The 57,097-nt window shown below is 35.8% G+C and carries 66 protein-coding genes, 1 other RNA gene and 1 other annotated feature (2 of these 68 cut by a window edge); of the genes, 5 read left to right on the top strand and 62 right to left on the bottom strand.

The window, feature by feature from the left end; all coding sequences use genetic code 11:
* The 8 genes from mutL to AAA926_RS07725 all read right to left on the bottom strand — a co-directional run.
* Positions 1 to 228, bottom strand: partial view of a DNA mismatch repair endonuclease MutL gene (gene mutL / locus AAA926_RS07760; protein WP_338212255.1) — the 5' end (the start) only. The gene continues 1,653 nt to the left of window position 1, outside the view; the window shows 228 of its 1,881 coding nt (coding positions 1-228); its start codon is at positions 226 to 228; the stop codon falls past the left edge of the window.
* A gap of 2 nt (positions 229 to 230) precedes the next feature.
* Complete coding sequence (gene mutS / locus AAA926_RS07755) at positions 231 to 2,810, bottom strand: DNA mismatch repair protein MutS (RefSeq protein ID WP_198181075.1); 2,580 nt, start codon at positions 2,808 to 2,810, stop codon at positions 231 to 233.
* A 160-nt stretch (positions 2,811 to 2,970) separates the two neighbouring features.
* The gene (pcp, locus tag AAA926_RS07750) at positions 2,971 to 3,618 is read right to left on the bottom strand and encodes a pyroglutamyl-peptidase I (RefSeq protein WP_198180982.1); all 648 of its coding nucleotides are present in this window, start codon (positions 3,616 to 3,618) and stop codon (positions 2,971 to 2,973) included.
* A gap of 20 nt (positions 3,619 to 3,638) precedes the next feature.
* Positions 3,639 to 4,562: a DUF979 domain-containing protein gene (locus AAA926_RS07745; protein ID WP_198180983.1), complete on the bottom strand. Its 924-nt coding sequence runs from the start codon at positions 4,560 to 4,562 to the stop codon at positions 3,639 to 3,641.
* Between the two features lie 8 nt (positions 4,563 to 4,570).
* Positions 4,571 to 5,239: a 5-oxoproline transporter, DUF969 family subunit gene (locus tag AAA926_RS07740; RefSeq protein WP_198180984.1), complete on the bottom strand. Its 669-nt coding sequence runs from the start codon at positions 5,237 to 5,239 to the stop codon at positions 4,571 to 4,573.
* 127 nt (positions 5,240 to 5,366) lie between these two features.
* Complete coding sequence (groL, locus tag AAA926_RS07735; protein WP_198180985.1) at positions 5,367 to 6,998, bottom strand: chaperonin GroEL; 1,632 nt, start codon at positions 6,996 to 6,998, stop codon at positions 5,367 to 5,369.
* Between the two features lie 19 nt (positions 6,999 to 7,017).
* Positions 7,018 to 7,302 carry a co-chaperone GroES gene (gene groES, locus AAA926_RS07730; RefSeq protein ID WP_034980276.1) on the bottom strand — a complete coding sequence of 95 codons (285 nt, stop codon included), beginning with the start codon at positions 7,300 to 7,302 and terminating at the stop codon, positions 7,018 to 7,020.
* A gap of 161 nt (positions 7,303 to 7,463) precedes the next feature.
* Entirely contained in the window at positions 7,464 to 8,099 is a 636-nt protein-coding gene (locus AAA926_RS07725) for a redox-sensing transcriptional repressor Rex (protein ID WP_046332386.1), read from the bottom strand.
* Positions 8,100 to 8,378: 279 nt separating this feature from the next.
* Here AAA926_RS07725 and AAA926_RS07720 point away from each other — a divergent pair, with 279 nt between their 5' ends.
* Together AAA926_RS07720 and AAA926_RS07715 are read left to right on the top strand one after the other, a co-directional pair.
* The gene (locus AAA926_RS07720) at positions 8,379 to 10,301 is read left to right on the top strand and encodes an ABC-F family ATP-binding cassette domain-containing protein (RefSeq protein ID WP_198180986.1); all 1,923 of its coding nucleotides are present in this window, start codon (positions 8,379 to 8,381) and stop codon (positions 10,299 to 10,301) included.
* 300 nt (positions 10,302 to 10,601) lie between these two features.
* Complete coding sequence (locus AAA926_RS07715) at positions 10,602 to 11,006, top strand: GNAT family N-acetyltransferase (RefSeq protein WP_198180987.1); 405 nt, start codon at positions 10,602 to 10,604, stop codon at positions 11,004 to 11,006.
* Positions 11,007 to 11,411: 405 nt separating this feature from the next.
* On the opposite strand, the gene AAA926_RS07710 is transcribed toward AAA926_RS07715, so the two are convergent.
* The 28 genes from AAA926_RS07710 to AAA926_RS07575 all read right to left on the bottom strand — a co-directional run bounded on the left by AAA926_RS07710 (position 11,412) and on the right by AAA926_RS07575 (position 33,845).
* Complete coding sequence (locus AAA926_RS07710) at positions 11,412 to 12,581, bottom strand: hypothetical protein (protein WP_198180988.1); 1,170 nt, start codon at positions 12,579 to 12,581, stop codon at positions 11,412 to 11,414.
* Positions 12,581 to 13,750: a hypothetical protein gene (locus AAA926_RS07705; protein WP_198180989.1), complete on the bottom strand. Its 1,170-nt coding sequence runs from the start codon at positions 13,748 to 13,750 to the stop codon at positions 12,581 to 12,583. The genes AAA926_RS07710 and AAA926_RS07705 overlap by 1 nt, the downstream gene beginning before the upstream one ends.
* Entirely contained in the window at positions 13,750 to 14,367 is a 618-nt protein-coding gene (locus tag AAA926_RS07700; protein ID WP_198180990.1) for an ABC transporter ATP-binding protein, read from the bottom strand. Before AAA926_RS07700 ends, AAA926_RS07705 begins: the two co-directional genes overlap by 1 nt.
* A 625-nt stretch (positions 14,368 to 14,992) precedes the next feature.
* Positions 14,993 to 16,042: a tRNA (adenosine(37)-N6)-threonylcarbamoyltransferase complex transferase subunit TsaD gene (gene tsaD, locus AAA926_RS07695; protein WP_305067092.1), complete on the bottom strand. Its 1,050-nt coding sequence runs from the start codon at positions 16,040 to 16,042 to the stop codon at positions 14,993 to 14,995.
* 16 nt (positions 16,043 to 16,058) lie between these two features.
* On the bottom strand, positions 16,059 to 16,610 hold the full coding sequence (rimI, locus tag AAA926_RS07690) for a ribosomal protein S18-alanine N-acetyltransferase (protein WP_198180992.1): 552 nt from the start codon (positions 16,608 to 16,610) through the stop codon (positions 16,059 to 16,061).
* Positions 16,594 to 17,340, bottom strand: a complete 747-nt coding sequence (gene tsaB / locus AAA926_RS07685) for a tRNA (adenosine(37)-N6)-threonylcarbamoyltransferase complex dimerization subunit type 1 TsaB (protein ID WP_198180993.1) — start codon at positions 17,338 to 17,340, stop codon at positions 16,594 to 16,596. The genes rimI and tsaB overlap by 17 nt, the downstream gene beginning before the upstream one ends.
* 27 nt (positions 17,341 to 17,367) lie before the next feature.
* Positions 17,368 to 17,886 carry a folate family ECF transporter S component gene (locus AAA926_RS07680; protein ID WP_034980295.1) on the bottom strand — a complete coding sequence of 173 codons (519 nt, stop codon included), beginning with the start codon at positions 17,884 to 17,886 and terminating at the stop codon, positions 17,368 to 17,370.
* Positions 17,887 to 17,941: 55 nt separating this feature from the next.
* Positions 17,942 to 18,679 carry an acyl-[acyl-carrier-protein] thioesterase gene (locus tag AAA926_RS07675; RefSeq protein ID WP_198180994.1) on the bottom strand — a complete coding sequence of 246 codons (738 nt, stop codon included), beginning with the start codon at positions 18,677 to 18,679 and terminating at the stop codon, positions 17,942 to 17,944.
* A gap of 8 nt (positions 18,680 to 18,687) precedes the next feature.
* Positions 18,688 to 19,542, bottom strand: coding sequence for a 16S rRNA (cytidine(1402)-2'-O)-methyltransferase (gene rsmI, locus AAA926_RS07670; protein ID WP_198180995.1), 855 nt, complete (start codon positions 19,540 to 19,542; stop codon positions 18,688 to 18,690).
* A gap of 12 nt (positions 19,543 to 19,554) precedes the next feature.
* Complete coding sequence (gene yabA, locus AAA926_RS07665) at positions 19,555 to 19,890, bottom strand: DNA replication initiation control protein YabA (protein WP_034980509.1); 336 nt, start codon at positions 19,888 to 19,890, stop codon at positions 19,555 to 19,557.
* Between the two features lie 9 nt (positions 19,891 to 19,899).
* On the bottom strand, positions 19,900 to 20,760 hold the full coding sequence (locus AAA926_RS07660) for a DNA polymerase III subunit (protein ID WP_198180996.1): 861 nt from the start codon (positions 20,758 to 20,760) through the stop codon (positions 19,900 to 19,902).
* Positions 20,760 to 21,083 (bottom strand): cyclic di-AMP receptor DarA, encoded by a 324-nt coding sequence (gene darA, locus AAA926_RS07655; protein WP_198180997.1) that lies wholly within the window; start codon positions 21,081 to 21,083, stop codon positions 20,760 to 20,762. The genes AAA926_RS07660 and darA overlap by 1 nt, the downstream gene beginning before the upstream one ends.
* A gap of 5 nt (positions 21,084 to 21,088) precedes the next feature.
* Entirely contained in the window at positions 21,089 to 21,736 is a 648-nt protein-coding gene (gene tmk / locus AAA926_RS07650) for a dTMP kinase (RefSeq protein WP_198180998.1), read from the bottom strand.
* 102 nt (positions 21,737 to 21,838) lie between these two features.
* Complete coding sequence (locus AAA926_RS07645; RefSeq protein ID WP_034980307.1) at positions 21,839 to 22,069, bottom strand: YaaL family protein; 231 nt, start codon at positions 22,067 to 22,069, stop codon at positions 21,839 to 21,841.
* Positions 22,069 to 22,668: a recombination mediator RecR gene (gene recR, locus AAA926_RS07640; protein ID WP_198180999.1), complete on the bottom strand. Its 600-nt coding sequence runs from the start codon at positions 22,666 to 22,668 to the stop codon at positions 22,069 to 22,071. The genes AAA926_RS07645 and recR overlap by 1 nt, the downstream gene beginning before the upstream one ends.
* Positions 22,669 to 22,998 (bottom strand): YbaB/EbfC family nucleoid-associated protein, encoded by a 330-nt coding sequence (locus AAA926_RS07635; protein WP_198181000.1) that lies wholly within the window; start codon positions 22,996 to 22,998, stop codon positions 22,669 to 22,671.
* A 20-nt stretch (positions 22,999 to 23,018) separates the two neighbouring features.
* On the bottom strand, positions 23,019 to 24,824 hold the full coding sequence (gene dnaX, locus AAA926_RS07630) for a DNA polymerase III subunit gamma/tau (RefSeq protein WP_198181001.1): 1,806 nt from the start codon (positions 24,822 to 24,824) through the stop codon (positions 23,019 to 23,021).
* A 57-nt stretch (positions 24,825 to 24,881) separates the two neighbouring features.
* Positions 24,882 to 24,975: signal recognition particle sRNA small type (gene ffs / locus AAA926_RS07625), an RNA gene on the bottom strand.
* A 28-nt stretch (positions 24,976 to 25,003) separates the two neighbouring features.
* The gene (tadA, locus tag AAA926_RS07620; RefSeq protein WP_232347684.1) at positions 25,004 to 25,513 is read right to left on the bottom strand and encodes a tRNA adenosine(34) deaminase TadA; all 510 of its coding nucleotides are present in this window, start codon (positions 25,511 to 25,513) and stop codon (positions 25,004 to 25,006) included.
* Positions 25,513 to 26,133 carry a class I SAM-dependent methyltransferase gene (locus tag AAA926_RS07615; protein WP_198181002.1) on the bottom strand — a complete coding sequence of 207 codons (621 nt, stop codon included), beginning with the start codon at positions 26,131 to 26,133 and terminating at the stop codon, positions 25,513 to 25,515. Before AAA926_RS07615 ends, tadA begins: the two co-directional genes overlap by 1 nt.
* 120 nt (positions 26,134 to 26,253) lie before the next feature.
* Complete coding sequence (locus AAA926_RS07610) at positions 26,254 to 27,024, bottom strand: hypothetical protein (protein ID WP_198181003.1); 771 nt, start codon at positions 27,022 to 27,024, stop codon at positions 26,254 to 26,256.
* Positions 27,025 to 27,026: 2 nt separating this feature from the next.
* Positions 27,027 to 27,665 carry a hypothetical protein gene (locus AAA926_RS07605; RefSeq protein WP_198181004.1) on the bottom strand — a complete coding sequence of 213 codons (639 nt, stop codon included), beginning with the start codon at positions 27,663 to 27,665 and terminating at the stop codon, positions 27,027 to 27,029.
* A gap of 30 nt (positions 27,666 to 27,695) precedes the next feature.
* Positions 27,696 to 28,655: an SLAP domain-containing protein gene (locus tag AAA926_RS07600; RefSeq protein ID WP_198181005.1), complete on the bottom strand. Its 960-nt coding sequence runs from the start codon at positions 28,653 to 28,655 to the stop codon at positions 27,696 to 27,698.
* Between the two features lie 282 nt (positions 28,656 to 28,937).
* Positions 28,938 to 30,035 (bottom strand): C40 family peptidase, encoded by a 1,098-nt coding sequence (locus AAA926_RS07595; protein WP_338212254.1) that lies wholly within the window; start codon positions 30,033 to 30,035, stop codon positions 28,938 to 28,940.
* A 75-nt stretch (positions 30,036 to 30,110) separates the two neighbouring features.
* Positions 30,111 to 31,130 carry a C39 family peptidase gene (locus tag AAA926_RS07590; RefSeq protein WP_198181007.1) on the bottom strand — a complete coding sequence of 340 codons (1,020 nt, stop codon included), beginning with the start codon at positions 31,128 to 31,130 and terminating at the stop codon, positions 30,111 to 30,113.
* 132 nt (positions 31,131 to 31,262) lie between these two features.
* A complete protein-coding gene (locus AAA926_RS07585) occupies positions 31,263 to 32,210 on the bottom strand; it encodes an SLAP domain-containing protein (RefSeq protein ID WP_198181008.1) in 948 nt (315 codons plus the stop codon).
* An 11-nt stretch (positions 32,211 to 32,221) separates the two neighbouring features.
* Entirely contained in the window at positions 32,222 to 32,791 is a 570-nt protein-coding gene (locus AAA926_RS07580; RefSeq protein WP_198181009.1) for a L,D-transpeptidase family protein, read from the bottom strand.
* Positions 32,792 to 32,822: 31 nt separating this feature from the next.
* Entirely contained in the window at positions 32,823 to 33,845 is a 1,023-nt protein-coding gene (locus AAA926_RS07575; RefSeq protein ID WP_198181010.1) for a serine hydrolase, read from the bottom strand.
* Between the two features lie 127 nt (positions 33,846 to 33,972).
* Here AAA926_RS07575 and AAA926_RS07570 point away from each other — a divergent pair, with 127 nt between their 5' ends.
* Complete coding sequence (locus AAA926_RS07570) at positions 33,973 to 35,112, top strand: C40 family peptidase (protein WP_198181011.1); 1,140 nt, start codon at positions 33,973 to 33,975, stop codon at positions 35,110 to 35,112.
* A 117-nt stretch (positions 35,113 to 35,229) separates the two neighbouring features.
* On the opposite strand, the gene rplL is transcribed toward AAA926_RS07570, so the two are convergent.
* The 21 genes from rplL to AAA926_RS07465 all read right to left on the bottom strand — a co-directional run bounded on the left by rplL (position 35,230) and on the right by AAA926_RS07465 (position 51,331).
* Positions 35,230 to 35,595 carry a 50S ribosomal protein L7/L12 gene (rplL, locus tag AAA926_RS07565; protein WP_045928398.1) on the bottom strand — a complete coding sequence of 122 codons (366 nt, stop codon included), beginning with the start codon at positions 35,593 to 35,595 and terminating at the stop codon, positions 35,230 to 35,232.
* Between the two features lie 42 nt (positions 35,596 to 35,637).
* Entirely contained in the window at positions 35,638 to 36,147 is a 510-nt protein-coding gene (rplJ, locus tag AAA926_RS07560) for a 50S ribosomal protein L10 (RefSeq protein ID WP_198181012.1), read from the bottom strand.
* Between the two features lie 37 nt (positions 36,148 to 36,184).
* Positions 36,185 to 36,309, bottom strand: a sequence feature (ribosomal protein L10 leader region).
* 33 nt (positions 36,310 to 36,342) lie between these two features.
* A complete protein-coding gene (gene phoU, locus AAA926_RS07555; protein WP_198181013.1) occupies positions 36,343 to 37,011 on the bottom strand; it encodes a phosphate signaling complex protein PhoU in 669 nt (222 codons plus the stop codon).
* Between the two features lie 14 nt (positions 37,012 to 37,025).
* On the bottom strand, positions 37,026 to 37,781 hold the full coding sequence (pstB, locus tag AAA926_RS07550) for a phosphate ABC transporter ATP-binding protein PstB (protein WP_198181014.1): 756 nt from the start codon (positions 37,779 to 37,781) through the stop codon (positions 37,026 to 37,028).
* 15 nt (positions 37,782 to 37,796) lie between these two features.
* Complete coding sequence (gene pstB, locus AAA926_RS07545; RefSeq protein ID WP_198181015.1) at positions 37,797 to 38,597, bottom strand: phosphate ABC transporter ATP-binding protein PstB; 801 nt, start codon at positions 38,595 to 38,597, stop codon at positions 37,797 to 37,799.
* Between the two features lie 11 nt (positions 38,598 to 38,608).
* The gene (gene pstA / locus AAA926_RS07540) at positions 38,609 to 39,502 is read right to left on the bottom strand and encodes a phosphate ABC transporter permease PstA (RefSeq protein WP_265893280.1); all 894 of its coding nucleotides are present in this window, start codon (positions 39,500 to 39,502) and stop codon (positions 38,609 to 38,611) included.
* Positions 39,503 to 39,509: 7 nt separating this feature from the next.
* Positions 39,510 to 40,502: a phosphate ABC transporter permease subunit PstC gene (pstC, locus tag AAA926_RS07535; RefSeq protein WP_198181017.1), complete on the bottom strand. Its 993-nt coding sequence runs from the start codon at positions 40,500 to 40,502 to the stop codon at positions 39,510 to 39,512.
* Position 40,503: 1 nt separating this feature from the next.
* Positions 40,504 to 41,370 (bottom strand): phosphate ABC transporter substrate-binding protein, encoded by an 867-nt coding sequence (locus AAA926_RS07530; protein WP_084605748.1) that lies wholly within the window; start codon positions 41,368 to 41,370, stop codon positions 40,504 to 40,506.
* Between the two features lie 139 nt (positions 41,371 to 41,509).
* The gene (gene rplA / locus AAA926_RS07525; RefSeq protein WP_045928405.1) at positions 41,510 to 42,202 is read right to left on the bottom strand and encodes a 50S ribosomal protein L1; all 693 of its coding nucleotides are present in this window, start codon (positions 42,200 to 42,202) and stop codon (positions 41,510 to 41,512) included.
* A gap of 70 nt (positions 42,203 to 42,272) precedes the next feature.
* Positions 42,273 to 42,698: a 50S ribosomal protein L11 gene (rplK, locus tag AAA926_RS07520; RefSeq protein WP_034980336.1), complete on the bottom strand. Its 426-nt coding sequence runs from the start codon at positions 42,696 to 42,698 to the stop codon at positions 42,273 to 42,275.
* A gap of 126 nt (positions 42,699 to 42,824) precedes the next feature.
* Positions 42,825 to 43,373: a transcription termination/antitermination protein NusG gene (nusG, locus tag AAA926_RS07515; RefSeq protein WP_109586561.1), complete on the bottom strand. Its 549-nt coding sequence runs from the start codon at positions 43,371 to 43,373 to the stop codon at positions 42,825 to 42,827.
* A gap of 102 nt (positions 43,374 to 43,475) precedes the next feature.
* Positions 43,476 to 43,646, bottom strand: a complete 171-nt coding sequence (gene secE, locus AAA926_RS07510; RefSeq protein ID WP_198181020.1) for a preprotein translocase subunit SecE — start codon at positions 43,644 to 43,646, stop codon at positions 43,476 to 43,478.
* Between the two features lie 3 nt (positions 43,647 to 43,649).
* Positions 43,650 to 43,799 carry a 50S ribosomal protein L33 gene (gene rpmG, locus AAA926_RS07505; protein WP_081945356.1) on the bottom strand — a complete coding sequence of 50 codons (150 nt, stop codon included), beginning with the start codon at positions 43,797 to 43,799 and terminating at the stop codon, positions 43,650 to 43,652.
* 178 nt (positions 43,800 to 43,977) lie between these two features.
* Positions 43,978 to 44,196: a P8 family protein gene (locus tag AAA926_RS07500; protein ID WP_045928407.1), complete on the bottom strand. Its 219-nt coding sequence runs from the start codon at positions 44,194 to 44,196 to the stop codon at positions 43,978 to 43,980.
* Between the two features lie 71 nt (positions 44,197 to 44,267).
* Positions 44,268 to 44,843, bottom strand: coding sequence for a sigma-70 RNA polymerase sigma factor region 4 domain-containing protein (locus AAA926_RS07495; protein ID WP_198181021.1), 576 nt, complete (start codon positions 44,841 to 44,843; stop codon positions 44,268 to 44,270).
* Positions 44,844 to 45,052: 209 nt separating this feature from the next.
* The gene (rlmB, locus tag AAA926_RS07490) at positions 45,053 to 45,808 is read right to left on the bottom strand and encodes a 23S rRNA (guanosine(2251)-2'-O)-methyltransferase RlmB (RefSeq protein WP_338212253.1); all 756 of its coding nucleotides are present in this window, start codon (positions 45,806 to 45,808) and stop codon (positions 45,053 to 45,055) included.
* Entirely contained in the window at positions 45,795 to 46,220 is a 426-nt protein-coding gene (locus AAA926_RS07485) for a Mini-ribonuclease 3 (protein WP_370466821.1), read from the bottom strand. The genes rlmB and AAA926_RS07485 overlap by 14 nt, the downstream gene beginning before the upstream one ends.
* A gap of 10 nt (positions 46,221 to 46,230) precedes the next feature.
* Positions 46,231 to 47,655, bottom strand: a complete 1,425-nt coding sequence (cysS, locus tag AAA926_RS07480) for a cysteine--tRNA ligase (protein ID WP_338212251.1) — start codon at positions 47,653 to 47,655, stop codon at positions 46,231 to 46,233.
* A 174-nt stretch (positions 47,656 to 47,829) separates the two neighbouring features.
* Positions 47,830 to 49,329: a glutamate--tRNA ligase gene (gene gltX, locus AAA926_RS07475; protein WP_338212250.1), complete on the bottom strand. Its 1,500-nt coding sequence runs from the start codon at positions 49,327 to 49,329 to the stop codon at positions 47,830 to 47,832.
* A 73-nt stretch (positions 49,330 to 49,402) separates the two neighbouring features.
* Positions 49,403 to 50,779, bottom strand: coding sequence for a DNA repair protein RadA (radA, locus tag AAA926_RS07470; RefSeq protein WP_338212249.1), 1,377 nt, complete (start codon positions 50,777 to 50,779; stop codon positions 49,403 to 49,405).
* Positions 50,780 to 51,331 carry a dCTP deaminase/dUTPase family protein gene (locus AAA926_RS07465; RefSeq protein WP_338212248.1) on the bottom strand — a complete coding sequence of 184 codons (552 nt, stop codon included), beginning with the start codon at positions 51,329 to 51,331 and terminating at the stop codon, positions 50,780 to 50,782.
* 108 nt (positions 51,332 to 51,439) lie between these two features.
* On the opposite strand from AAA926_RS07465, the gene AAA926_RS07460 reads away from it, so the two are divergent.
* Both AAA926_RS07460 and pepC read left to right on the top strand, forming a co-directional pair.
* On the top strand, positions 51,440 to 51,754 hold the full coding sequence (locus tag AAA926_RS07460) for a hypothetical protein (protein ID WP_338206994.1): 315 nt from the start codon (positions 51,440 to 51,442) through the stop codon (positions 51,752 to 51,754).
* A 128-nt stretch (positions 51,755 to 51,882) separates the two neighbouring features.
* Complete coding sequence (pepC, locus tag AAA926_RS07455) at positions 51,883 to 53,229, top strand: aminopeptidase C (RefSeq protein WP_338212247.1); 1,347 nt, start codon at positions 51,883 to 51,885, stop codon at positions 53,227 to 53,229.
* A 98-nt stretch (positions 53,230 to 53,327) separates the two neighbouring features.
* Here the strand turns inward: pepC and AAA926_RS07450 are convergent, their stop codons facing one another.
* The 5 genes from AAA926_RS07450 to AAA926_RS07430 form a co-directional block, all read right to left on the bottom strand.
* Positions 53,328 to 53,927, bottom strand: a complete 600-nt coding sequence (locus AAA926_RS07450; RefSeq protein ID WP_338212246.1) for an ATP-binding cassette domain-containing protein — start codon at positions 53,925 to 53,927, stop codon at positions 53,328 to 53,330.
* A 9-nt stretch (positions 53,928 to 53,936) separates the two neighbouring features.
* Complete coding sequence (locus tag AAA926_RS07445) at positions 53,937 to 54,521, bottom strand: hypothetical protein (RefSeq protein ID WP_338212245.1); 585 nt, start codon at positions 54,519 to 54,521, stop codon at positions 53,937 to 53,939.
* A 2-nt stretch (positions 54,522 to 54,523) separates the two neighbouring features.
* A complete protein-coding gene (locus AAA926_RS07440; protein ID WP_338212244.1) occupies positions 54,524 to 55,351 on the bottom strand; it encodes a hypothetical protein in 828 nt (275 codons plus the stop codon).
* A gap of 167 nt (positions 55,352 to 55,518) precedes the next feature.
* A complete protein-coding gene (gene galT, locus AAA926_RS07435) occupies positions 55,519 to 56,997 on the bottom strand; it encodes a UDP-glucose--hexose-1-phosphate uridylyltransferase (RefSeq protein WP_338212242.1) in 1,479 nt (492 codons plus the stop codon).
* Between the two features lie 15 nt (positions 56,998 to 57,012).
* Positions 57,013 to 57,097 carry the end of a galactokinase gene (locus tag AAA926_RS07430; protein WP_338212241.1) on the bottom strand. 1,079 nt of this gene lie beyond the right edge of the window, so the window shows 85 of its 1,164 coding nt (coding positions 1,080-1,164); its start codon lies beyond the right edge, outside the window; its stop codon occupies positions 57,013 to 57,015.

Below are 57,097 nucleotides of genomic sequence, written 5' to 3'. Positions count from 1 at the left end.
GTACCTGGTAAAAGCAAGATCAATCTGATCACTATCAATTCCGGAGCCGTTATCCTGAACTACAATTTGCTTTAAACCGGCATCAGTGAATTCAATTCTAATTCTGCTACTACCTGCGTCAATTGCATTTTCCACCAGCTCCTTTACCACACTGGCAGGTCTTTCAATTACTTCTCCAGCTGCTATCTGATTAGAGAGATTGACCGAAAGCTCATGTATTTTTGCCATGACTAGTTCTCATCCTTTAAATCTTCCTGCCAGTTTTCGACTAGCTGCATTACTTGCAAAGGCGTCTGATCAGCCAAATAAAGATTAGAAATTTCATCTAAGATATCTTTTTCTTTATCAGTTAATTCATCCTTAGAATCTGATGGTGTTTCAATAGGTACTGCTTCTGTTTCACTAACTGAACTAAACAAATCCAGCTGCGTGGAAGCTGGGCCCAAATTACTTCCTTGAGCTTCAAGCCTATTAAGCAACTTGGTAGCTTTTCGTAAAACTTTTCTCGGTAACCCGGCAAGTTGAGCAACGTGAATGCCATAACTTTGATCAGCAGGTCCAGGTAAAATTTTATGAAGAAAGATCAATTTACCGTTTTCTTCAGTTGCCCCCACATGAATATTCTTTAAATGAGGCAGTGTCTGTTCCATCGCCGTTAGCTCATGGAAGTGAGTCGCAAATAACACTTTAGCACCAACCTCATCATGTAGATACTGAACAATAGCACCAGCGAGTGCCATACCATCATAGGTTGCTGTTCCACGACCAATTTCATCAAATAACACCAGACTCCTCTTAGTCGCATGCTGTAATGCATCGTTAGCTTCGGTCATTTCGACCATAAAGGTACTTTGTCCGGAAATTAAATCGTCTGCCGCACCAATACGAGTAAAAATTTGATCAAAAATAGGCAAATCTGCACTATCTGCTGGCACAAACGAACCAATTTGAGCCATCACGGCAATAAGTGCCATCTGCCTCATATAAGTGCTTTTTCCGGACATATTAGGACCAGTTATCAGAAAAATGTCTGTATTTTCTGTTAATTTTACATCGTTAGGAATAAAAGAGCCTGCCTTCATCACCTGTTCAACTACAGGGTGACGTCCCATGATAACTTTAACATCCTGATTATCAGTATGAAATTGTGGTCTGCAGTAATTATTATCTTCAGCTACTTGAGCAAAAGAACAGAAAACATCAAGCTCTGCCACTTGTCCAGCCAACTTTTGCAATGCTGGAATGTATTTCTTAACTTCTTCTCTTAATTTCACAAACAAATCATATTCTAAATCCGTCGATTTGGTCTGTGCTTCTAAAATCAGATTTTCATGTTCTTTAAGTTCTGGAGTAATATAGCGCTCAGCATTAGTCAGAGTTTGTTTACGGGTATACCGATCAAGAGGTACCTTGCCCTTATTAGAATTTGTAACTTGAATATAATAACCAAAAACCTTGTTGTAACCAACTTTTAAATTCTCAATACCAGTTTTGGTCCGTTCATCCTGCTCCATTTCAGTCAGCCATTTTTTACCATTATTCATGGCATCCCGGTAGCGATCAAGTTGACTATCAACACCATCTTTGATTAATCCACCTTCAGTGGTCAGAACTGGAGGCTGATCAACAATGGTATCTGTAATTAATTTAGCAATGCCTTTTAACGGATCAATTTGTCTTGCAAAATTTTGCAAATTTTTATTATCCGACTTTTGCATTGCTGTCAAAATTGTCGGCACGGCATTGAGAGAGTGAGCCAACTGTAATAACTCGCGGGCATTGACATTGCCAAAAGCAATGCGCCCAGTTAAACGTTCCAGGTCATAAACCCCTTTAAGAGCATCGTTAATATTTTCTCGCGTAAAATATTCATCAATTAAGGCCTGCACCATTTCTTGCCTTTTATTTAGCTGCTCAACTGACAAAAGTGGCCGAGCCAGCCATTGTTTTAACAGTCGTCCACCCATTGCAGTGTGAGTTTTATCCAGAACCCAAAAAAGGGAACCCATTTTTTTGCCGGTTTTCGCAGATGCCGTTAACTCTAAATTATCCCGTACGGTATGAGACATTTGTAAAAATTGATTGACTTCATAACTTTTTGCTACCTGTAAATGGGCTAAACTGCGACGCTGAGTCTGCAATAAATAACCTACAAGTTGTTTTACAGCAGCTTTTTCGGCAGAATTAGTCAAATCCTGTTCAGCAAAAGAAATCTCTGCATGCTTGCCAGTTAATTCTACGGGCTCTGACACTGTAATATTGGCTTTATGAAGAAAATCACTATCCTTATCACTTAGGTGACCATTAAAAACGACTTCGCGTGTACGCAGCGAAAGTAATTCATTTGAAACAGCAGCAAAGCTCTTTAAATGGGTAGCGTAAATTTCACCGGTAGATAAGTCACTGTATGCTAGTCCAAAGCAGCTTTTGGTAGTTACAACAGATGTAAGATAATTCGATTCTTTAGCTTCACTGGGCTTGTCATTCATTAAAGTTCCCGGAGTCACAAGTTGAATTATGCCCCGTTTAACCATTCCTTTAGCTTTTTTAGGATCTTCGAGTTGTTCACACAAGGCTACTTTGTAGCCTTTTTCAACTAAAGTATCTACATAAGATTGAACAGCTACATGCGGGACTCCCGCCATGGGAACAGGATTTTCAGTTTTATTTGACCTGTGAGTCAGCGTTAATTCCAAAATTTGCGCACCTTTGACTGCATCATCTTCAAATAATTCGTAAAAATCGCCCACCCGATAAAAAAGGAAAGCATCGGGATATTGCTTTTTAATTTCGTGATATTGCTCCATCATCGGAGTCAGGTTTGTTTGCGCCATTATTCCCCTTCTTTTCTGCATTACTGTTTATTATTATACGCTAAACTTCTTATTAAAAGAAAAAAGACCGCAAGTAAAACGATCTCTTTTCACAATATGCTTTTTAGTTGCAATAATTGCTTTCTGTTTAAAAAATTTAAGCAATATGCCCTTCAATACTCTGCAAATCTTTTTTGCCATCCATTTTCACAATAGCGGTAATTGCTGCGGTAATGCCTTTGACATCATCTGCTAGGCTAAGACATGGAGTTTCAGGTTTAGCAACAACTTGCTCAGGTAAATATGGAATATGCATAAAGCCAGCTTTTAAATCATGAAATTCCTTGTCAATCATATACTGCACTTGATACATTATATGATTGCAAACAAAAGTCCCTGCCGTTGTTGAAACAGAACTTGGCAGTCCAGCTTCCCGAATTGCACGTGCCATCGCCTTAACAGGAAGCTGCGTGAAATATGCGTTTTGACCATCTTCATGAATAGGACTGGCAATAGGTTGATAGCCTTTATTATCAGCAATACGGCCATCATCAAAATTGATAGCTACACGCTCTGGAGTCAGTGCAAACCGGCCACCAGCTTGTCCGATATTTAATACATAATCTGGTTTTTCCTTAAGAATAGCTTCATGAACTACATCCGCACAGTCACCAAAAACTGTTGGTATTTCAAGTTTAACTATTTTTGCACCTGCAATTTCATTGTCCAGTCTTTTAACTGCTTCAATTGCAGGATTAATTTTGTCATCACCAAAAGGATCAAAACCTGTTACAAGAATTTTCATTATCTTTTCTCCTTATTATCTTAAAATGCTAAAAAGTACATTAGAACTATTTGAATGAGCAACATGCTAATTGCAATCGGAAATTGTTGTTTGATCACACCTAATTGATCTTTCATTTCCATTAATGCAACTGGCAAAGTATTGAAATTGGCTGCCATTGGAGTAAGCAATGTGCCACAATACCCAGATGTCATTCCCAGTGCTGCAACTACAATCGGTGAGCCACCTTGGGCCACAACGAAGGGTATACCAATCCCTGCTGTAATAACCGCAAAAGCCGCAAATGCATTACCCATAATGGCAGTAAACAATGCCATGGCAATGCAATAAAGCGCAACTCCTAATAAGTGGTTTCCAATAGGAAAAAGACCAGAAATAGCCTTGGCAGTCACTTGTCCCACACCTGAAGCTGTAAATACCACACCCAAAGTAGCGAGTAATTGTGGCAAAATACCGGCAGAGCCGACAGAACGCACCATTCTTTGTGTATCTTCGTAAACTACTTTGGCATTTGATTTAGTCAAAATTTGGGCAACAACAAGTGAAACAATAGCTGCTACACCGATACCTACTTGACCACCTAAATTAGTAAATTGGGCTATGACCAAAGCTAAAACTGCTAGCAAAATACTGGGTAAGAAAATCCAGTTGCCAATGCGGTTAACCGTTTTTTGAGCTAATTTTTCATCCAATTCCTTAATATGGCCGACACGAACTTGCTTAAATAATGATAGCAAGGCAATAATGACGATAAGGCAACCGTTAATTGCATTTGGCAGCCACTGTCCAGCACAGAAAAGCACTGCAAACAAAAGCCAAAATAATCCAGTACCCCAACGAGCTGAATTAGACTGGTCGCGCCAAGATTCAATAGCAGCAGCCAAGAAAAATAGGCCAATTAAAATATAGAATGCAAGTAAAATATTATTAATTAAAGTATCCATTATTTCTCCTATTTTTCCTTATTTTTCATTAACTTTTGGTCAAACGCGTGATTGTAGAACAAGCATAAAATATAGCTGATAATAGCTACAGGAAAAGTGTATAAAACAATACCGGCAGGATCTACAGGATGGCCCAGCGATTTCATCGTACTTGCAATAAGTAAAACACTTGAGGAAGCCACAAACAGGTTTTGCGCAAAGAAATTACCAAAATTTTCTGTTGCAGCAGCTCTACCTTTAATTTGGTCTACTTCAAGAGGTGTCAATTCGCTATTAACTCTACCTGCTGCTTGTGCCATGGGATTAATTAATGGCGCAATAAACTGGACGTGACCCTGCAGCGAAATGCCAAAAGCACCAGCAATTTCACGAACGGCCTGGTAAATATCGAATATACGACCAGGTGTCAGTTTCTTCATTTTTTTAATCAAATTAACAGCGGCTTGTTTTAAACCATGTCTTTCTAAAATTCCAATAGTTGGTAAAGTGAGAAAGAAAAGAGAAACCATTCTGTTATCCATAAATCCTTTACCCAGAATTGTCAAAAATGAGGTAAAATCTATTCCTGAAACTAATGCTGTAACCATAGCAGCAATTACAACTACTGCTATCGTGTCAAGCCCTAAAGCGAATCCGACTACAATAACAACAATACCTAATAAACTTAAATATTCCACTAATGTTCCTTTCCAGTGAACGATCAAAACTGATATAATCTTAAAACTGCATTATAACAAAAAATCCTACCAGCAAGCCCCCACAGGGTTGCTAGTAGGATTTATTAAATAACTAATAAAAACTAGATTACATTACACCTGGATTGCCAGCACCTGCGCCTGCATTAGGGTCAGCAGCAGGTTTATCTTCTGGTATTTCGGCAACAACAGCTTCAGTAGTTAGAAGCAAAGCGGCAATAGAAGCAGCATTTTGTAAAGCAGTACGGGTTACTTTAGTTGGGTCAATAATTCCGGCTTCAACCATATTTTCCCATTTGCCGTTAGCTGCATTATAGCCAACTTCATTTTCTTGACCTTCGAGTTTGTTCAAAATAACTGAACCGTCTTCACCAGCATTGTCAGCGATTTGACGAACTGGAGCAGTTAAAGCTTCTAAAACAATGTTAATTCCAGTTTGTTCATCAGCATTGTCACCTTTAAGGTCTTTAACAGCATCCTTAACATCTACTAAAGCAGTACCACCACCAGCAACGTAGCCTTCATCAACGGCAGCACGAGTGGAGTTCAATGCATCCTCAATGCGGTATCTGCGTTCTTTCAATTCAGTTTCGGTAGCAGCACCGACATGAATAACGGCAACACCACCAGTTAATTTAGCTAAGCGCTCTTGTAATTTCTTCTTATCAAAGTCAGAAGTAGTTTCTGCAATTTGCTTTCTAATTGAATCTTCACGGTCTTTGATTGCTTCGTCTGAACCAGAACCATCAACAATAGTAGTTGAATCTTTAGTTACAGTTATGCGACGAGCTTGACCTAATTGATCAATCTTAGTGTCCTTTAACTCAAGGCCTAAGTCCTCAGTAATAACTGTACCACCAGTTAAAGCAGCAATATCTTGCAATTGTTCTTTACGACGGTCGCCAAAGCCAGGAGCCTTAACAGCAACAACATTAAAGGTACCACGAATCTTGTTCAAAACTAAAGTTGGCAATGCTTCACCAGAAACATCATCAGCAATAATCAGCAATGATTTACCTTGTTGCACAATTTCTTGTAGCAATGGCAAAATGTCTTGGATATTGGAGATCTTCTTATCAGTAATTAAAATGTATGGATTGTCAAGATCAGCTTCCATCTTGTCGTTGTCGGTTACCATGTATTGTGAAAGGTAACCACGGTCAAATTGCATACCTTCGACTACTGATAATTCGGTTTCAATACCACGTGAATCTTCAATAGTAATAACACCATCATTACCAACTTTTTCCATTGCGTCAGCGATCAGGTCACCAACTTCTTTTGAAGCTGAAGATACTGAAGCTACTTGAGCAATTTGGTCTTTTGAAGAAACAGTATGACTAATTTTATGTAATTCGTTAACTACAGCCTTAGTAGCTTTTTCAATACCACGACGAACGCCTACAGGGTTAGCACCAGCAGTAACATTCTTCATACCTTCACGAATGATTGCTTGAGTTAAAACAACGGCAGTGGTAGTACCGTCACCGGCAATATCATTAGTTTTTTGTGCTGCTTCGGCAACTAACTTAGCACCCATATTCTCATAATGATCTTTTAATTCGATAGCTTTGGCAATGGTCACACCATCGTTAGTAATGTCTGGATTGCCGTATGATTGCTCTAAAACAACATTTCTACCCTTAGGACCGATTGTAGCCTTAACAGTATCAGCTAATTTGTCAACGCCCTTTAATAGAGAACGTCTTGCTTTTTCTGAAAATTTAATTTCCTTTGCCATATTTTTCTGCGCTCCTTAATTACTTAACAATTGCTAAAATATCTTTTTCGTGAAGGACTAAGTACTTTTCGTCATCGTATTTGACGTCTGTGCCTGAATACTTGTCATATAAAACAACGTCACCCTTTTTGACAGTCATAGGAATTTTACTGCCATTTTCAGCATAACTACCTTCACCAACAGCAACAACTTCACCTTCTGTTGGCTTTTGTTTAGCATTAGAAGCCAGGACGATTCCGCCTACAGTTTTCTCTTCTTCTTCTTTAACTTTAACGATCACGCGATCACCAATTGGTTGTAACACGTTTGTCCCTCCTAAAATTAAATTATTAATCTATTTTACGTGTCATTAGCACTCCTATTAGTTAAGTGCTAACTTACATTTATGATAATAACCCCTTTTATAAAAAAATGCAAGAAAAAATTAGCACTTTGAGTAAAAAAGTGCTAATTTTATTTTTATACCTACTTTTTCTTGTCTGAGTCCAGAAAGTAAATTAGAGTTTGTAATTCCGTTGCCAAATCAACGTTCTGGATTCTAATACCACTTGGAGCAGACAAACGAATTGGCGTGAAATTCATGATTCCTTTAATGCCAGCTTCAACCATATCATCAGCGGTTTTTTGAGCTGTCGTAGAAGGAACAGTCAAAATGGCAATAGAAATCTGCTGATCACTGAGCTGTTTTTTTAGTTCACTCATATCATAAACAGGAACACCACTAAGAATCTTGCCCGTAATTTTATCATCAATATCAAAAGCACATGAAATACGGATATTGTTTGTACGCTTGAAATTATAGTTTAATAAAGCATGGCCTAAATTACCAACGCCAACCAGGGCAACATTTGTTAAAGTATCTTGATTTAAGATCTTTTTAAAAAAGGAAAGCAAGCTTTTTACATCATAGCCATAGCCCCGTTTTCCCAATGCACCAAAGTATGAAAAATCACGTCTGATTGAAGCACTATCTACTTGAACAGCCTCAGATAATTCAGTTGAGGATACCTTTTCTTTACCAGCCTCATTTAAAATTATCAGGTAGCGGTAATATAGCGGCAATCTTTTGGCCGTAGCCGTGGGTATTTTGATTTTTTCCATTTAAAAAGCCTCCAACTTGATTAAGTATATATTTTGTTTTGTGAATTTTTCAGCAATTACTACTATTTTATCTATAAATTTGCGCTATTTGCAAACATTTTTTTCACAATCTATCAAATTTTAGCATAATAGTAACAGGTTGATAATAGAAATTTGTATTTTTACTCTTTTAAATGTAAAAATGCTTCTTTTTTACATTTATTTCTTTTTACTTTAACAATCAAACTCTCCCACAAGAATTTTGTTACGTATGCTAAAATGGTTTCTAGGTGAAAAATTATGATAATTGCTCAAGGACACGATTTAGAAAAACAATTCGGTGCCAACACATTATTTAAAAACGTCAATTTTTCAATTGACTCAAATGCAAGAATAGGTCTCATTGGACCCAACGGTGTCGGTAAAACGACCTTGCTTAAGATTATGACCGGCGAAGAAGAAGCCACACATGGTGACTTCACCATCAATAAAAATATTGATGTCGGCTATATTGCTCAAGAAAATGATTTAAATGAAAATAAAACTATTTGGGATGAAATGCTGTCTGTTTTTACTCCCCTAATTAATATGGGTAAAAAGATAAGGGATTTACAAGAAGAAATGTCTGCAAATCCACAAAAAAAGGACCTGCTAAAACAATATGACCAGTTGCAATACAGCTTCGAACAACAAGGTGGATACACCTACCAGGCCGATATCAAAAGTATTTTGAACGGATTTAATTTTCCTGAAGCAACTTGGACTAAAAATGTTGGCAGCCTTTCTGGGGGAGAAAAAACGCGGCTTTCTTTTGTTAAGTTGTTATTGCGCAAACCCCCATTATTACTGCTTGATGAACCTACCAACTATCTGGATTTAGACACACTAGACTGGCTTGAAAATTACCTTAAAAACTATTCTGGTGCTATTTTGGTAATTTCCCATGATCAATATTTTTTGGATAATTTAGCAACACAGATTTTTGAATTACAATTTGGCAAATTAACTGTATTTAAAGGAAATTATTCTGCCTATGTCGCTGAACGTCAATTACGTGACCTTCAACAAGAAGAAGCATACGAAAAGCAACAAGAAAAAATCAAAAAAGACGAAGAATTTATTCAAAAAAATATTGTAAGAGCTAAAACTACTAAGAGAGCACAAAGTCGGCGCAAGCAACTGGAAAAAATGGAACGAATTAGTCCGCCCAAGCACAAAAACAAAGTCAGAATTAATTTTCAAAGCGAGCGACCATCTGGTAAAGAAGTGCTAATTTTACGTGATTTAACTATTGGCTATCCCACAAAAACAATGGTTCACGGTATTTCTCTGCAAATTAATAAAGGTGACCGTGTAGCCGTTATTGGTCAAAATGGTATTGGTAAATCAACTTTACTAAAAACCGTTATGAAGGAGTTAAAACCGAAAAAAGGCTCAATCAAATATGGAGCTTCGTTAGACATCGGCTACTATGATCAAGAACTGCAAGGGCTTGATCCAGGTAAAACTGTAATCGATACAGTTTGGGACCGTCATAAAACAATGCCTGAAAAAGATGTGAGGTCAATTTTAGCCAGTTTCTTATTCACAGCAAAAGATATTGATAAAACTGTAGGTCAGCTTTCCGGTGGTCAAAAAGCGAGATTAACTCTAACAGTTTTGTCGCTTGAGCATAATAATTTTTTATTGATGGATGAACCCACAAACCACTTGGATCTCGAAGCCAAGGAGGTTTTAGAACAGGCACTACAGAACTATGATGGTACTTTACTTTTCGTTTCTCACGACCGCTATTTCATCAATCAGTTAGCAAATAAGATTGTAGAAATTAAAAACGGTGTTGCTCAAGTATATGAAGGTGATTATAGTTATTATCTAGATGAAAAGAATAAGCAAGACCCAGCCTCCGAAAATGAATCATCTGAGAATAGTGAAATAGTAGAGCCTGAACAAAATAAAAATAGATTGTCCTATCAGGAGCAAAAGTTGCGCGATTCACAAAAGCGTAAATTGCAAAGAGAAGTTGAAAATACCGAAAATAAAATTGAAAAGTTAGAAAAAGAGCAAAAAGATATTCAATCTCAAATGGCTGATCCAGCAATTGCTACTAATTTTGACAAATTAGGTCCCTTGCAAGAACAGCTTAGCGCTGTACAAAAACAACTGGACGATGCAAATGATGCTTGGGAAAATGCATTGAATAAACTGGATAGCTTTGACTAAAATAATATATATTAAGTTAACACAACTCCAAAATAAGATTAACTAGCCTTTTATCTACCGTTTCTATTCTTAGCTAGTGCTAGATTTTTTTATTAACTATTAATAAAATTTTCTTTTTATTTATAAATACGTAATAATTATCAGACGCAAAAAAGATCTTTATACTATTGCTTTTAAAATTGTAGTTGTTTAAACTTAAAGATAATAATTTTACTGGCTCTATCAAAAATAAATTGGGAGGTGCACATGGGAAAATTACGTATTGCTCTTTAATTTTCAATTAGTTAAGGAGGAATAAAAATGAAATATATAGCTGACAAAAATATCGCTATGGAACAACTTATAAATTTATACACAAGCGTAGGTTGGAGTTCTTATACGCAAAACCCCCGGCAACTGCAAAAGGCAGTTGTAAATTCGCTTTTTGCTATTGGCGCTTATGATCAAAACCAGTTAGTAGGATTAATCAGAGTAGTTGGTGATGGTCTGACCATCATTTATATCCAAGATTTACTTGTTAATCCTGCTTATCAAAGACGAGGAATTGGTACGAAATTAATAAATAGCGTGCTAAAGAAATATAATTCTGTAAGACAGAAAGTTTTGTTGACAGAAAATACCGTTAAAACGCGCAGGTTTTATGAGAGTTGTAATTTTCATCCGTGTGACAAATACAACTTGATTGCTTTCTACAAAGATTTTTAAGAGATAATAAGGAGTCCGGGAAAAAACTATCTTTTCCCAGACTCCTTTGCTCAATATTTTATCTTTTAGTGCTAAGAAGAGCTCACACCAATCTAGTTGACTTTATCATGGTAGGTACCTTATAACCTAGTTAGAATAGATAATACTGTAGCACTAAAATTTACACAGCAAGTCAAGATATTATTGAATATTAAATCTGTATATATTTATTTAATCAAAATGGGAAACTCTGTTGAAATGAGTTTCCCACTTTGTAATAACGAGTATGTTATTACATGTTATATATTTTTACACTTAATTTTAAAAGACTTTTGAGTAAGCATAATTTAAATAAACAAATGAACGTTTAAAGTTATGATAACACTAGGTTAGAAGTAAAAATATTGATTTAAAAAATATAAAATTTTATTCTTTGTATTTTATATGACTGGACAGTAAAATCAAAATAGCAATTATTAAAATTGAACAGCACAGTGTTAAAAGCCCTGTCGTATAGTTCAACTGCATATTTTGATAATTCATTCCTAAATTGCCAGATACTATGTCAACTGCGTTCAGGTAAGTCATTGGCAACCAGGCGCAAATCTTACGCAACGGCTCAACGATCATAGTTGCAATGTTAAGCCCTGGGACAAATAAAATAGCGATAAGTAATGCTGGTAATTTATCACGAAAAATTCGGGCAAGGAACTGAACTAAGACAACCTCGAAGATCAAGGTAAGTGCCTGCAATACAATTACTTTAATAATAAAGCTGCCAGTAGTTACACATTTAATAAGGGGACCACTAACTGTATATTGAACTATGATATAAGGGAAGGATAAACTACCAGTACCAGAAATAAGGAAAGATGCAATAAATAATACTAAGTTAATCCCTAAAAAACTACCAAGAGTCAGGACTATTCCTGCTATGGTATTCGAAATCATTAAATTATTTTTTTCAAGCGGTAATAATTGCGCCGTATCTAACTTTTGATGGTAAGAATCAGTTAAAAGCAAAGTTAATAAAAACAGAGCAACAAGAGTAAATACGTAAGGCAAATATTGCTGATTTAGTTGCAGTAAGAACTGCCAGCCTGTTACTGGCATATCCTGACTTTCATAAGGCAAAGGCTCATGGCGTAAATAGTTAAAGAATTGCAGTTTTTTCTCTACATTTATTCTTGAATTTAGGCCTGCTAAATCTTGACCATTTGATGAAATAGTTTGTTCTTGCTTTTTTTGTTGCCACATAATCGTGTAGGCTTTGCGCCAGTTACCTTTATTTGCCGCATTTAGGACTTGTTTATCTTGCTTAACTACTTCTTGGTTTTGCTTAATAGCGGCTTTAGTATCATGGTAAACTTCAGTTTTTGATTTTTGTTTATCCTGTTTAAGTAATCTTTGCTGCCGGTTAATTTCTTTTTGGCGGTAAGCAATCTCTGATTTAGCCCCCGCCTGCAAGGAAAATTGGGGATTAGTACGAATATTCATGAATAAGACAGTACCCATTAATAAGAGTAAAATTGCTAAGCAAACTGGGGTTAGCTTATTCTTAAATACTTTTTTAAGCTGAAAAGCCAAATAGGACATTATGCCAGTCTCCCATTTCTATGTGCAATAGTTGTAATGCGATCAATTAAAAGTACCAACAAGAATAATAATATAGAACTTAGTATTAAGGTAAACACACCATTTGAAAAGTTAATCGCGGAATTATTCATTGTATAGGCTGTTTTGTTTGATACAATATTTAAAACTCCTAAATAAGTACCCGGAAGCCACTGCGCAATCTTCTCCAACGGAATAATAAAAATTGTAATAAAATGACCGCCTAATAAAAGCAACAGCGAAACTAACAGTGTCGGTAACTGGTTATGAAAGATTTTAGCAACCAGCTGCACAAACAAAACCAAAAATATGAAATTTAATAGCTGCAGTATAACTGCTTGGGGCAACAATTTGGCAGTCGGAACAATCCCTGGCATCAAGTGGTCGTTAACCAGATGGTGAATGATGTAAGGATAGTCACTGCGACCAGTACCAAAAATGCTCGCTGCTCCACCGAAAACTAATAAGTTTAGTAATAGAAAAATAAAGCTGACAACTAATAGCCCAACAATATTATTAGTCAGAGTACTTTGCAAGCGATTAATTGGCAAGACAGTCGAAATGTTAAGACCATTTTTATAAGAACCAGTAAATAAATAAGTCAAAACAAAAATCATTACTAAACTAAATAAGACGGGCAAATAGTTTTCATTCAAATCTAACAAAAACTGTATCCCGGTGACTGCGCTGTCGCTTTCATAAGGCATAGGGTGAGCTATGAGATATTTTAAGCGCAGTATTACACTTTTATGTCCATCTTTTTCATCCGAACTTAGATCAGTCAATTTGCCATTTTGTTCCCTTTTTAATTTGGTCTCATAAACTTGCTTCCAGTGATCGTGATTAATATTATCAACAAAGGCTTGATCTTTTTTTAATTCCTTTTCAGTTTGTTTGATATCTTTTTCAGTGGCCTTATATGATTTTCCTTGCGGTGAATATCGTTTGAGTGCTTGACGATCCGCTTGTAAGGCTTCCTTTTTCATGGCAATCTGTCCTTGAGCATCTCCTTTTAAAGAACCAGTACCACTGAGCTGAGTAGACTTCATGTATAGCAAGCCAAAAGAAATTAATAATAAAATAACCACTGAAATAATTGTTAGATTGTGTTTAGTAACTTTTTTTAGTTGCAATGAAAAATATGAGCTCATTAGTCTACCTCGTGCATCATTTGTTTTTGTAAAACGAGGCGGTGTAAGTTATTCACTTTAATCTCGCTGCTATAGTGAGAGGTTAGAATAATACATTTATTACGCTGAGTCACCTCATCATTTAGTCTTTCATAAAGAACTGTGCGACTTTCTTCATCAAGACCATTAGTGATCTCGTCCATCAAGTAATATTCAGCGTCACTAAATAAGTACATGGCCACAATCAATTTTTGTTTCATTCCGAGCGAATACTTTTTAATTGGGACTTTGACATACTCACGTACACCCAAGAAATCAAGTTCTTGATCAAGGTCGACATTAGAATGCCATTGTCTTTTCACGAATTTTAAGTAATCAAGGCTAGTTAAATTGACGTTGAACCATTCATTACTTTCAAAGAAAAAAAGCTTACGCTTATTTTTGGCATACGGTTTTCCATCTAGTAAGACTTTACCAGAAGAAGCTGGAATTAGATCCGTAACAGCACGCAAGAAACTTGTTTTACCAGAACCGTTTTCTGCAGCAATTTGATAAAATTGACCGGGTGCAAAATGATAGGAAAAATCGTGCAGGATTGGCTGCCTGGTTTTGAGCGATAGGTTTTGGACTGTTAACATCATTGTCTCCTTTTTGAATGGTGAATTAAGTTAAAAATGATAGAATACTATATCAGGATATCATTGAATTACATCAATTTCATTGATTTTTTGACTAGGAATTTAAACATTTCCTCTATTTATTTGTAAGAACTTGGTTATATTTGAGTTTTATTAATAGTTCATCTTTATAAAATTCATAATCAAAATGATTATCACATTTTTTATTTCTTGAACTTACTTTCTGATTTCCTACTCTACCTTTTTGACTTTATTATATTCAGGTAGGAAAACTAAATTAAAAAATGTCATATATGATTTTTTAAAAGCATATTTGACATTTTTCAATACAAAATACTAGCATATTGATGATTGTACTTGGTACTAACTTTTGAGTGTTAGTATCGTGATACCTAAGAATTGCTTTATTAATTTTTTAGAAATGACTAGATTATTGTCCAAACTATAAAAATTCATAAAGTTAATGTTTAAAATCTTTGACCTTAAAATGTACAATGATAAAAAAGGGTCTAGGAAAATGCTAGCCCCCTTAACTTAATAAAACTAAAGCCGGCAAACCACTTTTTTTAGTGGTTTGCCGGCTCTTTTAGTAAGATCACTGACCTTCTTTTTCCCCCAAACTCTTTTATTGCAACATTTCTGATGCGTAAGGTAATTCTAAAGATGGATCAGCATCCAAAGTAAGATCAGCGAATTTTCCTTCTTGGTACAAGTTATAGGCGGCAGCACCAATCATTGCAGCATTATCTCCGCACAACTTTAACTCTGGCAAAATTACTTTGGGTTGTAAATTCCGAGGCAGGTTTGCTATGTCATGGTTCATTCTTTCACGTAAACCATGGTTAGCGGCAACCCCTCCACCCATAATAAAAGTTTTTGGAGCATACTGTTTAATTGCCCTAATTGTTTTAGTTGCTAAAACATCAATTACTGCAGCTTGAAAACTGGCAGCCAAATCATATTTATTCAGGTCTTGATGAATTTGTTCAGCGTGATGATAGGTATTAATAAAAGCACTCTTTAAACCAGAAAAAGAAAAATCATAATCATCTTCTTTAATCATTGCTCGCGGAAAATCAAAGGTATCCTTTCCCTTCTGAGCCCATTCATCAATAGTTTTACCAGCTGGATAATTGACCCCCAAAACTCGGCCAATTTTATCATAAGCTTCTCCAGCCGCGTCATCCCTAGTATCGCCAACTATTTCAAAATGGGTTGAATCTTTTAACAATACAATTTCTGTATGACCGCCAGAAACTTGCAGAGCAAGAGCCGGATAAGAGATTTCTTCCTTTAACTGAGCTGCCATAATGTGACCCATGATGTGATCAACGCCAATTAAAGGAATACCTGTAGCCATTGAAGCAGCTTTTGCCGCGCTAACACCAATTAAAAGGGCACCTACCAAACCGGGTCCATAGGTTACCGCAATTGCATCAATATCTTTCCAAGCTGCGTGTGCTTCTTTCAGTGCTTCATTAGTAATTTGAGTAATAACTTCAATATGATGACGACTAGCAACCTCAGGAACAACACCCCCAAAACGTTGATGGCTTTTAATTTGAGTAGCTACTATCAAACTTTCCACTTCTCTGCCATTTTTGACAACAGATGTCGAAGTCTCATCACACGAACTTTCAAAAGCCAAAATACGGATGTCTTTTTTATTTACCAACTTAATTTCCTTTCTTTTAGTCACTTGCCAATTTAAGCACCATGTTAAAAGCATCTTGATGCGACCTCTGGTAATAATTAGGCCACACAAAACTCACTGTAAAACCTAACTTATAATATAAATTTTGAGCATTTAAATTATTATCTTTTACTTCCAAGCTAAGTTCTTTACAGTTTTTATTTTTAGCAATTTCAATCACTTTTTTGATTAAATAAGTACCTATACCCTTTTTTTGCCAGACTGAATCAACCATCAGATTAGTAATATGTGCATTACTACCGTCAAAGCGCACACCAATTAAGCCAATGACACACTGAGTTTGCAATACCACTAAGTAAAGTGAATCATTTCTACTTATTTCAGTATGAAAAGCCTTTGAATTCCATGGTTGTTTCCCCCGATAAAGACTTTGTTCCAACAACAATATTGCAGAAATGTCTTTAACTTGGGCTTGCCTGATACTCAGACTAGATTGATTCACAGTGATTTCTTCTGGGACAAACTTAATAAACTTTTCTTCTTTTGCTAAAAGCCAAAAAGACCGAAAATGTTTAAACTTCTTCCACATAATTGCTATCTGGTTTATAGGCTTCCCCTGTCTTATTATGCCAGTCAATTTCAGCTTGCGTGCGCCGCAAATAATTCGGCAATAATTGATCAGGGTCATCAGGTTGAGCATTCAAAGCCAGCTTACCTATTAAACCGGCATGAACAACATTCTGTTTTTCCGTGCCCAAACTGAAAGAAATATTTGTCTTTTTTATAGCTTCTTCCTGCTTTTCAAAGCCAGTCCCAACATAAGTCACTCTTTCCAAATTGTTAGCTGTACAATATTCGGATATTGCACTTAAAAGAGTATCAATGTGATAGTGACCATCGGGAATCACGCAGACAGGTACATTACCATTTTCCTTATTTATATAAGCACCGGCAAAATAATTATTATTGCGAGCATCTATACCTGCTACTATTAACGTTGCTTGTTCATTGCAACTAGAAGCTAAAGCCTGTAAAGTAGACACACCAATTACATCCTTATGTAATATGCTGGCAAACATCTTAGCAGTAGTTACACCTATTCGCAAACCTGTATATGAACCTGGTCCTATCGCAACGGCAAAGCGATCAATTTCAGCTAATTTCAGATTATGTTCTTTTAAAATTTGATCAATTAAGGGATCCAAATGAGCACTATGATTGCGGGCATCATACTCATTTTTTTCCGCAATAGTCTCACCATTATTATTTAAAGCTACGCTTAAATTATTTGTCGCAGTCGACATACTCAAAATTTTCATTCTAAAATTTTTATACTCTTTTCAAAATTACCTTTTGATTCTCACGCGTGAAATGGCGTTTAATACAAAGTAACTAATAATCATCTCTAACCACGGAGTAATCGCTTCTTTAGGTATTCGTTGAATAAGGACAACGCGAAAGTCCATCCCGTAAAGAAGGTGAACCCAAAGCGTATTTAAACCTATATTAACAACAACAGTTACTAACAATGTTGCTAAAATTATTCGCCATATTTTAACTGGCTTTTGATAAAAAACCAAGCCATAAATAAAGGGACCTATCATTGCACTCAATGTAAAGCCAAGGAAAAACCCTCCTTGATTGCCAAATAGAGCTGATGAAACCAAATCACTAATTCCACCACCAATGCTGCCCCATACTGGTCCAAACAAATATCCTAGCATTACACTGCCTATAAATCCGAGGCTAACATGCACAATAGTTGTTCCAACTGTAAAACGACTAAGAATAATTTTCATTGCCACGATAATTCCTAAAAGGACAAGATCACGCAATTCGACCTTAAGCATCTCTTTAATAGTCATTTTCAGCACTTTCTTTCTTTAATTAATTTGTGTAAGAACACAAAAAATAATTATATTATAATTTGCGCCAAGTTAGTTCACAAACAGCTTTATCATTTTTGTCATCATCCGCAATTGTATGATATGATTTAACACCGTTTTCATCTTTAATTATGCTTACACGTGAATATGGGGTTTCTCCATAGCGCACTTCAAGGTTAAATTTAATATCAATAGTCTTGACAACATGATTTTCCAAAAAATTACGGTCCAAAGTATCAATAAACCAGTTAAAATAGTGGCCATTGGTCATGTGATGGTTTGTATCTAAATCATCATAACGGACCCGATATTGTCTCTCATGTTGATATTCATCCTGAACTCGCAGCCTAGGGAAACGAGGTAATTTTTTTAGAAGTGGAACGCCAATTTCAGCCATCATTTCTTTATCTGTAGAAACGAGTTTACGAGTCTGTAAATCAAATAAAACCCATTCGCTCTTAACAGTTATCAGCTCGTTGCCATTTTGATCTGTAAAAACGTAACTTCTATATTCTAAAAAACGGTTATAGCCAAATGGTTCGGTTGTGAGCGTAATTTCTTCATTTGGTCTGGGCAGACGTGCCACTTCAATATGATATTGTGTTACAACCCAGCCTAATCCTCTTTTAGTTAACGCACTTGTACTGCCATTGCCTGAGTCCAATTGATGCTCTGAAACGCTCATCATTAAATCAATCATTGCAGGTAATTTCAAACTTTTATTTTCATCACACTCATAATAATTTACTATATGTTTTTCACTATACTTCATACTTTCACCTACTTTTGATGATAACGTTCATATAGCTCATTTTTTGAGACATTATTTTCTTGAGCTACTGTCTTAATCGCCGATTTTTTACTTTCTCCTTTGTCAACCAATCGGTTTACCGATTTAATCAATTCTGACCAAGACAATTGTTTTTCTTCAATAGTATTAGGAGAAACTAAAACAACGAATTCACCTCTAGGAGCATTTTGCTCAAAATAATCTGTAACCTCACTGATTGTACCACGAATAAATTCTTCATGAATTTTAGTAAGCTCCCTTGCAACAACAATTTTTCGTTCAGAATCCAGTACTTCGGACATATTATTGAGAGTCTTTATCAATCTGTGTGGTGCTTCATAAAAAATAGAGGTAGCTCGTGCTTTTTTCATTTGTACAAAAAAAAGCTGTTGTTCACTTTTTTTTCGGGGTAAAAAGCCATAGTATGTAAAAGGTTGGGCATCAAAGCCAGAGGCAATTAGGGCAGTAGTAAATGCGGAAGCACCGGGCAGAGGCACTACCGGAATATTATTTTTAATACATTCTTGCACTAAAATGTATCCCGGATCTGAAATGACAGGCATCCCAGCGTCACTAATTTCAGCAATAACCGCACCATCCTTCATTAACTTAATTAATTCCGGTGCCCTTTCTTTTGAATTATATTTGTGAAAGGAAAGCATATGATTATGAACCCCAATTTTTTCAAGCAGAATTCCACTTGTTCTAGTATCTTCAGCAGCAATATAATCAGCTTCCTGTAAAATTCTTTTTGCTCTAAGAGTAATGTCTTCAAGGTTACCAATAGGAGTTGGCACTAAAAAAAGTTTGCCTCTGTCTTGGTCATAACTACTTTGCCTTTGCATTTAATCAATCCTTTAATGTTTTTTCTTTTTCTCTCCAAAATTATCAAGAATATCCAAACAAAACATGCAGTCAGTATTAGGATCACGGTGAGAGCCATAGTACATATTGCAGATATGATAGCCTGAGCTGTATATTTGCCGCAAAGATTCAAGGCCACTCTGAGTTTTAACGGTGCTATTGTGGGCATTATTCATTTTGTCCATTTTTTCACGCAGCAACTGATTCTCTACTTTTAATTCCGTATTTTCTTTTAATGTTTCCAAAATACTATTTTCTAAACTCTCGATTGTTTTGGTCATGCTAACCATTGAATCATGAAGTTGCTCTAACTTTGAATAAGAATCCACCTTAAACACCTACCTTTTCCATTGTAAAGCAAGAAAATCCAGTAAATTGCGAAAACTGACATTGCTGTATTGCATTTTGTCAATTTCAAGCAAATACTTTAACATCCTTGCCCCGATTTCTTGATTATTGCCTTTTAATTCTGTTTGAGCCCATTTCTTTAGTAAAAAGAGAACGTAATTTTGTTCACTTTTGCTTCTTGCCAGTTCAGCCAACTGGTGCGCACTCACAAGGGATAATGAGTTACGCTCAATCATTTCTTGGTAAAAATATCTGGCATTTTTATCCAACTTAGCAGTATCTTCCAGTGAGTCAACTTCACTTGGACTAAAACCATTTGCCAGCAATTCTTCACTTTTACCATGTTCTTTTTGATTGAGCGTAAAATTAATAATCTGTGTACGTGAACGAATCGTTGGCAAAATTTGATCAGTATTATTTGTGATTAAAATAGTAACAACGGGTGCAATAGGTTCTTCCAGTAAGTTAAGTAAAGCATTAGCAGCAGGCAAAGTTAATTTCTGGGCTTCATTAATAATAAAGAAACGTACATTGCTTTGAACTGGACTTTTAGCTAATTCTTCCTTTAAAAGCCTCACCTGATCAATTCCCAAATTCTGCTTGCCCTCAGGTTCCACTAGTAACACATCAGGGTGGTTGCCGGAAATAATTTGCCTGCAATTTTGACAAGTACCATCCGGCTTTTCAGCACCGTTACAATTAAAAAGGCAAGCTAGCCAATAGGCCGTATTTAATGCCTGGATTTCGTTGGCATCAACAAATAAGTAGCTATGCGCCAATTTGTTTTGCTCAAAAGCTTGACGCAAAAGTTTAGACTGTTTCTTGCCTCTTTCTTTAATATTGACAAGCATCAGAATTGCTTGAATTCTTCAACAGGCAAAACAAAACATGTAGCTCCCCCAACTGTAATTTTAACTGGTTGGCTACTCATCTCAAAACCTGTCATTACCAAATTAGGGTTCATATATTCTTCACGGGATTTAGACTCTTCCTTAATGATGCGTAAAACTTGTTTGACATGCTTATCGTCTATACCGATTAAAAAGGTGGTGTTTCCTTCGCTAAGAAATCCACCAGTTGTAGCAAGCTTAGTCGCGCGAATGCTTTCCTTGACAAATGTATGTTGTAATCTATTAGCGTCTTCTTTTTGTACAATTGCAACTATTAACTTCATTTTAATCAGTCCTTTAACAAATCTGCTGGTAATCGGTTTGCAATTATTTTAACACAATCCTCTACTACTAAATTAAAGGGTTTATTTGCGTCAACAACCTTTATTCTTTCAGGATGAGCCTTAATTACTTCTTGATAACCCTGATAAACTTTTTGATGAAAATTTAATTTTTCCTGTTCTAAACGATCTTCTTGACCAGCTCGCTCTTTAGCAATTCTGTCTAATCCAACTTGCGGCTTAACGTCCAAAAAAATAGTTAGATCGGGTTCAATTTTACTGGTAGCAAAATCATTAATCTGTTTTACTGCAGCAATACCTAATTCTCGTCCTGCACCCTGATAGGCCAATGAACTATCAACAAAACGATCTGAAAAAACTATTTTGCCTGCTTTAAGAGCTGGCATCACAGTTTCAAACATATGCTGGCTGCGAGAAGCTGCATAAAGCAAAGCTTCAGTTTTGGCAGACATTTCTTCATTAACCGGGTCCAAAATTAATTGGCGAATTTTCTCAGCAATTTTTGAGCCTCCCGGTTCCCGGGTTACTAGATATTGTGTCTTAAGTCTAGGCCCAATTTCCGCCACAACTTGCTTTAAAACTGTGCTTTTTCCTGACCCATCCGGTCCTTCAAAACTGATAAAATAACTCTTCATAAAACTCTCCATGTTTCTATTTTACAAGAGTTCTCTTTATATGAACACCCCAACGTACTTTTAATTTTTAATCAAAATAAAAAGCCCTTTTGAAAAAGGACTTTAGTCAGAAATTGCATTGGTAAAACCACTAAATCTTGTATGACGGTGGCGCGCTTCATCATATAAAAAGGAATACTTGGCTCTTAAAATCTTACCTGTCACTACATTGTCTTCAGACATATCAAGCGTTGTCGGATCAAGATTTTTTTGAACAGCAATCTGTTCCTGTAAGTTTTCAATAGTAGTCATGAGCCACTCATCACCCATATTTTTTATTTTGTTACGTGCCATTAGATTGAAGTTCTCCCTTGTACTGCTCGTTTCAAAGTAATTGAATTAGCGTATTCAATATCACTGCCTACTGCCAATCCCGCAGCTAGCCTTGTTACTTTAATACCAGCTGGCTTGATTAGTTTACTAATATACATGGCTGTTGATTCTCCCTCTGGGGTCGAATTTAAAGCCAAAATTACTTCTTTTACGCGATCCTGCTTTTGCAGACGAACAATTAATGACTTAATATTAATTTCTTCTGGGCCAATACCATCCATTGGGGACAAAACTCCGTGCAAAACGTGATATAACCCGTTATATTCACCCATATCTTCAAAAGCCATCACGTCTTTTGGCTGCTCAACTACCATAATGGTCGACTGGTCACGTTCAGGATTACCACATATAGCACAAGGATCTTTTTCTGTTATGTTGCCACAAATAGAGCAACGATGAAGTTTTTCTTTCACCTCGGCCAACGCAGTACTAAAATTATGAACGTCGTCATCTGGCATATCTAAAGTATAAAATGCAAGCCTTGTAGCTGTTTTTTCACCAATACCAGGTAATTTCATGTAAGAATCAATTAAATGCGCAATTGGTGCTGGATACTGCAATTAAATCATGCCCTTCGTATACTTGCCTAAACTTTGCTGGGTAGCTTGGTCAATTTCTGCTAATCCTTTATTGACCGCATCAATAATCAAATCTTGCAACATATCAGGATCATCGGGGTCAATCGCATCTTTATCAATAGCAATATTTTTCAATTTGCGATCCCCGCTAAAAGTAGCTACAACCAAGTCATCTGCTGATTTGCCTACAAATTCCTGTGCAGTTATATTTTGTTGCTCTTGAGCCATCTGCTCCTGCAACTTCTTAGCCTGCTTCATCATTTGTTGCATATTCATGCCGCCCATAGCACCAAAATTAGGTCTTTTACTCATATTATTTTCTCCTTTAAATTTTAGTCTTTAACATTTACTGTGTCACCAAATAACTCTTTAGCTTTTTCTACAATCTGATTGCTTGACTCGTCTTGTTCAGGTCCTGAATCTGATTGTTTTTGCTTATTAAGCAGTTCTTTACCATGCTTTTGCAAAAATTCTGTCCGCACAGTGGACCAGTCTTCATCAGGTACCAGCACTATTTCATAGCTATGCTTAGTAAATTTAGCAATTTCATCTGTCAATACATCTAACAAATTGCCATCTTCGCTGGCTTTTTCAAACCAAAGAGTATATTTGCATTTCATTACTACCTGATCTGAACTGGCTGCAACAGGTTCTAGGACATCTAGCAGAGCTCGTTGTGATACGCCCAAAACTGACTGCAGATCTGGCCAAACATTTTTGATAGCCACAAGATCATCCTTCGTGGCATTTTCTAAGACATGATAAACTTGTTTTCGATTTTGTTCATTAGCCTTTTTTCTACTTCTAATTGTTTTTTTAGGTTTGGAAGCAGTTTTTGCTTTGGCATTTTTACTTTTATTAGTATCAATTCGATCAGAAACTGCACTATCAAGATGAAAAATCTTATCGCTATTTTGAGTTTGCTTTTTGCTTAAATTAGAAACTTTTTTAGTTAAGTTTGAAACCTGCTTTTTTAATGCCTCTAATTCACTAGTCAAATCAGTATTTGCATTCCTTTGACTTTCTGAACTAGCCAAAACATTTTCAGAACCTACTTTGCTATTTTGTTTGCCAGCACATTCAACTAAAAATACTTCTAGTGGAATCTGTTGCTGATTAGTATAGCGCAAATCATTTAATGCAGTATTCGCCGCAGCAATTACTTGGAAATAACGTTCAGAATTAACGTCATGAATTTTTTGTACAAAGTCAGCGTTCAAAAAGGTTTTCTGACTATTGTCTTTAGTTTTTACAGCCATTAACGCATCAGTCGCCATTTCAATGAGCTCATCTAAAATGTTTTTGGAACTGGCACCATTTTTAAGTTCTGTCTGCGCCAAAGACAATGCTTCAGTTGTATCATTATTTAAAATTGCTAATAAAATCTGTTCTATCTTTTCTTTATCAGCAAAACCTGTTATTTCAAGAGCCGCATCATATTCAACTTTGTTTTTGTCAAAACTTAAAAGTTGGTCTAAGATGCTTAAGGCATCCCTCATACCACCGTCAGCTACCTGAGCAATTACGGCTAAGGCTTTTTCATCATAACTGATTTTTTCTTGCCCAAGAATATACTTCATTCTTTTTTCAAGGTCAGCTTGAGTTATACGCTTAAAATTATAACGCTGAGTCCTTGATATGATAGTCGCTGGCACTTTTTGCAATTCCGTAGTGGCCAAGATGAAGACAACATGCTCCGGTGGTTCTTCAAGAGTTTTAAGCAAAGCATTAAACGCCCCCATTGACAGCATATGAACTTCATCAATAATGTAAACTTTGTATTTGCCTTGAGTTGGAGCGTATTTAACTTTATCTCTAATATCACGTATTTCATCAACGCCATTGTTGGAAGCCGCATCGATCTCCACAATGTCTGCCATTGCGCCCTTGTCGGCTGCAAGACAATTGGCGCACTTATTACAGGGCTCTCCATCTTGCAAATTGCTGCAATTCAATGCCTTAGCCAAAATTTTGGCACATGAAGTTTTCCCAGTTCCCCGTGGTCCAGCAAACAAAAAGGCATGGGAGATTGTACCGCGCTTAATTGCATTTTTCAAAGTTTCCGTAATATCATCTTGACCAATCACACTATCGAAAGTGCGGGGTCTCCATTTGCGGTATAACGCTTGATAAGCCATTGATCAGTCTTCCCTAGTAAAAAACTCTTAACTCTTTCGCAAGAGTTAAGAGTTTGTAATTGTCTAATAAAAGGCACATGCCCGAGCAACCTTAGTGCTGCTACCTTCCGGTCCTGACACGCTTTGGAGGTCAAACATTGCCCATAAGATATATTAACGTATTTTAAGGTATTTTTCCACTAATTTGCGAAATTTTTGCCGATGTCTTTTTCTGCTTTTTGTTTTCGCCTAATTTCTTTAAAAAAATCTTTTAACATCTGACTCGCTTCTTCACGGTATAGTCCCCGAATAACGTTGGGATGGTGGTTAAACTTTTCAATATCAAAAAGATTAACTACGCTGCCTGCCGCACCAGCTTTAGGGTCAAGTGCCCCAAAATATACGTTCTTAAGACGAGAATTGATAATTGCACCAGCACACATGGGACAGGGTTCTAGGGTGACAAACAAACTGCAGTCTATTAAACGCCAAGTACCAAGTTTATTGCAAGCATCCCTAATAGCAATCATTTCAGCATGTTGGGTAGAGTCTTGATCAAGCTCACGACGATTAAATCCAGTAGCTATAACTTTACCCGCAGAATCAACAATTACAGCTCCAATTGGAACTTCTCCCAAATTTTGGGCTTTTTTTGCTTGCTGAAAAGCTAATTGCATAAAGTCTTTTTTTTCTGCACTTGAAAATGGCATTAATTATTCACCGCCTGCAAAACGTAGTAGCCTTTATCTCTTTTTAAAATAGTACAGTTGCCAAAAGTTTTTGTTAATAATTTACGGGCACTCGGTTCACCCTGTTTTTTCTGAATTACTACTAGTAAAACCCCATCAGTTACCAAATGATTTTTTGCACCAGACAAAATATTTGAAACAACTTCTTTACCTGCTCGAATGGGTGGATTAGTCAGAATTAAGCCATATTTCTTTGCTGATGAAATATTGCTATAAGTATCAGAGGAAAAAATGGCAACATTATCTATATGGTTAAGCTCAGCATTCTTTTTCGCCAGGTCCAATCCACGTTCATTAACGTCTATCATTTCTACTGTTTGCTTTGGCCAAAATTTAGCTGCAAAAAGACCGATTGGTCCATATCCGGTGCCAACATCTAAAATATTACTTGGAGGAAATTCAACGTCAACCATTTTTTTAATCAAAACACCTGAGCCATAATCCACCCGTAATTTCGAAAAAACCCCGGCATCAGTGGTAAATTTGAGATCAATGCCATTGACTTGATAATCAATTATGTGAACATCATGCTGAGAAGTGGGATTCTCAGTAAAATACATTTGGTTTTCTTTTTCAGTCATAATTCGCTCATTTCTAAAACCTTATCCAGATAATTTTAGCGGACATGTAAATTTTTGCAAATATAAAAAAACTAATTATGTTTAAAAGATATTTTTCCAACATAATTAGTTTCTTGGATTTTAATAAATACCGTAAAGCATGCGAAACTTCACATAGTTTTTATATTTTTTAAATTTATCTATTTTAAAGAATATATAATGATAGCCGTAACTGGGATCATTTATCTCAACATCACCAAAACGAACTGTATCCATAAAATCAGCTACAGTATCTTTCATAGTATCAGAGGTATCAATCTTCCAATTGTGATAAAAGTGTTTTCGCTTTTTAGATGCAAGAAAATCTGTTTCGTTACCCTTTTTTAATTTAAAACCACCTTTTGGATCAATAAAGTCTTTATAAAAAGCTTTAAGTAAAATATTAGGAGTTAATTTAATTCTTTTGACCTTGATGTTCTGCTTTTTCTTAAAAGCTATGCCATGAATTATTGCATTATCTCTAGTTTTATAGTGCATAATGAAGTTACCTTTTGAAAAGTCGGCACTAACCGCGTGAGCCTTTAATTGTTTAAATCTCGGATAATATGAAGATTTAACTGGTTTCATATTTTTAGTGTATTTTGTATATCCACTATGATCGGTGACAACATAACCATTCATATGAATCCAAGGATTCTTAGCATAGGCTTTTTTAGAGGCCTTTTTTTGTAGTTTATAGCAGTAATCATACTTTTTAGGATGTTTTTTTGGAATTAGATGCTTAAGGCTATAATAATTGTATTCATTATAAGAGGCCTTTATTTCAGAGCTTTTTGCAGTAAACGGCAAGGCTAGACTGACTAATCCTATAGTTATGTAAGCCAAAATTTTGGCAGGTTTAAGATGTTTCATTTTTACCTCAAAGGACGTTTAATATTATTGAAATTATAGTTGCTAAATTTTTTGGCTAATTTTTTAGTTTCGAAGTAAACTTTTTCTGTATCTTCACCTGACCCTAGCAAGGCATAGTATTTTTTATCTTTTACTTTGAAAGAATGTAAAGATAGAAAACGATAGTCTGAAATTTCACCTAATTTTGTAAGAGGAGACGTTTCTACAATCCATTCTCTATTACTCCGCTTTATCCAATAGCCAGCATAATTATTTGTGTAGCCTTTATTATTTTTACCAACCCATTTCAATGGCATTTGCCAAGGATATTTATTTTTGCCCTTAATTTTGCCTATAACCCATAGCGGATTATAAACACCTTTACTGTGGACATAGTTATCATAAGTACTTTTAGCAACTAGCCCATGAGCATATAAACGCATCGTATAAAAATCATTTTTGTTATTATATTTATACCACTGTCCTCGCCATTTTTTTGGAACTTGAAATTTTTTTACAAATCCATATTTATTTCCAGTAGCCGCCTTAACAACATGAATAGAATTCGCTTCTACCAGATTACCGGCAAAAATTCCAATTAAGGTAAGACTTAGCAAAAATTTATTACTAAATTTAGCAAGTAATTTTAAAAAATTTTTCAATGTATACCCCCGATAAATTCATGACTTGCTTTAATTATGTTTAGGCGTCTTTTGAATTAAGCCTTTGATAGCTGCAGGATTAACACCATCAAACATGCCTTTAGCATCACTTACATTACTAATATCCCATCCAGTTAAGTTGAGCTCAGTTAACCCGCTGTCACCAAAGAACATATTTTTTGTAGTAACATCATCTTCATGTTCCAAAGCGTATAAATCCCAACTACTTAGATCTAATTTTTCTAATTTAGGATCATTAGCAAACATACTGTCAAAATCAGTACATTTACCAGCGTATACTTTTTCTAGTCCCGAAATATCTTGCAAATTAGCAAAGTTAGAAAAAAGGTAATATGAAGAATATTCATTCAAAGAAACATTTGTATCTATACTAATGTGTTCTACTTCACTAATTTTTAAGTTATTTCCCTTGTTTAGCTTAGCTCCATTTATCTTATCCGCAATACTCTCATCATAACCAAGAGTATTGTTTTCGCCATACGCAGAAATGTGTACGGTCCTAGTTGCTGGAGAATATGTTAAGTTACAATCACCAAATTCACCCACTTTATATAATTTATTTGATGAAGAATCGTCTTCTACGGGCTTACTAGTAGAACTATTGTTATCTTTAGAATTTGAAACATTGTTTGGTAATTTAGACTTTATAAATTTAGCATTTGCAGCGACAATGTATAAACCACTGCCTATTCTGTAATATTTACGATGTTTAATATATTTTGTGCCATAAACTTTTACTCGTTTACCCTTTTTGTAAGCTTTTAATTCTAAGCGGTGACCTTTTTTATTATAGATATATGCCTTCTTTGTCAACTTAGCTTTTTCTGCTGAAGCTGCTTGAACAGTCTGAATGCTTTGTGACTGCTTTGGCAAAATAGTTAAGGCAGTTCCCCCAAGTAGCCCTAAAATTGTCGCATTTATTATTAATTTTCTACTCAATTGATGCTTTTTATTATAATTAGAATTCATTTTTAAAGTTCTCCTTCATCTAAAATTATATTAACTAGTTGCACTTTAAATTCTATTTCTTAAGTATTAATTAATCAACATAAATTACATTATAATTTGATAATTTTTTAAGAACAATTTATTTTAGTATATACAAAAATAAATATATAAGTTAAACATATTTTTATCAAAAATTTTCGTACCATGCCTGTACTACATTAATCAAAAAAGCACTAAACTAATAAATAGTCTAGTACTAAAACTTCATTTTAAGCATTCTGAAAAAAATAGCTTAAATTTTTTCTATGACATTTGATGAACCTTTTGAGTTTTTGTTACTGGAAATACACGTTTAGCATAATAGTATGGGCGGAAATTGGCATTCCATACTGTTACGCCAGCATTAGGCCAAGAATGTAAGACTTTATTATTGCCTAAATAAATCCCTACGTGATAACAAGTTGGTTTTGGTCGACCATAAAAAATCAGATCTCCCCGCTTTAATTTATTAAGGCTAACCGTTTGCAAGGTCGGACTTTGAACAAATGAACGACAGCCCCATTCATGAGTAGCATGCCATTTCGGATTGGCAGGAGAAGGATCAATTCCTGTTGCGTACATACATTGCATTACTAAACCAGAACAATCTACAGAAGTGCCTGGTCTTCTAGTCGTAAAATCAACCCAAGCTGTACCAGCATTTTTATATTGGTAACCGCGCTTAATAAAAGCATTAACATAATCATTTCTGCTTGAAGCATAGCTTAAGCTTTTATCAAGTGGACTGGTATAGAAACCTTTGAGATGTAAACTCTTCATATGCAATTGACGATACCTTTTTGGAATTTGATAACGCCTGACAGTTTTTATAGTAATTTTATTACTCTTTGCGGCTGTGGCATCTTTTGTTTTAGGAGCATAAAATCTCCAAGTTGAATGTTTATGATGATACCAAGATGAAGGATAAGTTATTTTAAAGTTTCCCTCCTTATTTGTTGAGAGCTTTTTAACATTAACATATTTTTTGCCATTCCATTTTTGCAAACTGACTGGTCTTTTTTCATGGCTATTTAATGCTATCTGATCAGTGATTTTATCGCCGGCTGTCCATTTAAATTTCGTATGCAATTTGTTAAATTTGGTTTTAATTTTTGCAGGAGCTTTAGGCTCTTCTGTGGGTTTATTCGAATTTTCAGTATCACCTGTATTACCAGATTGGTTAAAATCGTCAGCGTTATTTGTTTCATTGGAGTTATTAGTTAACTGATTATTTTGATTATTTTGTAACTCACCAGTTTCTGGTGATGTACTAGTTTGAGCATTAACAACTGAAGTAGTTCCAATATTTGCAATTAGAGTAATAGCAGCAATGCCCAAAAATAATTGCTTTTTATATTTCATATTCCTTCCTCTTTTTCAAAAAATAAGATACAAAATAATAATATCATAAAACTATTATTAGAGCGTTAAAACATTTTAATAGCTCAGCGCTCTGTACCCATCACGACTCCAGTAGCTGGTAAAAGTTGCACTATTAATTTGAGCTTTGGCCCCTGTCCACGGATCATTGTAATAAAGCTGCTGATTATGATAGCCGATCAAAGTGAGTGCATGATTAGAAAAACCATCCATACCATTAACCCAGACAACTACTAAATGAGAGTGTAGCAATTTATTTTTAATTGCACTTAACCCACAACTAGTCATAATTTTAGCCTTGCCCAGATACTTTTTGACAACGCCCTTTAGCCCACCGGGTGCTACCCAATAACCTGCAGGATAAGCTTTGTAAGGAGAACCGATGAAACCTTTGTTGGGATTACTGCTACGAGGAGTTTCATTAGCAATTTTTAATTTTGACACTTTTTTACCAGCAAAATTAATCATCATTGTAGCTGCTGTCATTTCACACCCGGTTGGTAATTCTGGTCTTTGAGAAATACATTTAGCATAGTTTTTTATGCCCCTGACTACTCCTTTTTTAATCCAATAATAGGCTTTTCTGGTAGACACTGATTTTTCACTTCTTTTGCCGCTAGGCTGGTAGTAACTATAGGTAGATTTATGGGGCGTCTTTCTCAGCCCATTGAGCAAGACACCATGCTTATTAAACAAATAATGATATTTTTTTATTTTTACTAGTCCTTTGACTTTTCTATTATTTTTGTAAAAATATTTTTTCTTTCCCCTTTTGATCCAACCCTGTTTAATTTTGGGTTTTACCTGTGGAGTCGGTTTATTTTGCTCTTTTTTCGGCGTTTTATTATCAGTATTCTGCTTATTTTGGTCACTATTACTATCTACAGTTTCATTATCATTTGCACTAGTACTGTTATTGTTTTTATCAGTAGTTTCATTTTCAGCAGTAGTATTATTTTGAGCATTAATTGTTGTATCTTCAGAAAAATCGCTTGAGTCCGCTTTTACGGGATTGGCTATTTGTATTTCAAACAGAGAAACAATTAATATCAACCCCAAAATGTATCTTTTTTTCATTAGATTTACCTTTAATAACAAAGGTTACATTGCAAAAATATTCAGTTTGTGATGTATATTAAAATTATTAATTAAATCACTTGTCGTATTTCATTGTTATCAGGCAACCTTTGACGAGTCTACATTTTTTACTTAATATGTAACTCCAACCGATGAATAAATTTGATCGCTGTTGTTATCTACTACTGCACCAAGTCCAATTGTCTTGTCCTTAGGATTAAGCAGAATGTCACGGTGACCCCAATTGGATGCAGCGTCATCATAAATATACTCATAAACCATGTTATCGGCTACTAAAGCACTAGTGCCACCATGTGGGGCCTCAACAAGCTGGTTACTTGAATGATCCATTGTCCAACCCCAAGGAAACATCGCTAGACATTCAGAGGTACTGTTACGACTAATTCCGGCCTTATCAAAGAAGTCATTTAAGATAAATTTTCCATTCGCATCCACATGAGCAAAATTATTAGGCAGTAATTTGCTTCTTTCCTGTACAACTTCATCTAAACGAGAATCTTCTGTTACTGTATTTAACCCACGTTTTGTTCTTTCATTATTCAACTCTTTTAAGAATTCCTGTCTAAACTCACTGATTGAAAAATCAGCAATTGAGGAATTATTTTGAGCAGGTTGTGTTGTGCCTGTATTAGCTGAACTTGCTGGTGTATTAGTATCTACAGGATTGGTAGAATTGCCTGGATTAGATTGAGTAGGTTGATTTACAGGCTGTTTTTGTGGCTTTTTAACCTTTGACTTAATATTTGCAACATCTTTTACCAGGACAAATCTATTTTTAGTTACCAGATAAAACTTTTTTCCTTTTATTTTTTTGGCTTTTTTAACAACCGTTAGCTTCTTGCCCTTTTTCAAAATCTTTTTCTTTAACTTTTTGCCTTTTTTATTATAGTAATATGTTCTTTTTTTGACTTTTACCCTTTTAACAGCTGGGGCTTTCAAAACCACACTGCTAGAAACTTTCTTAGCTTCTGTAGTCGTTGAACTAAAAGACAGGCCACTTGCCATACTTGTAAATGTTAATAGTACTGCTACAGTTTTACGATAATTAAATTTTTTCATTGCTTTCTCCTTTATTTAATAATAACTTTTAGCCCAGTTGGTGCTTTTTGATAGAACCATTTTGCATCGCTTGTGCTTAAATGAATACAACCATGAGAGGTTGGCTTTTTACCTAATTTGTTAGCTACCTTTTTAATTAATTTGTGGTGAATATTCCGCGGATTTTCATGAAAAAGATATAAGCCGCCTTGCAGCCAGCCTACCGCAAATCTTGCACCCATTTTCTCACTGGCAGAATAAAACCACGGTGCCCGATAAGTATTAATACGAAAATGTCCCTTAGGTGTTGAGTTATGTGCTCCAGTTGAAACATAAAATTCGTATCTGGTTTTGCGACCACGGATCAAATACGCGCGTTGCTTTTTTAATGAAACTACTATCTTATCTTTTTTAGCGCTCATCCCTTGAGGATATGGCTTAATTTCAGAAGATTTAGTATAACTAATTGGTTTACGCATATATTCCTGTGGAATTTCACCAACGGATTTTGCCAAGATTTTCTTTTGCCCAAAATCTAATATGAATCCGCCAAGAATAATTAAAAAGCTAACTATTACAAATTTATTCTTTTTTATTTTCACTATCCATTACTCACCTTCTTTAATATGTCGACTAACTACGATGCTTATACGTAAATTTTACTAATTTATTCGCATCTGAAAACTCATCTTTGTCATGCAGTACCACTACAATCCGTCCGTTGCCCTTGTTACAACTACCAACAAAGCAATAGCCTGATCGCGGTGTCCAGCCTGTTTTCATGCCATCGGTTTTGAAGGATTTAACGTTATATTTACGACCAGGTAACGTATCATTATAGTTATGTAATTTCTGGCCTGCCACATACATCTCAGGTGTGGCAAAAAATTTCATCAAACTAGGATAATCATGAGCAACATGATAACCAATTATTGCTAAATCTCTTGCTGACAATAAGTTACCTGAACTCCAAGTACCTTTAACATAATATCCATAAGGTGCTAAATCACTGTTTTCAAGTCCCGAAGCTGACACGAAATCAGATGAAAGATGCCATAGCTTTGCCTGTTTATTCATCATTGTGATGAATTTCCTATTTGAGCCAGCAACCCATTGGCCTAATCTGATTGCAGAATTATTGTCGGAATCGATTATGGCTGAAGACATAATCTGTTTAATAGTATACTTTTTGCCTTTCTTTACATGAAAACAGTTAAGATTGGGATTCTTGGCCATTTTCACTAAAGAACTGGAAAACTTGAGCTTTTTTTGCCAATCATGCGGATTACGAGCAAGCTTGCGCCTGGCTAAATAAATCGTCATTAGTTTCCCAGTAGATGCAGTTAAATAGCGCTTCTTTGTATTTTTTCCCAAAAGTACTTCCCCAGTCTTACGATCCAAAACTATATATGCTTTTGCTTTAGTTTTGGGTCTTTTTGCATGAATATACTTTGCATACCGTCCAACAGTTTTATCCTGATGATAACTATAAACTGTAGTTTTGTGTTTTTTATTTTTAGTTTTTTGACCAACACTATTGTTTAAATTATTATTAACAATTTCACTAGTTTCATCAGCCTGAACTACAGAAGCGCTTACAAAAAAAGCTACTATTAACAAAAAAAAGCCATAAATACACTTATTTTTGACTTTCACCTATACCTCCTTATACGTTTAAAAATATAAAATTACACACGTTTTTTGAAATTGTTTAACTATAACTTTTATTATATTATAAAATAGTGAATGTAGTTAAGTTTTTCTAAAATTGATGGGAGCTAAAATGTTAAACAAATCCAAATTATTTTTAGTAGCTATCAGCTTATCGCTTACGAGCAAATTTATTTTCAATGAAAAAGTTTCTGCTGCAACTACTAATACACCAAGTATTGTTGATCAGCAGAACAATGAGCAAAAAGAGCAAACTCAATCTAAGTCTGACACTAGTGATGATTCTAATTCTGACAATAACCAGATAGAAGATTCTAATACGAACGATAATAACTCTGGTTCAAACGGAGCAATTAACACTAATAAAAAGCACAAAAAAGTGCCAAAGGTTGTCTATTCTAAGAAAAAAGGTAGTGGTAAAATTTACCAAACCCATTATCGCTTTAGTAAAACATTAACTAGTAAAAAGCGTTCAGCCAAAAATTGGTATAAAAGACAAATTAGTTACAGCAAATTAGCCAAAACTAACAAAGGGACTTTTGTTAAGACAAAGTACGGATGGTTAAATAAAAAAGCTTTCAATCAGTTTCTATTAACTAAAAATAAAATCAATTATAAAATGAAAATTGTTAGAAATGCCAAATTGTATAACTTACCTGCTCACACTAATGATGCCAGAAAAATAGGAACTAGCAAAAATTTGCATTTGAAAAATAAATGGGTTCATGTCAATATGATTGCCCATACCAACTTGCATGCAGTATATTATCGTTTTAAACATCGGGGCCAAAATTATTGGATTTTAGGCCAAAATATCGAATATAATTTAAAGGCTCTAGAAGGCAACAAAAAGTCGCTAGAACGCATTATCAAAATCGGTGAAAAAATGATTGGTCATTCCAAATATGACGAAAAATCACGACATTTTGACTGTTCTAGCTTTATGAATTATCTTTTTACTAGAGCTGGTCACCGCCTAGGATCTACCACATTTAGTCAATGTTATAATGGCAAGCCCATTAATTATAAAAACAAAAAGCGAGGAGATTTAATTTTCTTTGATGACAAAGATGATGGTCATTTAGCCCATGTCGGAATGTATTTGGGAAAAGGACTATTTTTACATGATAGTCCTTATACTGACAATGGCGGAGTTGGAGTTTCCAGTCTGCAAGACAATTTCTGGAACTCCCGCAATTCAAAGTATTTATCAGTTCACTATCCTGACGGTATTGTTAGAAGGATTATGTAAAAATATTTGGCTCAGTTGAGTTAAATTCCAGTTTTTGTTAAAAACTTGTGAGAAGCAAAAAAGCGCATTTGCAAATTGCAAATACGCCTTTTTTTAACTTGTCTGATTGGACTGCAATTATTTCAATGTAACTGTAGCACCAACATCTTCAAGCTTAGATTTAATGTCGTTAGCTTCATCCTCAGAAACGCCTTCCTTAACGTTCTTAGGAGCGCCATCAACAAGATCTTTTGAGTCCTTAAGACCAAGTCCGGTAATATCACGAACTGCCTTAATAACCTTAACTTTTTCTTGGCCAGCTTCTGTCAATTCAACATCAAATGTTGACTTAGCAGCAGCTTCGCCACCAGCAGCACCTGCAGCAGCAACTGGAGCAGCAGCAGAAACACCAAATTCATCTTCAATAGCCTTTACCAGGTCATTTAATTCAAGAATTGAAGCACCTTTTAAGTCTTCAATAATCTTATCAGTATCTAAAGCCATACTTATTTTATCCTCCAAAATTTTAGATATAAATTATTTTATTTACTCTGCAGATTCATCTTTTGAATCAGCAACAGCCTTAACAGCATATGCGAAATTGCGAACTGGGGCTTGTAATACAGAAACAAGCATTGACAGTAAGCCTTCGCGACCAGGAATGGCAGCAAGTTCCTTGATTTCTTCTTTAGAAGTCAATTTACCTTCTAACATACCACCCTTAATGTCGATAACATCATAATCATCTTCGTATTTTGAAACAATACGAGCTGGTTCTGTAATATCATCAGCGTTATCAGTATAGATTACAGCTGTTGGACCAACAAAAGTGTCATCAAGACCTTCAATGCCAGCCTTAGCAGCAGCGCGTCTTAAGTAAGTATTCTTAACTACCTTCATGTTAACATCGTTTTCACGAAGTTCCTTACGCATGTTAGTAACTTCTTCAACAGTTAAACCAAGGTAATCAATTATCAAAATTGCTTTTGCAGACTTTAGCTCTTCAGCAAGGGCGTCAACAAACTTTTCTTTTTCAGCAATAGCAGCTTTACTCAATCGATTTCACCTCCATTAAATTTATTAATAAATTCCATAAGGCCTTAAAAAAACTCCATGCCAAGAAAGACATGGAGTTATAAACTCTTCATTATCTTCTGGCCTCGGCGGGATATTAAGGCGTCATGCCACCCGAGTCTTAGGTAGAATTTACTTTATTAAATATAACAGGATTATATTTTAAATGCAAGTCAATTATTTCTTTTTAGGTTTAATTAACTCAAATAATTCACCAGAAGTTTTATAAATAACCCAACTAGCCAAATTTACAATGTGATCACTAATTCTCTCAAGCAGCCTGATAATAACAAAGTAACTAGCTGAGGCCACAGCAGCATCAGGTTCCTGCTCCACTCCATCAATAATCATTTGTCTGGCATTTTTATAGTCCTTAAAAACTTTAGCATGCCCAAGTACCATTTTTCTGGCATCTTTTTCATTTTCTTGAACATAAGCAGTGAGCACTTGAACCAACATTTCACGTACTTGATGAGTCATGTTGGAAATTACTTTTTCAACTTCTGGCAGACGTGGATTACCTTTGACTCTGACAGTCTCAACGGCAATACTATTGGCATTTTCGCCAATTCTTTCTAAGTCCGTTGTAGCTTTTAAGATACTAATAACAACGCGGAAATCTGTTGCAACCGGCTGTTGCAATGCCATTAATTCCAAAGCCTTTTTTTCAATTTTAACTGCTTCTTTTGCAACTTCCTTGTCCTCGGCAATCATTTGTTGAGCTGCCTTTTTATCATGTTCGACGAAAGAACGTGTACCTTTATCGATCAGGTCATTTACTAAAACTCCCATTTCCATAAACTGTGCGTTCAATTTTTTCAATTCGTCTAAAAATATTTCGTGCATAATCCACCTCCATATTAGCCAAAACGGCCGTTAAGATAATTATTTGTTATTTCTTTTTGCGGTGCTAAGAACATTTCCTGTGTCGAACCAGATTCAATCAATTCACCATTCATTAAAAATGCTACCTGATCAGAAACCCGACTCGCTTGTTGCAAGTTGTGTGTCACCATAATAAAAGTATATTTTTGCTTTAACGCCATTAAAGTCTCCTCAATTTCCGCACTGGAAATTGGATCAAGCGCAGATGTGGGCTCATCTAGCAAAACCACTTCTGGTCTGATAGCTAATGCACGTGCAATGCATATACGCTGCTGCTGACCACCTGAAAAAGCAAGGGCGCTACGCTGCAGACTGTCTTTAGTTTCACTCCAAATGGCAGCTTGCTTCAAGCTTTCTTCAACTCGCTGCTTAATTAATTCTTTATCTTTAACGCCAGCTATGCGCAAACCATAAGCTACGTTATCAAAGACTGAAAACGGAAAAGGTGTGGGCTGTTGAAATACCATCCCCACTTTTTTACGCAAACCTACTAAATCAATATGAGAATGATAAATATCTTTTCCTTCTAATAAAATTTCACCAGTAATGTTAATACCATCAATATCATCATTCATGCGATTTAGACAACGTAGAAAGGTGGATTTGCCGCAGCCAGAAGGTCCAATCAAAGCAGTCAACTTTTGAGCGGGAAATGCTAAACTGATTCCGTGTAAAGCTTCAAAATTACCGTATTTTAATTTAACGTTTTTGGCTTCCATCACATTTGTCATTATTACCGCCCCCTTTTATCCAAAACTACCTTGAATGTACTTTTCAGTAATCTCACCTTGTGGATTAGTGAAAATATTAGTAGTCGTATCATATTCTAACGCATGTCCCAGATGGAAAAACGCAGTATACTCACTAATTCTTGAAGCTTGCTGCATATTGTGAGTCACCATTACCATAGTATATTTCTTCCGCAGCTGCTTTAAAGTGTCTTCCAATTTTGCAGTAGAAACCGGATCAAGAGCACTTGCAGGCTCATCCAGAAGTAAAATTTCTGGCTTTAATGCGATCGCTCGAGCAATACAGAGTCTTTGTTGCTGACCACCAGAAAGTGCCAAAGCACTCTGGTCAAGTTTATCTTTAACCTCATCCCATAAGGCAGCAGCTTTAAGACTTTCTTCAACAATCTGATCAAGCTTTTTCTTATTGCGATGACCATTTGCTTTCAAAGCATAAGTAATGTTTTCCCTAATCGATTTTGGAAAGGGATTAGGTTTTTGAAAAACCATACCAATTGCCTTACGTAGTTCATAAACATTAATTTTACTTTGATTAACATCAAGACTATGAAACATAATGCTGCCATCAACTCGCGCTACCCGATCATTCATACGATTAAGCGATCGCAAGAAAGTTGACTTGCCTGAACCTGAAGCTCCTATCAAAGCAGTAATAGTATTTTTCTTAAAACCTAAACTAACATTGAAAAGCTTTTGTACAGTTCCACCATAAAATACACTTAGATCTTTGGTAGAAATTGCACATTCATCTTCAGTAAAAGTTTTAATATAGCTTTTTTGATCTTGCCAATTTTCCATAAAAAGCTTCCTTACTTTATTTTAGCGGCTGTCAGCCGTTTATATATCCAATTTCCTAGTGCTCTGGCACCAAAATTAAAGATGATGACAACAATTACCAATAAAGCTGATGTTCCAGCAGAAACCACATTAACGTCAGGAATAATACCTTCAGTATTAACTTTCCAAATGTGAACGGCAAGTGTCTCAGCGGGTCGCATAATATTTAAAAAACTAGTAGGACTGAATATATTCCAATTAGAATAATCAACCGTAGAACCACTTTGTCCTGCAGTGTAAATTAATGCAGCAGCTTCACCAAATACACGGCCAGCACTTAATATAACGCCAGTAATTATTCCGGGCAACGCTGCCGGTATAACAATACCCCTAATGGTTTTCCAGTTTGATAAGCCTAAAGCCCATCCTGCTTCACGCTGAGTTTGAGGTACACCCTTAATAGCCTCTTCTATGTTACTGGTTAAAGTAGGTAAATTAAAGAAAGTTAAGGCCAAAGCTCCTGCTAAAATCGAAAAGCCCAAGCCAAACTGTACCACAAACAGCAGATAACCAAAAAGTCCGACAACTATTGATGGTAAGGAGCTTAAAATTTCAATTGTAGTTCTAATTAGTTGAGTAAACCAATTATCTGGAGCATATTCTGCCAGATAAATAGCAGCACCTAGAGCGATTGGTAAGGAAATTATTAAAGTCAATAATAAAAGATATAACGAGTTAAATAGCTGATCCCGTATTCCACCTCCTGCTTTAAAAGAAGAAGATTCGGAACTCAGAAAATGCCATGACAAATGTGGCACACCCGTTATCAAGATATTACCAATTATTCCGATTAACAATAAGATAACTATGCCAACGAGAAAATAAATCACGCCAGCAGCAATTCGGTTAGTTTTTTTCGCATTCATAATACCACTAACCCTTCTTTCCGATCAGATGAACTAAGAAATTGAACACAAGAGACATTATCAAGAGTAAAAGCGCCAAAGACCACAATGCATTATTTGGTAAAGTTCCCATAACCGTATTGCCCATCTGACTGGTTAACTGACTAGTTAAAGTTGCTGCCGGACTAACAAGATTGTACGGCATTAAGACTGCATTTCCAATTGCCATTTGAACTGCCAGTGCTTCACCAAAAGCACGCGCCATACCAAAAATGATTGCTGTCATAATGCGGGAACGTGCAGCTCTTAAGACAACATGATAAATTGTCTGCCATTTTGTTGCGCCTAAAGCAGCTGAAGATTTGCGTAATTCTTTAGGAATTGCTTTAAAGGCATCTACTGTTAGTGACGTGATAGTAGGCAGCACCATTACAAATAAAATTAAAGTTGCAGTCAAAATACCAAATCCAGTTCCGCCAAAAATGGTTCTAACTGCGGGAACTACTACCATTAAGCCGATAAAGCCGTAAACTACTGATGGTATGCCCACTAATAGTTCCATAAAGGATTGCAATATTTGTACTCTCTTGCCAGACACATATTCTGTCATAAATAAAGCCACTGCAATCGAAAATGGAGTTGCAATGATCGCTGCCAGCAATGTTACAGCAAAAGATGTAACTATCATCGCAGCTGCACCAACATGGTTTTTACCCGCTCCGGGATTCCAATCAGTTGAAAAGAGAAAATGAAATACATTAACTTTATTATCAATAAATGTAGCTAAACCATGCATTCCTACAAAGCCAATGATAGCAACTATCAATACTCCAATTAGAATAATTGCCAAAAAAGTTAGCCCCTTGCCCCATCGTTCCTGTCTGGTTTCTTTTGAAGGCTTGGTCAGTCGGTCAACATCAATATTTCTTGGATCAATGCCCTTAAACTTAACATGTGGTACTTTTTGCTCAGCAAGTGCATCTTCAACCACTTGTTGTAAGTCTTGTTCTTTTTTTGCCATCTTAATTACCTATCTTTGTAACTTTGTTCTGACTATCACGCGTAACTTTCATTTCGTGGATACTTAAATAACCAATTTTAGGAACTAAATCTCTCTGCACTTTTTTACTTAATACGTATTTGATGAACGCAGCTGTTGCCTTATTGGGCTTGCCCTTCGTATACATGTGCTCATAAGACCAAAGAGGCCATTTATTCGTTGGAATATTTTTATTATCAGGTTGAATGTGGTTAATACTAATCTTTTGAATATTTTGGTCATTGGCATACGGGAAAGATATGTAAGAAATAGTCCCCGGTGTTGAATTAACAATCTTTTTTACAGTACCATTTGAATCTTGTTCCTGAGAATTAACAGCCTCTTTTCCCTTTAAAATAAGATCTTCAAATGTGGATCTTGTACCACTGCCGCGAGAACGATTGATCACAATGATAGACTGATTTTTACCACCTACTTGGCGCCAATTTTTGATTTTACCAGTGAAAATGTCTGAAAGCTGTTTAATGGATAAATTTTTAACACCAGTCTCTTTATTAGCAATTGGTACAATTCCCACAACTGCAACTGGATAATCCTCCAACTTTTTAGCATCAATGCCTTTTTGCGTTTCAGCAAAAACATCAGAAGTACCAACTTCAACGGCCCCAGCTTGCACTTGGCTTAGTCCTGTACCGGAGCCACCACCTTGAACAACAATATTGCTACTAAGATGTGCTAAATGGTAATCATTACCTGCTTGTTCTATTAAAGGCTGCAGAGCACTTGAGCCAACTATTGTTATTTTTTCCCGACTCTGGCTACATCCCATTAAAATAAATGGCAAACAAAGCATTAATATTAGCAGCTTGCCTAAATTATTTTTTTTCATAGTAATTCCCTCAATTAGACAAATAAATTCAGCTCTAGTTTATCAAAACTTTCATTATTGACCAATCATAAATACTTGCTAAGAGATAAAAAAACAACTTTGCCAAATAGACAAGTTGTTTTTCATCAGTTATTTAATTTTAATCCAAATTTAACGGATCTAGCTTAATCCCAGGTCCAAATGTTGCAGCCACTGCTACACTCTTAATATATTGACCCTTAGCTGCAGATGGACGTGCACGCAAAATAACGTCACGTAATGCATCAAAGTTTTCAATTAATTGTTCATCAGTAAATGAAACTTTACCGATAGCAGCGTGAATAGCTGCTTGACGATCAACACGGTATTCAACTTGACCAGCCTTAACGTTCTTAACTGCTTTTTCAATATCCATTGTAACAGTACCAGTCTTAGGGTTGGGCATTAAACCTTTTGGTCCAAGTACACGACCTAAACGACCAACTTTTGCCATCATTGTTGGTGTAGCAACAACGACATCAAAGTCTAAGTAACCGTTTTGTACTTTTTCAACTAAGTCGTCAGAACCAACTTCATCAGCACCGGCAGCCTTAGCTTGTTCAGCTTGAGGACCCTCAGCAAATACAATCACTTTTTGTGTCTTACCAGTACCATTAGGTAAAACAAGTGAACCACGAATTTGTTGATCAGCTTGCTTAGGGTCAACGCTCAAGTTGTATGAAACTTCAACTGAAGCATCAAAGCCCGCGTATGAAGTTTCTTTAACTAACTTCATTGCTTCAGCAACTGAATATAATTTCTTTGAATCTACTTTTTTAGCAGCTTCTAAATATTTTTTACCATGCTTTGGCATGTGATTTCCTCCTTAATATGTGGTCAAGCGAGCTAAAGCTCTCCCACCTAAATTGTTATAAATAACAGGATTAGTCTTCGACTTCGATACCCATGCTTCTAGCAGTACCTTCGATCATCCGCATAGCAGCTTCGACATCAGCAGCGTTAAGGTCCTTCATCTTAGTTTCAGCAATTTCCTTAACTTGATCCTTGGTTACCTTACCAACTTTCTTAGTGTTTGGTTCACCGGATGCCTTGTCAATCTTAGCAGCTTGCTTCAAAAGCACTGGAGCTGGTGGAGTCTTAGTTACGAATTCGAATGAACGATCTTCGTATACTGTGATGACTACAGGAATAATCATGCCCTTTTGGTCAGCAGTTCTAGCATTGAAGTCCTTAGTAAAACCTACAATGTTAATACCAGCTTGACCTAAAGCTGGACCAACTGGAGGAGCGGGTGTTGCAGCACCAGCTGGTATTTGTAATTTAACAACATTTATAACTTTCTTTGCCACGGTCAAAACCTCCTTGATTCCGTGCGTGGTTAAAATGGAAAAGTTACCTACTTTCCCTCCCACAATAATAAAAGTACTTTAATATATTATCATCTATTTAGTAGTTTTGCAATAATTGACTTATTACTAGCTAATTTTCTTTACTTGATCATAATCAAGCTCAGTGGTTGTAGCACGGCCGAACATATCAACGGAAACAAATAATTTGTACTTATCTGGTTGAATTTCAGTAATTTTACCTTCAACGCCATTAAAAGCGCCATCAATGATCGTAACAGTCTCACCAACTTCAAAGTCAATTTGCGGTCTTTTAGCTGGTTCGCCTTGTTGACGTAAAAGCCTGTTGACTTCGTCTTCTAAAAGTGGAGAAGGCTTAGAACCACCACCATGTGAACCGACAAAGCCTGTTACATTTGGTGTGTTCCGCACAACAAACCAACTTTCATCCGTCATTACCATTTCAACTAAAACATAACCGGGGAAAATCTTCTCTTCGACTTCTTTTTTCTTATTATTAACTTTTTCAATTTTTTCTTGTTCAGGAACCATTACCCGAAAAATGTAGTCTTGCATCCCCATACTCTGTGCCCGCGACAACAAGTCAGATTTAACCTTGTCTTCATAACCGGAATAAGTATGAAGCACATACCATTGTTTTTTAGTAGTTTCTACCATTATTACGTATTCTCCTTATATTTTTGGCAAACAAAAAAGCCTCTTGCGTCAGAGGACTTTTCTAATTAAAGTAATTGTACCACAAATCAAAGAGCTGTGCTATTACATAACTATTTGTGTAATATTAGTAAATAGCAGATCGAGTAAACCTAAATACGCCGCAAACAAAATCGAGGAAACAATTACGATTGCAGTGTCGTGCCGGTTTTGTTTTGCCGTTGGCCAAGTAACCAACTTCATTTCCTCAACTACACTCTTAAAGAATTTAACCATAATTTACCTCGTTTCTTTATGTAAGGTCATTTTACCGCAATGCTTACAAAATTTTTTTAATTCAAGTCGCTGAGTGCGATTCTTACTTGCAGCGATTGAGTAATTACGAGAGCCGCAAATGCTGCAAGCTAATGATGCTTTTTTCACTGCCATAATCTCACTTCCAAACTATTGTATTTTAGCAAAAATGGCTAACTTAAGCAATTAATTTAATAATTACTTGTAAATTTTACTTATTACATAACAAAAGCAGTTGCTCTTTCAAGCAGCTGCTTAAGAGTGGCCAAACAAATGCGTGACCACAGTGCGTAGAACATTGTATTAGTCGGATTTACTTCTTAAGATTTTCATTAACGAAGGATTCGATTTTATCGTCAGAGTCTTTCAGGAATGGAAGCATAGCTTCTTCCGTCTTAATGGTATCTCTGCCATTCTTTTCCATAAAATAATCCCAAAGGGCATCTCTAACTGGAATATCTGAGTCACTCCAGTCAAAAACTTCTTTCATGTGACGATCTAACAATGCAGTCTTCATAACTTCATCTGCCATCTTAACTACCTCCTAAAATTTATTCTACAATAACAATTATACCGCACTTTTTATAAGAGAACTATAAAAAACTAATCGAGCAATGTTTGCCGCATTTTTTGCGCCAGACGCGAGCGTGCTCTTGATAAAGTTATTTTACTAATTTTTAATTTCTCGATAACATCTTTTTGTTTTATTACACCCAGGCCTATTAACAATGCATTGGTCTCTAAACTAGACAACCTGCCAGTTAAAATAGCAATATTTTCACTTAAAGGAATTTCTGGTATTGAAACAAATGATTTATCTAATGGTAATAAATTGTTTTTCTTGGCTGTTTCTAGCGAAACTGATTGTTTTAACGCCTGCCTGCGATAGGCATTATCATATCTCACAAGTGAGCGTGCATGATTAATCAGTCGTGTTTTAAAATAGCTGCCAAATTTTCCTTTATTTAAGTCAAAACTTTGCGCCGAAGCATGACAAATAATCATTGCATCCTGTTCCCAATCTTGATTGTCATAATAGCGCACATGATACATGCCCTTCACTTTGTTAATCAACGGCTTATATCGAAAACATAAATTTAATAAAGCTTCATCCTCACCATTTTTTATTTGCCTAATAAGTTCCGCCTCACTTTTAATATTTATTTCAGTATTCTTCATTTGATTTCTCCTATTTAAATTTTTATTGAAGAATACAGTAACTAATTAAGCCCAAAAATCGAACCTAAGTTCAAACTCAGCAGCTATTTTTTACTGTTAGCTCGGCTGCAACAAAAAACTAAATTTGTTAAAACCGCATTAAATAAAAAAAAGAACAGGACATTTTTAGACATAAAAATACACTCTGATTAATCAGAGTGTAAGAAAAACTATTTAAGAGGGTTTCGACTGTTAAGCATCTGATAAAGTAAAACACCAGTTGCAACACTGGCATTAAGCGATTGTACATGGCCGACCATTGGCAATGTCAGCATTTGGTCCATCTGCTCTTTAAGCAGGCGTGAAATTCCTTTACCTTCATTACCGATTACTAAAACGGTTTTGCCATTACTGTTCCACTGCCGATAATCTGTTCCTTTCATATCAGTACCAAAAAGCCAATAGCCACGCTTTTTTAATATTTTCGCAGTTTGAACCAGATTATTTACTCTTGCTACTGGCACATAATCAATTGCTCCCGTTGAAGTTTTAGCAACAACGGAAGTCAATCCGGTAGCTCTTCTTTTAGGAATTATAATTCCATCTACTCCCGTAGCATCGGCTGTTCTTAAAATAGAACCTAAATTATGTGGATCTTCAATTGAATCAAGCATTAGCAAAAACGGTTCGTCATTATTGTGGTCAAATTGATCCAGCAGTTGATTCAGATCAGCATATTCAAAACTAGCAACTGTTAATACTAATCCTTGGTGATTTTCACCTTGAACTAATTTATCAAGTTTGTTTTTAGGTACTGTTTGGACAATCAGCCCCTTGTGTTTAGCCAAGGTAAATACTTGATTGGCAAAACTTTCTTTTATACCCTGCTGTAAAAATATTTTGTTAATATGATCAGCATCTTGAGTTTTTAAATAATCCAGTCCCGCATGCCTGCCAAAAACAAAGTCTTTGTCATTTGAAGTCATACTTCTCTATGCCCCCATTTTCAATAGTTTTTATACACCATTCTGTTAGCTGCTTTATACGATCTTTTTTGTTTAACAGTTCTAAGTAACCCCAAACAGCTTCAAAACCTGTAGATAACTGATAAGTAGCCAAACTGGTATTTTTTGCTTTAGTATAGGTTTTTGAATTGCGACCGCGATGAAAAGTCGCTACTTCATCTTCAGAAAGCAAATTTTCTTCCTGAAGTTTGGTAATTAATGCTGCTTGCGCTTTGGCCGACACATAATGAGTAGCTCTTCTTTGCAAGACTTGGGGTTTAACAATACCGCACTTAATTAAATGTCGCCTAATAAAAATTTCATAAACAGCATCACCTAGATAAGCTAATGTTTGCCCATTTAGAGTATCCGGATTAACATCACTTTCTGTCATTTTTAGAGTTTTATTCACGTAGCCACCTTGTTCCTTGTGGAGTATCTTCAACTGTAATGCCCATTTGCTTAAGTTCATCCCGCAACGCATCGCTTTGTGCCCAGTCCTTGTTTTGACGCGCTTGCTCGCGCTTTTTAATGAGCTCTTGGACCTTTTTGTCGTCGCTTTTATTATTAGCGTTAATTAATTTTTGAGCATCTATTCCAAAAATAGCTAACCATTTCGTCAATAATTCTGCAGAATGGTCAAGGGCATCTTTATCTGCATTTTTAGCATTAATGTTGGCATTTATTTCTGGTAATAAATCGTAAATGGCGGTTAAAGCATTCTGAACATTAAAATCATCATCCATAGCATTAATAAATTTATGCTGAGTGTCCTGAATTTTATTGACTAAAGTTTCTGACTTTTGGCTCATTGAACCATCCTTAAGGCGATATTCAAGATTGTTAAGAGTATTCTTAAACCTCTGCAAAATAATTTGTGCTTGTTTTAAATTATCAGTCGAATAATTAATTTGCCTTCTATATTGCACACTGGCCATAAAGAAGCGCAACACTTGTGGATCAACTTTTTTTAGCAAATCATGAACAGTTACAAAATTATGCAGTGACTTGGACATTTTTTCTGCATCTGCTCCAACTGTAACAAAACCATTATGCATCCAATAGTGAACAAACGGTTGACCAGTTGCTGCTTCACTTTGAGCAATTTCATTTTCATGATGAGGAAATTCCAAATCTTGACCACCACCATGAATATCAATTGTTTCGCCTAAATATTTTGTAGCCATAACTGAACATTCAATATGCCAACCGGGACGGCCCTTGCCCCAAGGAGATGACCAAGCTATTTCATCAGGTTCCTTTTGCTTTTTCCATAAGGCAAAATCTATTGGATCTTCTTTACGTTTTTGTTCTTCTTCATTAATATGCTCAGAAGCACCCTCTTCAAGTTCTGCAATATTTTGGCTACTAAGGGCACCATAATGCTTAAATTTTCTGGTATGAAAATATACATCGCCATCTGACTCGTAAGCATAGCCCTTGGCAATCAATTTTTGGTTAAATTTAATAATCGCTGTGATTTCGTGAGTTGCCCGCGGATTAAGTGTTGCAGGTTCAACATTTAAAGCTGCAATATCTTCACGATATGCTTTAATGTAGCGCTCAGCTAATTCAGGCACAGTGACATTTTCAGCTTTAGCTTCAGCAATCATTTTATCGTCTACGTCAGTAAAATTAGACACAAAATTTACCTTAAAACCCCGGAATTCCATGTAGCGTCTTATGGTATCAAAAGCAATAACGCTCCTGGCATTACCAATGTGAATGTAATTATATACAGTTGGTCCACAAACATACATTGTTACCTGACCTGGGTTTATCGGCTTAAATTCTTCTTTAGTATTAGTTAAAGTGTTATAAATTTTCACTGTGGCTAACTGACCTTTCTACATTCTATACCTTATTTTACCAGAAACTTTAGTCAATTTTTTCAACCAAAAGTTTACAATCTTGTTTTTTGCCATAATCAGGTTTTGCCTAATAGTAAGTTAAAACAGCGTATTACTCCCATTCAATAATAGAATAATACGCTGTTTTGATAACTATAAGCCGTTTTCACTCATTTGCTTCAGAGTTAAATCTAAATGCTCTAACACACGCTTTTTGCCTAAAAGCTCCATAGCTTCACCAATTCCTGGTCCCACCATTGACCTGGTAGTAGCAATTCTAATCGGCATGAACAAGCGTCTACCTTTAATTCCTGTAACTTTACGAGTTGCTTGCACAGCATTCATTATTTGGGGAGCAGTAAACCGTGGAATCAAATCAATTTGCCGTTTAAATTCCTCAATTACTGGTCTAGCCTCATCTTTGCGAATTTCTGCAATTTCTTTTTCACTCAAGTCTTTAGGAGCATTAAAGAAAATTTTTGCCAGGTCAACAATCTGCTTTGTATATGACATTTGAACAGAATAGATATTAACTAATTGTCTGACCCACTCCATTTTTTCTGGATTAGGATCTTTTTCAACCAAGCCTGCTTCTTGCAAGTTGTTAAGTGCTAAATCTAAAAGCGTATCACGATCAGCCTTTTTAATATATTGATTGTTAATCCACTCCAACTTTTTCTGATCAAAAGCAGCAGGAGAATTAGATAATCTTGCCGGATCAAATTGTTTAATTAACTCACGTTGGCTGAAAATTTCGCTTTCACCTACCGGAGACCAACCTAATAATGTAATAAAGTTAAACATTGCCTCAGGCAGATAACCTAGGTCTCTGTATTGCTCAATGAATTGTAAAACAGATTCATCACGTTTTGAAAGTTTTTTACCGGTCTCCGCATTAATAATTAAAGTCATGTGACCAAATTTTGGTGGCTCCCAACCTAATGCTTCATAAACTGCAAGCTGCTTAGGCGTGTTTGAAACGTGATCATCTCCACGCAAAACGTGAGTAATTTTCATCAGGTGATCATCAATTACCACTGCAAAGTTGTAAGTAGGCATGCCATCGCGCTTTTGAATGACAAAATCGCCACCGATGGTGTCGGATTCAAAACTAAGATGACCCTTGACAATATCATCCCAAGAATATGTTTCCATTTCGGGAATATGGATACGAACAACCGGTTTTAAGCCCTTGGCCTTTGCCTGCTCTTGCTTTTCAGCAATCTCATCTGCTGTCATTCCCTCATATTCATACGTGTAGTGAGGTGCAATGCCCATTGCACGTTGTTCTTCACGCTGCTCTTCTAATTCTTCCTCAGTTTTATAAGAGTAATAAGCTTTACCCTCGTCAACCAGCTGCTTAATGTATTTATTATAGATGTCTTTTCTTTCAGACTGGCGATATGGACCATAATCGCCACCCTTGTCAGGTCCTTCATCCCAATCAATACCAAGCCAGTGCAAGTTTTCCATTTGCGACTCTGAACCGCCTGCAACATTACGCTTTTGGTCAGTATCCTCAATTCTTAAGACAAAAGTTCCTTTATTATGACGCGCAAATAAATAATTAAATAGCGCAGTTCGTGCATTTCCAATGTGTAGGTGCCCTGTTGGACTTGGGGCATACCTTACCCGAATTTTTTGTTTAACCAAAATTTATGCCTCTTTCAAAAGTAAATATAAACAATTTAAGTTTACCCGTAATAGCAAAAAAGTTCAATGTTCATCAGCCTAAAACTAGTTTTAAGGCTTGCGGAATACTTGAAACGGGAATAACTTCAATGCCAGCGTTCTTTAGACTTGCACGCATATTGTGCTTCGGAATAAAAATACGCTTAAAACCAGTTTTAGCAGCTTCTTTAATCCGTGCATCTATTTGATTAACACGTCGTACTTCACCGGTTAAACCAACTTCACCAACAAAACAGTCAGTTGGCAAAATTTCCTGATTTTTATAACTGGATGCAATAGCCATGACGACAGCTAAGTCAACTGCCGGTTCGTTCAAACGAATTCCTCCAGTGGCAGTTAGATAAACGTCTTGATTTTGCAACATCAAGTTGCCTCTTTTTTCCAAGACAGCTAGCAATAGTCCAGCTCTATTGTAGTCAATCCCCGAAGTGGTTCTTTTGGCATAACCAAAAGCAGTCGGTGTCACTAAAGCTTGAATTTCCGCCAAAATTGGCCTTGTTCCTTCAAGCGATACTACTATTGCCGAACCGGTAGATTTGGGCAACCGTTCATCTAAGAATACGGCTGAAGGATTAGTAACTTCTTTTAAACCTTTGTTAACCATTTCGAACATGCCGATTTCATTGGCAGCACCAAATCTGTTTTTCACAGAATGTAAAATACGGTAGGCATGGTGTTCATCACCTTCAAAATAAAGAACTGTATCTACCATGTGCTCTAGTATTTTGGGACCGGCAATCGCGCCTTCTTTTGTGACATGGCCAATAACAAAAACGGTAATAGCATCCATTTTGGCAATCTTCATTAGTTCACTAGTAACTTCTCTTACCTGTGAAGCTGATCCCGTCATTGAGTCTAAGCTTGGTTCATTCATTGTCTGAATTGAGTCAATGACAACAAAATCGGGCTCTAGCTCGGAAATTTGTTGGCGAATGTCTTCCATGTCTGTTTCTGCATAAAGCATCATATCATTAGCTGGCAGTCCTAAACGGTCAGCCCGTAGCTTAATCTGATTGGCTGATTCTTCCCCCGAAACATACAGCACTTTATATTGATTTGCAAGTTCGCTCATGATTTGCAACATTAGAGTTGACTTGCCAATGCCAGGGTCGCCGCCAATCAAAACTAATGAACCTGGAACAATACCTCCGCCTAAAACTCTGTTGAGCTCTTCCATACTGGTTTGTACACGTTCTTCTTTTTCTGCCTTAACATTTTCCAATTTAACCGGTTCACTAATTCCAGTTTTCTTGATAAGCCTGCTGGGACTGCCCTTAGTTGAACGGCTTTGCACTGCTTCAGTTTCTTTTTCAAATTGATTCCAAGCACCGCAATTGGGACAGCGCCCTAAATAACTAGCGGAAATATAACCACAAGAACGACATTTATACTTTGTTTTTAGTTTTGCCATTTAGCTTCCCTTCTTATTTGTGGAACCAAAGCCATTTATTCTTTGTCTGTCAATAGGCACATCATTATCAGTTTTTAAATAATGAACAAAAATTCCCTGACCGATTCGGTCACCTTGATGAATCTGAATAGGTCTTATGCCATAGTTAATTAATTGAACAAAGATTTCGCCTTCATTAGCACCATTATTATAATAATCGGAATCAATGACACCGATCCCATTTGGCAGTGCAAGGTTTCTTTTAAAAGTATTTGATGACCGATTTGCCAGCAATAATACCTCGTCTTCAGGCATATATGCTTTCACTCCTGTGGGAATTAAAAAAGGTTTGAGGACATGTTCAGCCATTTCATAATCTTGTTCGTATAGTTGATGACCATTACGGATCAACCTAAAAATACGGACAAAATTAAGCCGCCAAATACTGGGAATTAATACATCTTTGGCTGCAGCTAAGTCATAGCCTGCACTAGCAATCGTTTGTCTTCTTGGTAAAGTAACATTTTTATTTTTATATTTAGATACAATCTCAAAGCCCCGAATCTTTTCCATGTTATCTCCTTTAAAACTTTTAAACACTATTTTACATTAAATTGCAGATATTATCTGAAATCTTATATAATTAGGTACGTAAAATTTTTACTTTTGAAGGGAGAATAAATGTTTAATATAGATGATCCCCACCAATTTTTTCGCGAAGACGATGATAATGGGGAAATGGTTTATAGCTGGACAATGGATAAAATTGAGCGTAAAGATGCTACAGTTTGGATTATGAATCACTTCTTTATCAATCCCAAAATGGATAGCAAAAAGATTTTACATGATCAAATGAAAATAGTAATGTTTATTGCTCAAAAATCTCATCTGTCTGTTTGGCCGCTTGATCCTTTAGTTATTAATTACTTTAATGATCATCCAGATTTTGAATCAATTTGGTATCATCAACCAAGTCCAAAAAACGGCTCTATCTAGTATTGAAAGATTAAATAAGTAAAGTCAAAACAAATATTTTTTTAACAATAATTAAATTTTCAGAGATAGACTACTTTAACAAGATAAGCTAAAATAGTATTAATTTGTTTAAGGAGGATCAATTTTATATGACAAAAGAAATTACAAGTGCAGCCATTGATGATTTCACAAAAGATCTATCAAATCATGCTGGTATTAATATTGCCAGTCATGCTGCCCAAGAAAATGGTATCTACAAGGCTAGTCAAAACCTGCAATCTAAGATTGACTTAACACCAACCTTTTCAGTAGAAATCAATACTGGTAAACCAGCTGATCAAAAGCAGTCAGGTCGTTGCTGGATGTTCTCTGCATTAAATACTATGCGTCACCCAATCCAAAAGGAATATAAGATTAAGGATTTTGAATTATCACAAAATTACACTAATTTCTGGGATAAATTTGAAAAATCAAACTTTTTCTTTGAAAATGTGATTGCTTCAGCCAAGAAACCACTCGGTGACCGTAAAGTTAGCTTCTTGTTTGCTACACCGCAACAAGACGGTGGTCAATGGGACATGCTTTGCGGCTTGGTTGAAAAATACGGCATCGTACCTAAGTCAGTTTATCCAGAAACCGCTAATTCCAATAATTCAAGTGCTTTAAATGATACTTTAAATACCCTTTTGCGTAAAGATGGCTTAGAATTACGCAATTTAGTCAACGCTGGCAAGTCAGAAGATGAAGTTGAGCAACGCAAGAATGACTTTTTAAACGAAGTCTTCCGCATTTTGGCTATTTCATTAGGAATTCCGCCAAAGAAATTTGACTTTGAATATAAAGATGATGATGGTAACTATCACCGTGAAGCAGGAATTACGCCTAAAGAGTTCTTTGATAAATTCGTAGGCATGAATTTGGAAGATCACGTTTCAATCATTAATTCACCTACAGATGATAAGCCATACCATAAAGTATTTTCAGTTGAATATTTAGGTAACGTTGTTGGCGGTCGGCAAGTTCGTCATCTTAACGTCAAAATTTCTGAAATGAAAGACCTGATTATTAAACAGCTTAAAGCTGGAGAAGTTGTTTGGTTTGGTTCAAATGTTGGTAAAGATTCAGAAAGACAACTTGGTTTGCTAGATACAGATATTTACAAGCGCGATGAGCTATTTGACGTTGACTTTTCAATGTCAAAAGCAGATATGCTTGATTCCAGTGAAAGTATGATGGATCACGCTATGGTTATCACCGGCGTTGATTTAGTTGATGACAAGCCTACTAAATGGAAGATTGAAAACTCTTGGGGAGAAAAGCCTGGCTTTAAAGGTTACTTTGTAATGAGCGATTCCTGGTTTGACAGTTTTGTTTACCAAGCAGTTATCAACAAGAAATTCTTGCCTGATGACTTAAAGAAAGCTTTTGATGAAGGTGCTAAAGACCCAATTCAATTATTACCATGGGATCCAATGGGTGCGTTAGCTTTTAAATAAGATTATTAGTTAATATAAAATTAGTTTAATTATAAAACAGCATTGAGAAATTTTCCCAATGCTCTTTTTATTAGTTTGAACAAATATTTAAAACTTATTTATTCGTCTTGCAGTATTCCATGATGCAATATGAATCGATGATCATAATTAAGCTCCTTAATTTGATCATGGCTGGCAACTAACACGATTTTATTTTGCTGTTTTAATTTTTTCAACATGGCCACAAATAAGCTAATACTCTCCTGATCAATTCCACGAGTTGGTTCATCCAGCAAAATGATATTTTGGTTTTCCATCACAGCTTGAATAATACCAACCTTTTGTCTCATGCCAACAGAGTACTTAGCTATTGGTTCTGGATCATCTGGATCAAGCATAAAATATCTTAGTAATCCTCTGACTTCTTTTTCATTAAACCGTTTATTAAGATTAGCCAGAAAATGAAGATTGGACATGGCCGATTCATATTCTAAAAAATCAGGATTTTCAATTAACGCGCCTACAACATCATTTTCACCCAGCCTAATTTCGCCATTGTCCGCCTCTAATAAACCGGTAATGATTTTAAAAATGGTGGACTTTCCAGAACCATTAATACCAGAGATATGAATCAGCTCACCTGGCTTAGCCAGCAAAGATACGTCTTTTAAAACCAGCTTCTGACCGAAAGATTTTTTTATTTGCTTAAGCTCTAACATTATTTCTCCTTAAAAGCCACCATAAATTTCATGAATAGACCTATATAATTCGTCATACAAAGGACTATAACTAATCAAAATATTTTTCTCTATATAGTAATGGTAAATTAAATCTATAATTATGACCATTAACAATAATAAATATGGCCTGTGCCAGTTGTAGCCTCCGACTAGCAACCAAAGTAGAAGTAAAAAAACAAGCACATGCAGTATTATGAGTTCAGTGCCCAAAGTAGGGTTGCCAAATTTAAATAAAGGGTAACCAGTTAAGAAATAGGGTACAAATAATCCTAATACAAATAATAAGCAATAAATTGCAGCCAGTACTATTAAGTGAAATATCATCCACCTGCTCTTTTTTCTCACCGTTATAAACACATTGATGTTGCGAAAAGTAAGAATCTGTTTATAAAGTAACAAAAAGACCGCTGGTTGCAAATACAACGATACAAGGTGAAAATTAAGGTATTCATTTGGCAATTCCATAGTTTCTGGTGAACCTGTTTTTATCAGAATAATGCCCCCTGTTAGCCCTATAAAAAATATGAGAAAACCGGTTAAAACAAGTCTGCGAGGTATTCGTTTTAAACGCATAATCAGCCCAGCCTTCTTTTTTTCTTCTGCCAAAGTTGAATTAGGCAAGCAGCAAATAACAAATAAAGCAGTGCCACCGTCATAAAAAGCAAATATGAATTAATCGGTGGCAAACGCGAACCTAACGCAAACTGACCTGGTGCAAGTACAGCAAATGGAAACCACGAATACGAGACAAAAAGCCAAAATTTACTGCCCATAGATATTAAAATTGACAATAAAGTCAACCCTAAGCCCACACACGGACCTAAAACTAAATAAATACCATTTTTTGAAACAAAAAGACCAATGCTGAAAATTAAAATAGCAAAAATACCCCAACCAACAGCAGCTAAAGTAACGTACGAACATAAATCGATCAGCTGGTTAGTAGAAAAATATCCTGGTCTGGCGCCAATATATAATTTCCTGGGTCTAATTTTAAAGAAAAATGGATAATAAAATATTCTAATCAATGCTAACTGGTAGAGATTTGTTATTAATGAAAATAGAAATCCAACAATAAAGGAGTTAATGACCCCGATTTTCAGAAATTTATGATAGCCGACTCTTTGCTGAACAACTCCAAACATATTATTATTTTTACAATAGATTATGAGACCAGCTCCAAAAGTGGGAACGAATGCTAACATCATAACTAAATTTATGATATTTTCATTCCAGCCATTCGGCTGAATGGAAAAGAAAAGCATAACAGAAATGTCAACTATTTTGCCGTTTGCTGGAATTAATCCAGTCCCATCTTTAACAGCCAATACAATTTGCCAGGTAATTAAAAGAAGATAAATAATTGAAATAATCAGAACAAATTTTTTGGTTCGGCTTAGCATTTGCACCATCCTCATAATAATATATCTTTGAATACTATATCAAGTATAACATTAATTATCAAATAAATGGTGTGCCAAAAAAAGTTACAAAAAATTCACCTATTTTTATAGGAAATTGTCTTATTTTTACTTTTGCACATATGGATCTTTTAAACAAAATCCAAAATTTAATTTTGCCCGACCTCCTTAACAAAACGCATAAAAGCTGCTTTCCCATCAGCGGTTTGCTTGAAAACTCCTGCATCTTCTAAGACGCGAGCAAAAACAAGACCTAATTCTTTTTGCAAAATCTGATCTGCATTTTCACTAGTTATTTCATACTTGCTTTTAATTTTCTTAGCCCAGTCGAGGTGGATTGGTGCAATTCTGTTAGGCAGGTCAAGCAAAAACTTTTTTACCTCAAGTAATTCAGGTTTCAATCGTGGTGGAAAAATTGCTAATCCCATTACTTCAATTAAACCGATATTTTCTTTTTTAATATGCTGCACATCAGAGTGAGGATGGAAAATACCATCAGGATACTTAGCCGATGTCTGATTGTCTCTGAGAACTAAATCAAGTTCATACGCATGACCATGTAAACGAGCAATTGGAGTAATTGTATGATGGGGCGTATTAGCAGTAAACGCCCTAACAGCAACTTTTTCATCACTATAACTTTGCCAAACTGTAAAAATTTTAGCCGCCAGTTTGACCAAACTTTTTTGATTTTTGCTTCTTAGCCGGATAACTGACATGGGCCACTTAACAATACCTGCTTCGACATCATTAAATCCAATAAAATTAAGTGTTTTTACCACCGGAGCTTTTTCCATGGGAAAGCGATGCTTGCCACCCTGATAATGTTCGTGCGCTAAAATCGAACCGCCTACGATTGGCAAATCCGCATTGCTACCAGCAAAATAACCCGGAAATTTGCTGACTATTTCCAGTAAATTAGCAAAAGTTTGCTCATTAATTACCATCTTTTCATGTTTTGGTGACAAGAAAATACAGTGTTCATTAAAATAGGCGTATGGTGAATATTGAAAACCCCAAGTTTCATTTCCCAACTGAAATCGAATGATACGGTGATTTGTGCGAGCAGGATAATTCACATGTCCCAGATAGCCTTCATTTTCCATACATAACTGACACTTTGGGTATGAATTTGCTTTAGTATTCTTGGCTGCTGCAATTTCTTTAGGATCCTTTTCCGGCTTGGAAAGATTAATTGTAATTTCTAAGTCGCCGTATTTACTTGCAGCTGTAAAGTAAATATTTTTTGCAATAGCTCTAGTTTTAATATAATTACTATCTTTACCCATTTGGTAAAAATCAGCTATCGCTTTTTGTGGTGAACTCTCATAAGTTTGCCAAAATTTGTAATTAACAACGCTTGGTCTAGGGACAATCAAATTCATTAATTGTGCATCAAGTACATCCCTAGCAGAATTATTGACCGAGCACTTCCCTGAATTTTGGGCAGCCTGAATCAAATCGTCTTTAAGATCCAGTAGACCTTCCTTACTGGTAGCTACCTTTCTTGCCTCATCACCAACAAGAGCCAAAATTCTATTTCTCAAATAAATACGATCAAGTTCCGTAAAATCGCTGTGGGCAATAACTTGCGTAATGAATTTCTCAATTAGATTCGTTTTATCCATCTCAACTTTCCGTTATTATAAAACTTTTGTACCATCAGCAGTTTCTGCAATATAAAACGACGGCAAATAGCCTATTTGTTCTTGATAGGTATCTGCGACA

The sequence above is a fragment of the Lactobacillus juensis genome (genome assembly GCF_036246285.1).
GTDB classification, from domain to species: domain Bacteria; phylum Bacillota; class Bacilli; order Lactobacillales; family Lactobacillaceae; genus Lactobacillus; species Lactobacillus juensis.
The sequence above is the reverse complement of the archived record's forward strand: the minus strand, read 5'-3'. Positions and strand labels throughout refer to the sequence as shown.

Excerpts from the sequence above, each read along its gene's own strand:
- AAA926_RS07705 (WP_198180989.1), bottom strand. The coding sequence starts at position 13,750 with ATGAGCTCATATTTTTCATTGCAACTAAAAAAAGTTACTAAACACAAT.
- AAA926_RS07680 (WP_034980295.1), bottom strand. The coding sequence starts at position 17,886 with ATGACTATTAAAGAGATGCTTAAGGTCGAATTGCGTGATCTTGTCCTT.
- AAA926_RS07445 (WP_338212245.1), bottom strand. The coding sequence starts at position 54,521 with ATGCGTTTAAAACGAATACCTCGCAGACTTGTTTTAACCGGTTTTCTC.
- AAA926_RS07720 (WP_198180986.1), top strand. The coding sequence starts at position 8,379 with ATGATAATTGCTCAAGGACACGATTTAGAAAAACAATTCGGTGCCAAC.
- AAA926_RS07495 (WP_198181021.1), bottom strand. The coding sequence starts at position 44,843 with ATGAAGAATACTGAAATAAATATTAAAAGTGAGGCGGAACTTATTAGG.
- AAA926_RS07745 (WP_198180983.1), bottom strand. The coding sequence starts at position 4,562 with ATGGATACTTTAATTAATAATATTTTACTTGCATTCTATATTTTAATT.
- AAA926_RS07615 (WP_198181002.1), bottom strand. The coding sequence starts at position 26,133 with ATGACTGAAAAAGAAAACCAAATGTATTTTACTGAGAATCCCACTTCT.
- pstB (WP_198181014.1), bottom strand. The coding sequence starts at position 37,781 with ATGACAAATGTGATGGAAGCCAAAAACGTTAAATTAAAATACGGTAAT.
- AAA926_RS07600 (WP_198181005.1), bottom strand. The coding sequence starts at position 28,655 with ATGAATTCTAATTATAATAAAAAGCATCAATTGAGTAGAAAATTAATA.
- AAA926_RS07530 (WP_084605748.1), bottom strand. The coding sequence starts at position 41,370 with ATGAAAAAAAATAATTTAGGCAAGCTGCTAATATTAATGCTTTGTTTG.
- AAA926_RS07715 (WP_198180987.1), top strand. The coding sequence starts at position 10,602 with ATGAAATATATAGCTGACAAAAATATCGCTATGGAACAACTTATAAAT.
- rplL (WP_045928398.1), bottom strand. The coding sequence starts at position 35,595 with ATGGCTTTAGATACTGATAAGATTATTGAAGACTTAAAAGGTGCTTCA.
- radA (WP_338212249.1), bottom strand. The coding sequence starts at position 50,779 with ATGGCAAAACTAAAAACAAAGTATAAATGTCGTTCTTGTGGTTATATT.
- mutS (WP_198181075.1), bottom strand. The coding sequence starts at position 2,810 with ATGATGGAGCAATATCACGAAATTAAAAAGCAATATCCCGATGCTTTC.
- AAA926_RS07450 (WP_338212246.1), bottom strand. The coding sequence starts at position 53,927 with ATGTTAGAGCTTAAGCAAATAAAAAAATCTTTCGGTCAGAAGCTGGTT.
- rimI (WP_198180992.1), bottom strand. The coding sequence starts at position 16,610 with ATGTGGAAGAAGTTTAAACATTTTCGGTCTTTTTGGCTTTTAGCAAAA.
- rplA (WP_045928405.1), bottom strand. The coding sequence starts at position 42,202 with ATGCCAAAGCATGGTAAAAAATATTTAGAAGCTGCTAAAAAAGTAGAT.
- pstC (WP_198181017.1), bottom strand. The coding sequence starts at position 40,502 with ATGGCAAAAAAAGAACAAGACTTACAACAAGTGGTTGAAGATGCACTT.
- AAA926_RS07635 (WP_198181000.1), bottom strand. The coding sequence starts at position 22,998 with ATGAGTAAAAGACCTAATTTTGGTGCTATGGGCGGCATGAATATGCAA.
- AAA926_RS07590 (WP_198181007.1), bottom strand. The coding sequence starts at position 31,130 with ATGAAAAAAAGATACATTTTGGGGTTGATATTAATTGTTTCTCTGTTT.
- AAA926_RS07645 (WP_034980307.1), bottom strand. The coding sequence starts at position 22,069 with ATGGCACGTAACAAAATAAAAAATATGGGTGATGAGTGGCTCATGACT.
- AAA926_RS07675 (WP_198180994.1), bottom strand. The coding sequence starts at position 18,679 with ATGAAGTATAGTGAAAAACATATAGTAAATTATTATGAGTGTGATGAA.
- tmk (WP_198180998.1), bottom strand. The coding sequence starts at position 21,736 with ATGAAGAGTTATTTTATCAGTTTTGAAGGACCGGATGGGTCAGGAAAA.
- tsaB (WP_198180993.1), bottom strand. The coding sequence starts at position 17,340 with ATGAAAATTTTGAGTATGTCGACTGCGACAAATAATTTAAGCGTAGCT.
- AAA926_RS07465 (WP_338212248.1), bottom strand. The coding sequence starts at position 51,331 with ATGGAAAAGATTCGGGGCTTTGAGATTGTATCTAAATATAAAAATAAA.
- AAA926_RS07570 (WP_198181011.1), top strand. The coding sequence starts at position 33,973 with ATGTTAAACAAATCCAAATTATTTTTAGTAGCTATCAGCTTATCGCTT.
- AAA926_RS07485 (WP_370466821.1), bottom strand. The coding sequence starts at position 46,220 with ATGACAGAAAGTGATGTTAATCCGGATACTCTAAATGGGCAAACATTA.
- AAA926_RS07710 (WP_198180988.1), bottom strand. The coding sequence starts at position 12,581 with ATGTCCTATTTGGCTTTTCAGCTTAAAAAAGTATTTAAGAATAAGCTA.
- phoU (WP_198181013.1), bottom strand. The coding sequence starts at position 37,011 with ATGCACGAAATATTTTTAGACGAATTGAAAAAATTGAACGCACAGTTT.
- pstA (WP_265893280.1), bottom strand. The coding sequence starts at position 39,502 with ATGAATGCGAAAAAAACTAACCGAATTGCTGCTGGCGTGATTTATTTT.
- secE (WP_198181020.1), bottom strand. The coding sequence starts at position 43,646 with ATGGTTAAATTCTTTAAGAGTGTAGTTGAGGAAATGAAGTTGGTTACT.
- groL (WP_198180985.1), bottom strand. The coding sequence starts at position 6,998 with ATGGCAAAGGAAATTAAATTTTCAGAAAAAGCAAGACGTTCTCTATTA.
- AAA926_RS07610 (WP_198181003.1), bottom strand. The coding sequence starts at position 27,024 with ATGAAACATCTTAAACCTGCCAAAATTTTGGCTTACATAACTATAGGA.
- rlmB (WP_338212253.1), bottom strand. The coding sequence starts at position 45,808 with ATGACTTCAAATGACAAAGACTTTGTTTTTGGCAGGCATGCGGGACTG.
- pepC (WP_338212247.1), top strand. The coding sequence starts at position 51,883 with ATGACAAAAGAAATTACAAGTGCAGCCATTGATGATTTCACAAAAGAT.
- pstB (WP_198181015.1), bottom strand. The coding sequence starts at position 38,597 with ATGGAAAATTGGCAAGATCAAAAAAGCTATATTAAAACTTTTACTGAA.
- AAA926_RS07585 (WP_198181008.1), bottom strand. The coding sequence starts at position 32,210 with ATGAAAAAATTTAATTATCGTAAAACTGTAGCAGTACTATTAACATTT.
- rpmG (WP_081945356.1), bottom strand. The coding sequence starts at position 43,799 with ATGGCAGTGAAAAAAGCATCATTAGCTTGCAGCATTTGCGGCTCTCGT.
- pcp (WP_198180982.1), bottom strand. The coding sequence starts at position 3,618 with ATGAAAATTCTTGTAACAGGTTTTGATCCTTTTGGTGATGACAAAATT.
- rsmI (WP_198180995.1), bottom strand. The coding sequence starts at position 19,542 with ATGCAAAGGCAAAGTAGTTATGACCAAGACAGAGGCAAACTTTTTTTA.
- AAA926_RS07660 (WP_198180996.1), bottom strand. The coding sequence starts at position 20,760 with ATGCTTGTCAATATTAAAGAAAGAGGCAAGAAACAGTCTAAACTTTTG.
- AAA926_RS07440 (WP_338212244.1), bottom strand. The coding sequence starts at position 55,351 with ATGCTAAGCCGAACCAAAAAATTTGTTCTGATTATTTCAATTATTTAT.
- AAA926_RS07460 (WP_338206994.1), top strand. The coding sequence starts at position 51,440 with ATGTTTAATATAGATGATCCCCACCAATTTTTTCGCGAAGACGATGAT.
- dnaX (WP_198181001.1), bottom strand. The coding sequence starts at position 24,824 with ATGGCTTATCAAGCGTTATACCGCAAATGGAGACCCCGCACTTTCGAT.
- darA (WP_198180997.1), bottom strand. The coding sequence starts at position 21,083 with ATGAAGTTAATAGTTGCAATTGTACAAAAAGAAGACGCTAATAGATTA.
- nusG (WP_109586561.1), bottom strand. The coding sequence starts at position 43,373 with ATGGTAGAAACTACTAAAAAACAATGGTATGTGCTTCATACTTATTCC.
- galT (WP_338212242.1), bottom strand. The coding sequence starts at position 56,997 with ATGGATAAAACGAATCTAATTGAGAAATTCATTACGCAAGTTATTGCC.
- tadA (WP_232347684.1), bottom strand. The coding sequence starts at position 25,513 with ATGCCATTTTCAAGTGCAGAAAAAAAAGACTTTATGCAATTAGCTTTT.
- AAA926_RS07700 (WP_198180990.1), bottom strand. The coding sequence starts at position 14,367 with ATGTTAACAGTCCAAAACCTATCGCTCAAAACCAGGCAGCCAATCCTG.
- AAA926_RS07595 (WP_338212254.1), bottom strand. The coding sequence starts at position 30,035 with ATGAAATATAAAAAGCAATTATTTTTGGGCATTGCTGCTATTACTCTA.
- AAA926_RS07725 (WP_046332386.1), bottom strand. The coding sequence starts at position 8,099 with ATGGAAAAAATCAAAATACCCACGGCTACGGCCAAAAGATTGCCGCTA.
- AAA926_RS07500 (WP_045928407.1), bottom strand. The coding sequence starts at position 44,196 with ATGGCAGATGAAGTTATGAAGACTGCATTGTTAGATCGTCACATGAAA.